Origin of the sequence: Corynebacterium sp. DNF00584 (genome assembly GCF_001552965.1) — a bacterium.
Lineage (GTDB): Bacteria > Actinomycetota > Actinomycetes > Mycobacteriales > Mycobacteriaceae > Corynebacterium > Corynebacterium phoceense.
Genome location: NZ_KQ959749.1, coordinates 223,478 through 276,157 on the forward strand (window position 1 = coordinate 223,478; position 52,680 = coordinate 276,157).

Here is a 52,680-nt window from a genome sequence, read left to right on the forward strand (position 1 = left end):
CCGTGGGGTCGACTGCGCGCGCCGCGTTTGCCGGACGCACCATCGATGTGCGCCCCAAGACCTCCGGCATCCCGCTCGTTAACGGCGACCCGGACCGTCTCCACCAGGTGCTGCTCAACCTCGTGTCCAACGGCATGCGCCACGCGGGCGATGACGCGACGGTGACCATCCAGCTGCGCGATGGAGAAGGCTTTATCTATATCGACGTCATCGATGACGGCAAGGGCATGGAGGACGAAGTCGCCGCGCATATCTTTGAGCGTTTCTACCGCGCGGACTCGTCGCGTACTCGCGACACGGGCGGCTCCGGCCTGGGCCTGGCCATTGCTAAATCCCTCGTGGAGCAGCATGGCGGCACCTTGTCAGTGACCTCGGAGCTGGGCGTCGGCTCGACCTTTACGGTCGCGCTGCCGGCCGTGCCCCAGCCTGCCGATGCCCCCTCCGACCCCACGGCCGAGCCCGCCACCTTCACCGGTACCGCGGTTCCCGTCTCTGAGAAGAAGGCGAAGAAGAAGCTGCGCACCAAGCCGTGGTCACGCAGCAAGTCCAAGGAGAAGTCGCGCGGCGACTTTGCTACGGAGTCGGGCAACGCCGAGTCCGCACCGGACACGCCGGACGCTCCCCAAGGCCCACGTTAGGACCCGATCCCTAACACTGGCCCCCAAACCTGGCTTTCACACTGTGTCTTGAGTACCGCGAAAAGGCCCCTTCAACAGAGTATTTTTAGGTCACAGTGTTACTTCTTAGAAAACCCCAGGTTTTGCGCAAGTCGGGTATGACTACTGTGATGACAACTCCTGCCTGGGCTGTCGCGAAGTGTGCATGAAAATAGCCACAACTCCCGAATAAGGCTCCAGATTTCGAAAAATCCGGGCCTTATTCGGACGTTGTGGCTAACTCGCGGCGGCACGGCGCGGTGAGAAGCGGGTGGGCAACAGCTCCGCAGCGATGGAGACGGTCTTGATCTCGGTCTGTCCACGGACTCGTTTGCGTTAGTCCTTGGTTCAATGTAGTCAGACGGGGGGAGGCAGCTTTCCGGCCATGTTGCGAGTTGGTCGGTGTGCGCGTGGAGGGACATCGCTGCGCACCGTCGTAGTCATCACGTTGGTCAGGTGTGGACAACTGGAGTCAGGTCCCCTGAACCTGACCCATTAGTCAAGTCAGACGAAGCCTGAACGTCGACACCAAACCTCAAGGCAAAGACGTTGATGCGAACGAGCTTACGCCACATTGATAGGCAAGCCAGGTAAGAAAGCCCAGGTTGGTTGTGAGTCGGGACTTCGACCAGTGTGGTCGGGCCTGACGGTGAGCTGAGCCAAGTCGGGCGCTCCCCAGGAAAGACGTCGTTAGGAGCGGAAGCCGTCCTCGCCGGTGCCGAGGTGCTGGCGAATGCGGGTGGCCGCCTCGTCCATGGCTGCGGCATCGGTGGCATCGGCAGCGTAGGCCTTGGCGAAGTCGTACTCCTCCATCTTGTCGGTGGGGAAGATGTGAATGTGGGTGTGCGGGACGTCGAAGCCCGCGATGATGTAGCCGGCGCGCTTGGCGTCAAACGCGTTCTTTACAGCGTTGCCGACTTCCTTGGCGATGGCATTGAGGTGGGCCCACGTCTCCTCGTCGAGGTCGGTCCACTTATCGACTTCCTGGATGGGAACGACGAGCGTGTGGCCGTAGCGCAGGGGCTCGATGGACAAGAAAGCAACGACGGTGTCGTCACGGTAAACAAAACGGCCGGGCAGTTCGCCTTCGATGATCTTGGTAAATACAGAAGCCATGGGGAATACCCTACCCGCCCGGTAGGATAGGCGGCATGCGAATTCTTGTGATCGGTTCGGGCGGCCGCGAACACGCCCTCCTCAAGGGACTGGCAAACGACCCTTCTGCCCCAGAGCTCCACGTCGCTCCGGGTTCACCGGCCTTCGCCCAACTCGCCACCGTCCACCCCGAGTACTCGCAGGTTGATGATCCGCAGCGCATGCTCGAGTTGGCGCAGTCCATCGCTGCTGAGCTCGTCGTTGTCGGCCCTGAGGTCCCGCTCGTCGCGGGTGTCGCCGACGTTCTCCGCGAGGCGGGAATTCTCGTCTTCGGACCCAACCAGGACGCCGCTCAGATTGAAGGCTCCAAGAAGTTCGCCAAGGACGTTATGGAGGCCGCAGGCGTTGCGACTGCACGCGCGGAGCAGCTCACCCCGGGTACCGCGGACGCCGACATCGAGGCCGCGCTCGACCGCTTTGGCCCGCAGTTCGTGGTCAAGGATGACGGACTGGCCGGCGGCAAGGGCGTCGTCGTGACCGAGGACCGCGCCGCGGCTCGCGCGCACGTTGACGCCGTGCTGGGTGCCGGCAACCCGGTTCTCCTCGAGTCCTTCCTCGACGGCCCGGAGGTCTCCCTCTTCTGTCTCGTCGACGGTGAGACCGTCGTCCCGCTGCTGCCGGCACAGGATCACAAGCGTGCGTTCGACAATGACGAAGGCCCCAACACCGGTGGCATGGGCGCGTACACCCCGCTGCCGTGGCTGCCCAAGCGCGGCGTCGAGCGCATCGTCAACGAGGTCTGCGTGCCCGTCGCCAAGGAAATGGTCCGCCGCGGTACCCCGTACTCCGGTCTGCTCTACGCCGGCCTGGCCTGGGGTAAGGAAGGCCCGTCCGTCGTCGAGTTCAATTGCCGCTTCGGCGACCCGGAGACCCAGGCCGTCCTGAGTCTCCTCGAGTCCCCGCTGGCCGAGGCCCTCCACGCCGTCGCCGCCGGCGAGTTGGCCCAACTCCCGCCGCTGGAATGGAAGGACGGCTACGCCGTCACCGTCGTCCTCGCCGCTGAGGGATATCCGGCCTCCCCGGTCAAGGGCGCGGAAATCTCCAGTCCGGATCTGGACAACCCGGAGAAGATCCTCCACGCGGGCACCACCGTCGAGGAGGACGGCGCCGTCCGTGCGAACGGCGGCCGCGTGCTCAACGTCCTGGGGCACGGCTCCACCCTCCACGAGGCCCGTGGCAACGCCTACGTTGTCCTCGATGAGGTCGCGATGGACGGCGGCTTCTATCGTTACGACATCGGTCTGCCCGCAGCGCAGGAGCGCATTCGCGTCTAAGGGGGGTACGGGCGTGACCGGGCACTAGCCCGGTCACTGAGGCGGACGCTGTGTCTGAGCGCTGGGCCCAGACGCCGTGGCGCGGCCTAGCGCGAGAGTCGGGGGCATCGGCACGCTAGGCGTGCGATAATAAACGGCGTGGCTGAGAAAAAGAACATTTCCAACGTACTGTCCGCACGCTATGCGTCACCCGAGATGACCGAGATCTGGTCGCCAGAGCACAAGATCGTCCTCGAGCGTCAGCTGTGGATCGCCGTCATGAAGGCCCAGAAGGACCTCGGCGTCGACATCCCGGCAGAGGCTATCGCGGCCTACGAGGCCGTCATCGAGGACGTCAACCTTGCGTCCATCGCTGACCGCGAGCGCGTCACGCGCCACGACGTCAAGGCACGCATCGAAGAGTTCAACGCCCTGGCTGGCTACGAACACATTCACAAGGGCATGACCTCCCGTGACCTCACGGAGAACGTCGAGCAGCTGCAGATCCTGCGCTCCCTCGAGCTCATCCGCGACAAGGCTATCGCCGTCGTCTCCCGCATTGGCGAGCGCGCCGCACAGTACCAGACCCTCGTCATGGCAGGCCGGTCCCACAACGTGGCGGCGCAGGCCACGACGCTGGGCAAGCGCTTCGCGTCCGCCGCGGACGAGATGCTGCTGGGCATCGAACGCGTGGAAAGCCTGCTGGGCCGCTACCCGCTGCGCGGCATCAAGGGCCCGATGGGCACCTCTCAGGACATGCTCGACCTCATGGGCGGTTCCGAGGATAAGCTCGCGTCGCTGGAGACGCTCATTGCCGACCACCTGGGCTTTAGCCGAATCTTCAACTCCGTGGGTCAGGTCTACCCGCGCTCCCTCGACTTTGACGCGGTCTCTGCGCTCGTCGAGCTCGGCGCCGGCCCCTCCTCGCTGGCCACGACCATTCGCCTCATGGCCGGCAACGAGACCGTCACCGAGGGCTTCAAGGAAGGCCAGGTCGGTTCCTCCGCGATGCCGCACAAGATGAACGCTCGCTCCTGCGAGCGTGTCTGCGGTTTCCAGGTCATCCTCCGCGGCTACCTCACCATGGTCGCTGACCTCTCCGGTCAGCAGTGGAACGAGGGCGACGTGTTCTGCTCCGTCATCCGCCGCGTGGCGCTGCCGGATGCCTTCTTCGCCATCGATGGCCAGTTCGAGACCTTCCTCACCGTGCTCTCCGAATTCGGCGCGTTCCCAGCAATGATCAACCGCGAGCTCGAGCGCTACCTGCCATTCCTCGCCACGACCCGCATCCTCATGGCCGCCGTCCGCGCCGGCGTGGGTCGCGAGACCGCGCACGAGGTAATCAAAGAAAATGCCGTCGCCGTCGCGCTCAACATGCGTGAAAACGGTGCTGAGCAGGACCTCGTTGCCCGCCTCGCTGCGGACGAGCGCCTGCCGCTGTCTGCAGAAGATCTCGAGGCCGCCCTCGCTGACAAGCACGCCTTCATCGGCGCGGCCGAGTCCCAGGTCAACCAGGTACTTACCCGCATCAAGGCCCTTGCGGATCAGCACCCGGGGGCAGCGAACTACACCCCGGGCGAGATTTACTAGCCCTCAGGCAGAGGCCCTGCATACACGAACCCCGGTTCAGCGCGTTGGTGGCGTGAACCGGGGTTCGTTGCGGTGGGGAGCTTGAGGCACCTACTTTAGGCGCCGAGCGGGAACGGAAGGTTGAAGTTCGGCAGCTTGAAGCCGCCGGGGGTGTTGACCACGTAGGCCGCGCCGACCGTGAGGACGGCGATGGCGATGAGGATGCCGATGGCCGTGCCCTGCGAGGAGCCGCCGCTGCTGCCGTCGTTACCGGTGCCGTTGGTGATGGGCACCTCTATCTCCGGAACCGGCTGGTAACCCGGCGTTGCGCCCTTCGCTTTGAGCTCCGAGATGCACTTTTCCCAGGCGTCCTTGACGGCGTCGTTGCCTGCGGTGGATTCGAAGGAATCGATGGTGGCCTGCAGTCCGACCTCGGATTCGTGCTTGGCGAGGATAGTGCGGAACTGCGAGCTGAATGCCGTCGACGCGGAGAGCAGCTCCGCGCGCGCACCCGTGGGCACGGAGTCGCGCATGGCCATCGCGCGGTTGATGGAGGCCTCGGGGAAGTTATCGCCCAGCAGCTTGTCCGCCGCCTCGTCGCTGATGATGGCGTCCACGTTATTGGCGGCAACGAGAATGACGAGAACGTCCTGCGCGTTATAGCCCTTTGCCTGGAACTTCTTCAGCAGCTCCGGGTAACCTGCTGCGGCCTTGACGTCGCGCGTCGTAAACGCAGCGAAGGTGTCCTTGTCCTCAGGGAACTGAGCCTGGACCTCTTCCGAGGCGGCGGTGAGGACCTTCTTGTAAGCCTCAATGACGGCATCGGCAGCCTGCGTGTCCTCCGGGGCGTGCTCGAGAGTGCACAACGGGGTCCCATGCTGGGACGTTCGGGTGTTAACGATAGGGGCGGCGGTTGCCTGAGGGACGGCGACGGCGCTGAGCGCGAGGGTGGTGGAGACGAGAGCAGCGGTAAGGCGGCTACGCACGATAAGAACTCCTAAGTGAGAGGGAGGAGACAACAAAAGTCAGAACAATGCTACAGAGTCTAGGCTGCGATATGCTTTCTGTCATGCGCCCTCAGCTTTCTGATTACAAGCATCTGTCCTCCGGCAAGGTTCGCGACATCTACGAAGTCGATGATAAAACGCTGCTCATGGTTGTTTCGGACCGTATCTCGGCCTACGATCATGCGCTCACCCCCGCGATTCCGGATAAGGGCCGCGTGCTCACCGCGACCTCGCAATTCTTCTTCGACGCCATCGATTTCCCCAACCACCTGGCGGGCCCCGTCGATGACGAGCGTATCCCGGAAGAGGTGCTCGGCCGCGCCATCGTGGTGAAGAAGCTGGACATGCTGCCCTTTGAGTGCGTCGCCCGCGGCTACCTCACTGGCTCTGGCCTCAAGGAGTACATCGCAGAAGGCACTGTGTGTGGTATCGAGCTGCCCTCGGGTCTCACGGAGGCTTCGCGCCTGCCAGCTCCCATCTTCACCCCGGCCACCAAGGCCGAGTTCGGTGAGCACGATGAGAACGTGAGCTTCGACCGCGTCGTCGCAGACCTGGGCCAGGAGCGGGCCGAGGAGCTGCGCACCGCAACCCTGCGCATCTACTCTGAGGCCGCCGCCATCGCGGAGGCCAAGGGCATTATCCTCGCGGACACGAAGTTCGAGTTCGGGCTCGACGAGGACGGCACGCTGGTTCTCGCGGACGAGGTCCTCACCCCGGACTCTTCCCGCTACTGGCCGGCCGACACGTACGAGGAAGGCAAGGTTCAGCCGTCCTTCGACAAGCAGTACGTGCGCAACTGGCTGACCTCGGACGCTTCCGGCTGGGACGTCGCGGCCGACACCGAGCCGCCGGCGCTGCCAGACGACGTCGTCGCGGCTACTCGTGACCGCTACATCGAGGCCTACGAGCGCCTGTCCGGTAAGTCCTTCGACGAGTGGATTGGCTAGAACCCGCAAAACCACTCGCTACGCGTCCCGTCGAGAGAGCAGCAACGCTTTCTCGGCGGGACGCGTGTGTGAGCAGGGGTGCCTGAAAAGTGAGACAGGCATGAAATACCGCTATGGGCAGCGAGCTCGGATATATTGAGGAGCGTGTGTGCGCTTTACGGTGCTCACATTGAATGCTCGCTCTCGAAAGGACTCTCATGCTCGACCTTACTCACGCGAGCGTTGCCGTAGGCTGCGCGCTCGCGGTGACGCTGGGCGCCGCCGTTGTACCGGCAGGCGCGCAGGAGACCCAGGGCACAACGCGTGTCACGGTGGACGAGGCTAAAGGCACCGTGCCGGCAGACTCCGCCCCGGTGGCGGAGCAGTCACTCAAGGTTGCCTATGCGGATGCCACCATCCACTCGGGCCAGAACCCCGGCTACTCGCTCATGGTCGTTAACCGGCACGGCACGCGCGTGGAACTCAATTCCGGTCGCATCGTTGCCAAGGTCTCGGGCCTTCCTGAGGGCGCGGCTGACACGTACACCGCGTCGGTGATTCAGGGCTTCGCAATCTTTGACAAGATTCTCCTGCCCGAAGAAGTCGGCGCCAGCTACACGGTGACCTTTACGGCGTATACCGCTGCAGGCGAAGTCATCGATACCGCGCAGGCTACGACTAAGGTCATTGATCCACTCGCCCCGCAGCCCAAGCGCACGGGAATCGCGCAGTTCTCCTCCGGCTCCAGCTGGATCGTGGACGGCAAGGCGCAAGGCCCCGTGGTCGATAACACGCAGTACTACCTTGATTACGCGAAGAACCTGCGCCGCACCCTGGGGCTTGCGGACAAGTAGTCGCCCCATCCCATCTTCTCCCCCCACAGAAAGCTCTACAACCACATGAATTTCTCTCCTCGCCGCGCACTCGTTGCCGCTGCCGTGTCCGTGTCCCTCGCCGTTACCGCCACTCCGGCTGCCACGGCCCAGTCCTCGCTGCCGTCCCTGCCGTCTGGCCTCGTGTCCGTCAACGGCACCGGCATTGAGAATGGCGCCTTCACCGGTGCTATTCAAAAGGACGGCATCAAGATTCCGGTCACCGGCACGATCGAGAACGGCGCTATCACGGGCCTCAAGGTCGATCCGAACGGCGTCGTGGGCATCGCCGAAGGTGCATTCACGGGTGCCATTCAGAAGGACGGCGTCAATATCCCGATCACGGGCACCATTGAGAAGGACGGCATCACGGGCGTGAAGGTTCAGCCTGGTGGTCTTGTAGGTGTCCAGGAGGGTGCTTTCACCGGTGCTATTGAGAAGGACGGCGTCAAGATTCCGATCACGGGCACCATTGAGAACGGTGCCATCAAGGGGGCCGAGATCAACGTGGACCCGAACGGCATCATCGGCATCCAGGAGGGCGCTTTCAAGGGCGTCATCGAAAAGGACGGCGTCAACGTTCCGATCACCGGCACCATTCAGGACGGTGCGTTTAAGGGCGTGAGCATCGAGCCGGGCGGCGTGACCGGCACCCTTGAGGGTGGCGTGCTGGGTATCGCACCGGGTGCTATCCAGATCAACCCGCAGATCGACGTCGTTGTCGCTGATATCTTCGGCTCCTCGAAGTTCGCGGAGACCGAAGCCGTGAATGTCACCATTCCGCTCATCGGCGTTGCAGCCATCCTCGCGGCCATCGGCTTCGCCATCAACCAGATGGGCCTGCCGCCGGCCATCCTCCGTTCGCTTAACCTCAACCATTAAAACACAGAACTCAGCACCCGCGCCGAGAAATCGGCGCGGGTGCTGTGTCGTCGTGTGCGGGGGTTAGTCGAGCTCAGTGATCTCGCGGGCTGCGCGCTGCAGGATCTCCAGGATGGCGTGCTCGTGCTCGGGGGAGGCGCTTCGTCGGTGAGAAGGGCTTGGCGCACCTGGCCGAGGGCCTGCATGATGGCTGGGTTGCCCAGTTCGCGACGCTCCTGGGGCACACCGTGTGGGCCGCGGAAGCCACGCGCCCCGCGACCGCCGCGCGGACCGTGGGGCCGGGGCCGGGACGGCCAGGGGCGAAGGGGGCATCGGAAGGCTCGGCGTAGGCGGCGAAGAAGTCCTCCCATTCCGTGGCGTGTGCCGGAAGGCGCGTAAAATGGCACGGCATGACTGTAGACCCCTCCCTTGCAGCGCCTCGTGCTGCGCAACATCCCGTGACTCGTTCCTTCCATGGCCGCGACTTCGTCGATGACTATGAATGGATGCGCGACAAGGAATCCCCGGAGACGATTGCGTACCTCGAAGCGGAGAATGCGTACACCGAGGCGCGCACGGAGCACCTTCAACAGCTGAGCGAGAACATCTTCGCCGAGGTGAAGTCGCGCGTGAAGGAGACGGACATGTCCGTGCCCGTCCTGCGCGATGGTTACTGGTACTACGGCCGCACCGAGGAAGGCAAGAGCTACGGGCTGTCGTGTCGCCTCAAGGCCGCCGAGGGCGCGGAGGCGTGGAGCCCCATCGAGCTGCCCGAGGAGGGCGCGCCGGAGGGCGAGGAGGTTCTGCTCGACTCCAACGTCCTGGCCGAGGGGCACGAATTCTTCCAGGTGGGCGCGGTGGCGCGCAACCGGGAGACGGATGTGCTTGCCTTTGGCGTGGATACCGCGGGCGACGAGCGCTTTGAGGTCTCTTTCAAGGATCTGAAGACGGGCGAGTTGCTCGCGGATCGCCTGGACGGCGTCTACTACTACCTCACATGGGCCGGTCCGAATTACATCTTCTATACGACCGTGGATGAGGCGTGGCGCTCGGATAAGGTGTGGCGCCACAAGATGGGCACCCCGCAAAGCGAGGACGTGCTTGTCTTCCACGAGGAAGACGCGCGCTTTGGCGTGGGTGTGGGGACGACGAAGTCCCGCGAGTTCCTCTTCGTTCAGGTGCAGTCCAAGACCACCACGGAGGCGTGGGTCGTGGGGCTCGACAATCCGGAAGGGGAGCTGCGCCGCCTGTGGGAGCGCCGCCAGGATGTCGACTACGACGTCGACCACGCCGTGGTGGGTGGCAAGGACTACTGGCTGGTCACGCACAATGCGACTGGCGCGAATTACGAGCTGGGTTACTGTCCGGTGGCCTATGGCGCGGATCTGCCGGAGTTCGACCAGCTCACCGTCCTCATGCCGCACGAGGAGACCGTGCGCATTGAAGGGCCGGCTGTCTACCGCGACCAGATCGTGGTGGGCTACCGCCGCGGCGGCATCGGTCGTGCCGCCATCATGGACGTGCGCGAGGGCTGGGGCGAGTTTAAGGAGCTCGAGTTCGACGAGGAACTCTATGAGGTCTCCGTGGGCGGCGCCCCGGATTGGGAGGCGGACGTCCTGCGCGTGGGCTACACGTCGTATACGCAGCCCTCGCAGCTGTTTAATTACCGCGTGACGAGCGGCGAGTACAAGCTGCTCAAGGAACAAGAAGTCCCGGGTGGCTACGACGCGAGCCAGTACGTCGCGCACCGCGAGTGGGTCACGGCCCCGGATGGCGCGCAGATTCCCGTGTCCATCGTGCGCCGCGCGGACCTGGACATGTCGAAGCCCAACCCGACGCTCCTCTACGGCTACGGTTCGTACGAGGTGTCCATGGATCCGTACTTCTCGGTCTTCCGCCTCTCGCTCATGGATCGCGGCGTCATCTTCGCCGTGGCCCACGTGCGCGGCGGCGGCGAGATGGGTCGTGCCTGGTACGACAACGGCAAGCTGCTGCACAAGAAGAACACCTTCACGGATTTCATTGCGGTGGCGGACGACCTCATCGCCCGCGGTGTGACGGCCCCGGAGGTGCTCGCTGCCGAGGGCGGCTCCGCCGGCGGCCTGCTCATGGGCGCTGTCGCCAACATGGCGCCGGAGCGTTTCCGCGCCATCCAGGCGTCTGTGCCCTTCGTGGATCCGCTCACCTCCATCCTCATGCCGGAGCTCCCGCTCACCGTCGTCGAGTGGGAGGAGTGGGGCGACCCGTTCCACGATCCGACGGTCTACGACTACATGGCGAGCTACGCCCCGTACGAGAACGTTACCGCGCAGAATTACCCGGACATTTTGGCGCTCACCTCGCTCAATGACACGCGTGTGCTCTACGTCGAGCCCGCCAAGTGGATTGCCAAGCTGCGCGCCACGGCCACCGGCGGCGAGTTCCTGCTCAAGACCGAGATGGTCGCCGGTCACGGCGGCGTCTCCGGCCGCTACGCCCAGTGGCGTCAGGCCGCGTTCGAGTACGCGTGGACCATCAACAAGATCACGGGGTTAACCGCCTAGCCTCTCGCCGCGCGGCGAGGCGCCGTGCGTGCGATAATAAGCGGCATGCACGGCGTTCTCCTGGTTTCGATTTCTAGTATTTTCGACGACACCCGGAAGTACGCGGAACATCTCATCGCGGAGCTCGACCGCGACGACATTCCCGTCTCTCTCCTTGTCGCCCCACACATCGATGGCAATTGGCACTTGGCCAAGGACCACCGCATGCAGCATTGGTTGCGCGACCACGCCGAGGCCGGACGCACGCTCATCCTCAACGGCTTCGACCAGGCCGTCCAAGGCCGCCGCGCCGAGTTCGCGAACCTGGAGGCACACGAGGCCCGCCTGCGCCTCAAGGGTGCTACCCGCCAGATGGCCAAGATCGGCTTCGAGCCCACCATCTTTGCCGCCCCGCGCTGGCGCATGTCGCCGGGCACGCTCGAGGTCCTGCCCGAGTTTGAGTTCCAGCTCGCTTGCTCCTCCCATGGCCTCCACGAGCTGCCCTCCGGCAGGCTTCATCAGACTCGCAATCTCTCCTTCGGCGAGGGCTTCGGCGCTGCGAAATGGTGGCGTCGCAACATCATTCGGGCCGCGGAGCGCTCTGCCCAGCGCGGCAACACCGTCCGCCTTTCGGTCTCCGCACGCAACCTCGAGGACCGCAAGGTCCGCGCGGACTTCCTGCGCGCCGTCGACAAAGCCGCCGCAGCCGGGGCGAGGCCGGAGAGCTACAGCATCTTTCTCTAGGCGCGAGTATATGTGCGGACATGTCACGGAACCCATTGAAGTTCTACCTCGATAAGTCCTCCCCGCAGACCTGGAAGTCCGCCATCGCTTTCACCCGGGCCGTCGGCGAGGAGGCCCGCGCGGCAGGCGGAGCGACGAGCTCATCGAGCTCATTAACCTCCACACAAAGGCCGCACTCATGCTGGCCGAAGCCGCCACCCAGCCTTCCGATGCCCCCTCCCGCGACTTTGCTCAACTCTTCGCCGCCGCTCCTCTCACCGACGCCCAATTCGCCGCCGTCGAGTGGGTGGCGATTGCCATGAACGTGACCAATCGCGTCTCGATCCCGTCCCATCACTTCGTCAAGGAGCAGTCCTTTGAGTAGCACCGAGCCGAATCCCCAGGAGAACGTCTGTGACGGCCTCTCCGACGGCGTCGACTACGGCCTGCGCATCGTCGCGGTGTCCCCTACGCGAAGTCATGGCTGACCCAAGCACCCCGACTACCAACAGCGTGTGGATGCATAGAAAACTCCCCATAATCTGATTTCTGATTTCTCAGTCCGGATTATGGGGAGCAGTTCCCACAACCGGGGCCCTCTCTGCGTTGTGTGCTACATCTTCAGATTCTTAATGGCCATGCGTACCGGCGCAGGCAGCGTCTGCAGTGCGCTGTCCGGAATCTGGCCGAAGACAGCCGCCATGAACGGGAAGGCACCCACGAGCGCCAGCACCGCGAGCACAATGCCGACGATGCCGCCCGTGCCCAGGCTCGAGGCATCCGCGCCGTCCGCGTCCTTGCCCGGCGTGGTGTCCTTGTCCTTCTCCTCGTCGCCGGCTTCCTTCGTCACCTGGCCCGAGACCTTGACGTTCTGCTGCGTGCCATCGGTGAAGGTCACCGTGAGCGAGCCGTCCTCGTTGGCCTCGATGCTCTCGATGCCGCGACCGTCCTTGCCGTTCTTACCGGCGGCGCCATCCTTGCCATTCTGTCCGTCGGCGCCATTGGCACCATCCTGACCGTTCTGGCCATCAGCGCCGGTCTCGCCCTTCTGGCCGTCGACGCCGTCTTTGCCGTCCGCGCCGTCGCGGCCAGGCTCACCCTTCGGGCCCTGGGTGTTGCCGGCAATCTCGGTGGTGCCGTCAGAGTAGGTGACTTCCAAATCGCCGTTGTCGAGGACCTGAACCTTAGTCACGGAGCGGCCGTCTTTGCCGTCGGTACCGTTCTGGCCATCCTTGCCATCGACGCCGTCCTTGCCCGGCTCGCCGCGGACGGTGCCGAGGTTCTGTTCCGTGCCGTCGGTGTAGTAGACGATGAGCTCGCCGTCGACGATCTTCATCTCCTTGACACCGCGGGCATCGGAGGTGGTGTCATCATCCTTCGGATCGTCGTCCTCCGAGGGAGCCGTAGCAGAGAGCGAGAACCCAACTTTGACCGGGTCGTGATCAGAAGCGCGGAACGGGGAGTTGTCGTAGAAGTCCACCACGTTGTAGTTGCGGCGGGAGTACTCGAAGGCGACGGACTCGTCCGAGTTGATGTTCCAGACCTGGGCGTCAGAGACCTTGCCGGAGGCAACCTCGTTGGCCAACACGTGGTCGAGGCTACCGAGGAGACCGTCGAATTGGTAGGACGGATCGGCACCGTAGGTCTCAGCCGGGACGGTGTAGCCGTTCGCGCGGAAGACGCCGAGGGCCTGCTCCATGGTGTAGGTGTTGAGGTCACCCATGACGAAGGTGGCCTTGCCCTCCCAGTCCTTCTGCTTGGCAAGGTGATCGAGCACAGCCTGCGCCTGAGCGTTGCGGACGTTCGGGTTGTTGCCCTGGCCGTCGCCGGAGTCAGCGTCGCCCTTGGCGACGGACCCCTTGGACTTGAAGTGGTTGGCGACCGCGACGAAAGTTTCCTTCACATTCGGATCAGTCGCCGCGAATTCCTGGGCGAGCGGCTCGCGGGCGGTGCCGGTGAAGCGGTCATCGGTGAAGATGCGGGACTCGCCCACGGGCTTGACGCGATCCGGGTCGTAGATAAACGCGGTGCGAATGACATCGCCCTTGACCGGGACATTCGACGGGGACTTCACATACTCCCAGTTGCCGCCTGCGGCGTTAAGGGCCTCGGTCAGTGTCTTCAGAGCGTTATCGCGCTTGTTGATGTCGCCGGTGACGGCGTAGCCGTTTTCGATCTCGGACAGGGCGAGGACGTCAGCGTCGAGGCCGTTGATGGCGGCGACGATCTTGGCCTGCTGGTCAGCCAGGGCCGAGGCGGTCCACGCGCCACGGGTCGTGCCGCGGTTGACGGTGACCGGGTTGCCGTCCTTGTCCTTGTGGCTGGTGCCGCCGAACTCCTCGCCGAGGGAGACGAAGTAGTTAAGGACGTTGAATGCGCCGATAGTGTAGTCACCCTTGACGTCTACGCCGCCCTCGATGGCTGCGCGGGAATCTTCCCAGGAGATGGGCAAGTCAGCGCCAGAGGTGTTGCCGGTAACCGGTGTGGTGGGCTCGAAGCGCCAGGCGTCGTGCGAGTAGTGAACGACGACGGGGTGCTGGAACTCGACGTGGTCCGTGGTGCGCAGCGACTTGATGGTCGAGCCGCCGTCCTGCGAGATGTAGGGCAGTGGGGTCTCCTTGTCCGACTGCATGTAGTTCTTCGTGCGGGCGTCGTCGAGGATGACGAGGCGTTCTTTGTTGGACGCAGCGAGCTTCTGCAGATCGGAATTCGGTTCTGTGGAGGGCTCGTAGATATCCGACGGCTGGCGCAGGTACTCGGTGCCGCCGTTGAGGCCGACCTCGCCGTAGGTGGTGAGCGCGTAGTTATTCGTCACCGTGTGGGTACCGGGCTGGACGAGCATGCCCTCGAATGGCTCGCGGGCTGCATCGCCGGCTGGCAGCTCATCGATAACGAGCGGCGTGACGGCAGGCAGAGCCTCGGCGAGCGAGGAAATCTCAGCAGCGGTGATCTGCGTGGCGTTGAAGAACTCAGAGACCTTGCCGGAGACCTGGACAGAAGCGCCGAGCTCCGGGTAGTCCGTGCGGGAGCCCATGTAGACGAAGATGCCGTGGGAGGCGTCGCCAGCAGCGGGAACCTCGGTGCCGGTGCCGCCGGTCTGGATGGTGAAGCCGTTGAGGCCGCCTTCCTTCCATACTGCGGTGACGACGCCCTCGGTCGTCACAGTCTGATCAACGAGCGGGGATGCGGCGCCCGTGCCCTGGATATCGGAGATGGGCGTGATGGCCGCCGGGTCAGCGGGGGTGGTCGGATCTGTGGGGTCAGCCGGAGTCTCGGGGTCGGTGGGATCGGCAGGATCTGTCGGGTCGCTCGGCACGGCGCCGGAGTTCTGCGGCGTGGGGGCGCCCGCGGTGAAGTCCGCGGCGTTGTTGTCGGTGTCTGTGCCTGCGGCATCGCGGGAAACCGACTGCGAGTTGGAGGCGCCAGCGGCGGGGGAGCCCTCGTTGAGGGTGGCCGAACCGTAACCGACGGTGTCGACGGCGGTGCCGGCGGCATCGGCAAGCTGGACCGTGCCGCTTGAACCAGCCATGTTGAGACCGGCGTCGGCATCCGGGGTGGGCAGCGCGGTGGTGCCGCCGTTGCCCTGGCCGCCCTGGATGAGGAAGTAGCCGCCAGCAGGGATGGTGCCGCTGAGGGTGACCTTGCCGCCGGTGCTGCCCTTGCCAGAGAAGTACTCGACGGTGTAGCCGGAGAGCTCGATGTCTGCGTCGGTGGGGTTGTAGAGCTCGATGAAGTCGTGCGTGTACGTGGCGCTGGAGTTTCCGCCACCGCCGTAGGCCTCGGAGATGACGACCTGGGAGCCGTCCGTCGCGGCGTGGGCTGGAATAGTGGCGAGTGAGGAGACGAGGGCAGCGATAGCCAGCGTGCCAATGCGGCGAGAATGCATAAGAATCCTTGAGTTCGATGAGGAGAGAAGCGAATGGACAGATAGCATTAAACGCGTAAAAGCATCGTGGTGAAACTACAAATTTCGCCTTCACCTGGCAGTTTGTTTAGCGCTTTAACAATGTTCTCGCAGTATTTACTTAGTGGTCACTTCATGAGGGCGGGATGGGGTGCCGGGATGCGGACAAGCTGAATGAGAACGGCACGGCTCGCGGAGACAAGCCGTGCCGTTGGCCTGATGCCATGGAGTTCAGTGGTCGTAGACGACCACTGTTCAGCCGCGGTTACTTTAAGTTGAGGGCCGGGGCGATAGTCGACTCCCACGCGGCGTGCAGCTCTCGCTCGAACAGCGCGTACGAGTGTGCGCCAAACGTCGTGTGAAAGCGCTCGACGTGGACGCCGCGCGCCTGGGCCGCACGGGTGAAGTAGTTCGAGGTGACTTGGGAGACTGCCTCGAGGGTAAGCCCCCACGTCCAATTGCCGCCAAATTCCTCTGCGGTGGGGATGCCATAGGCGGTGCCCACGAAGACGTCGGTATTACGCAGCGCCGCTGGGTCGTAGGAAGGGTCATTGAGCTGCCACGCATCGCTGCTGGACAAGCCGAAGGCGTCGACGGAGCTGCCCTCCGAGCCTTTGATGATGCCTTGGCTGACAATGCGCCCCAGGACGCCGGAAGTCGCGGGAAAGCCGGAGAACGATGCTGCCGCGGCGAACCGCTCGGGGTTTTCCGCCGCAATGTGCAGCGCGGGGCCGCCGGACATAGACAGGCCAGCAATGGCATCCTGGCCGGTGCCATTGAATTCTTCTTGGACGACGCGGGGGAGTTCCTCGCCGAGGTACGTTGCCCATTGATTGCGGCCAGCAGGCGAGTTCGTGTTTTCCCAATTGACGTACATCGACGCGCCGCCGCCGATGGGGGTGACGACGTTGACCTGCTTATCGGCAAAGAATTCTTCGTAATCAGTCTCCGTGTGCCAGTTGGCACCGCCTGCACCGCCGTCAGCGCCGGACATGAGCACGAGCGTCGATGCTGGGGTGTCGGTCTGCGGGGCTCGCAACAAAAGATTGGTGACGATGCTCTGATTCGCCGGTGACCAGACATCGATCTCGACGAGGTTGCCTTCGACGGGGCGGGTGTCGAGCAGGCGCGGCTCAGGGCCGTAATCGACAGGGGAAGGTTCGCCTCGATCCTCCTCACTGGATAGCTGAGCCGTGGCAAAGGAGTCTCCACTCGACGAGCTGCTGGCCCTGTTGCTGGAGAGTCCTTTGAATGCCGGGACAGAACTACCCAGCCATTGTCCATCTGAGCTGCCGTCACCTGAGCCGAGGGCGTCAGGTAACTGGGCGGAGCCACGGGGCGCGACGAGGGGATCGCCTAGGCGTGAAGAGCCAATGGAACTGAGGGCAGAGCCATCGGAAATGGCCACCGAGCCTTCGGTGGCGGTGCGTGCAGATTCGCTGTCGGCACTGCCTTCGGTAGAGGAGTTCTCTGCGGATTGTGCGGGAGCGACGGCGGGGTCGCTCCACGATGTGACGAGGAGCGAAGTGATGGCCGCGGCGATGCACAGCGCACGCAGGCGGGCGGAGGCGGGAGAAACGGTCATGGCTTCACCCTAGTGGCCTGGGTCACGTCCAGGGGCGTTTTCGCTCTTGTGTCTGCGCGACGCTGTCCTCAGATGGGGTCTTTAGAGATTCGCGGCGCCGATAGCGCGTGCGATGGTTTGAGCCCAGCTCACCTTCATCTGGTGGGAGAAAAGACCAAAGGAATGAGAGCCCTGTGGCGTGTAATAGCGGTTGACGTCGAGCCCGGCGCGGCGCGCGTTATCGGCGAACTGCTGGGTGCAGCCGTTAGCGACGATTTCGACCTCGGCGGGACCGAATGCCTGGCCAGCGGTGGAGCTTAAGTTGCCGATGCCGTCAGGGCCGCCAGGTTGGCCGGAGGCGGAGGCGACGAAGACCTTGACGCCGCGCAGACGATCCAGGTTGGTGTTGGGATCGTGCTCGCGCCACGAGGCATTGCCGGGCATGCCCCACGCGTTAAACGAGGAGCCGCCGCCCAAGGCGATCATGGCTGTGGAGATTGTGCCGCCGTAGGCGCCGGAACGAATGGGGCAGCCGGAATACGAGGCCGCAGCAACAAAGCGGCGCGGGTTATGGCCTGCGATGTCGAGCGCCGCGGCGCCCGTGGAGGATAGGCCGCCGATGGCGTCGCGGCCGGTTCCATGGAATTCCTTGTCGATGAGCGGAGGAAGCTCCTGCGTCATGTAAGTGTTCCACTTGTTGACGCCAAGGATGGGATCCGTGGAATCCCAGTCCGTGTAGAGGGAGTATGGACCGCCCAGCGGCATGACGACGTTGACGTTCTCATTGGCGAACCAGCTCTTGACGTCGCTGTGCGACATCCAGTTGAGGCCTGCCTGGCCGCCCTTGATGCCGGGCAGCAAGTAGAAGGACGGTCGCGGCTGGTCACCCGGAGGCAGCAGGACGTTGTTGTCGACGACGGCGCGGTTGGCTGGGGACCACACGCGCACCTTCCAGTGGTTGCCGTTTACGTGTTTCTTCGAGACGATGAACGGCGTATTACCAAGCCACGGCTGCGGGGCAGCGGTGCCCGGCAGTGACGACCCCGGGGCAAGGGGGGCGGCCTGAGCCGGAGCTGCGAACCCGGTGACGAAAACGGAAGCTGCCAAAGTGGTGGCCGTCAGGGCGGTGGCGGCGACACGAGAGAGAGAAAGTCGCATTCATTAATCATAACTTTTCTTCATTCGAGAAACTAGTTGAGGAAGGGGGCGACTACCGCTCCGCACGCGCGTGGAACGTGAAACCCGAACGAAAAGTGGGTGACGTATGCCCCGAGCGCAGGGCCAATGACCTTTGTCCAGGATTTGCCAAGGGCGTCTTTGTAGTACGGCCAATCGTGAATGCCATAGGCATCGCGGTCATAGGTGACGTCGACACCCGCGCCACGTGCCTGGGCGACGAAAGGCTCGTTGGTGAGGCGTACGAGGTACTCCATAACGCCGTTCCAGAACATGCCGCGTTGGTCGGTGTCGAAGCCGTCTTTTCCAGGCGGAGCCGGAATGGAAGTAGACCTTCGTATTCTTGAGCTTGTCCACGTGGAGGATTGGATCGTAGTGGAGCCATTCCGGATCATCCGCCCATCCAAACATCTCCCACACGGGCGCCATCTTTGCAGCCGTGACGCCGAGCGACATGATGCGGCCCATCGTGGAGGAGACCGCCGTGTAGCCAGACAGCGACGCAACCGCGACGTACTTATCGGGATAAGCCTCTGCGATAGTGAGGGCCGGTGCGCCGGAGGCCGAGAGGCCCGCGATGGCGCGTTTGTCAGTGGCATGAAACTGCGTCTCCATGATGAACGGCAGTTCCTGCGTGTAGTACGTCATCCACTTCGCGGTGCCCACGGGCGTGGTCGTGCTCTTCCAGTCATAGAAGAGCGTGCCGTCGCCACCGATGGGTGAGACGACGTTGACGTTTTACCGCGGAAGAGGGATTCATAGTCCGAGGCCGTCGCCCACGTGTCGCCGCGCTCGCCACCGTAGGAGCCCTGCATGAGGTAGAACGTGGGGCGCGGCGTGGTGTTGTCGGGCCCGCCCGGCGGCAGAAGCAGGTTGTTGGTGATGACGCGGTCCATCGATGCCGAGTAGACGTCGATCTCATAGAGATTGTCGTGAATATGGCGCGTCGCGACAAGCTTCGTGCCGGACGTTGTGACAGTGCCTACGGGGACGTTCGTGGTGCCCTCGACAGCGGGCAGCGTGGTGCTCGACATCTGGGGGAAGGTCAGTGGTGTCGTGAGAGGGTCTGGCAGGGATGGAAGCGCGACGAGGAGAGCCGAGAGAAACGAGGCGATGACGTGCATGTTAACGATGATAATCTCGCGGGTGCGCTGGGCAAAGAACTTACTGTGTGAGAGCAATTCGACTGGGCGAGAGGGCCTGCCGCTCGCTCATGCACGGTGTGAAGGCCGGCTGTGGGGGAGTGGTGTTCTGGTATGGTTACGGTGGCGTAGGTTAACTGAATGGGAGGCACCACGATGGACAAGGGCCTGATTACCCGCACGTATGTCATGGCTGACCGCGGCCAGCGGCCAGCGGGGCGTGGATGGTTCCACTTCGGCGCAGCTATCGCAGCACTCGTGGCCTCGACGGTCCTTGTTACCTTCGCGTGGATGCGCGTGCCGTGGGGCGCGGCTCTGGGTGTGACGGTGTACGCAGTGGGACTCATCGGGTTGTTCGGAGTTTCCGCCGCGTATCACCTCGTTCCTTGGGGCAAGGTTTCTACCGTGGCGTGGTGGCGGCGCGCAGACCACTCGACCATCGCGGTGTTTATTGCTGCGACCTACACGCCTCTGCTGTGCATTGCGGTAGACAACGCGTGGTGGTTGCTCGTCATCGCGTGGATAGGCGCCATCGCTGCGGTGGTGCTGAATCTCGTGTGGATTTCTCACCCGCGGTGGCTCGACGTCGTGGTCTACCTGGGGCTGGGGTGGCTCGTTGTGCCGCTCATTCCGCAGTTGTGGCGCGAGGCGGGCCCAGCAGTCGTGTGCCTGCTGTTCGCCGGAGGAATTATCTATTCACTCGGCGCGCTCATTTACGGCTTCAAATGGCCCGGGCGCAACGCCCAATGGTTCGGCTACCACGAACACTTCCACACCGCGACGGTGGCCGCGGCTATCGTGCACCTCGTCGCTGTGTGGATGGTCGTCGTGTCAGCGGCCTAGCGTGCTGACCGCGCTGGCTGCCTCATGTGCGGCAGCCGCTATGTGCTTGGGATGTTGACGGACCTGAAAATGCCGAACTTGTCCTCGGCCTGGCCGTAGACATCGCCCCACTGCTGTTTGCCCATCGGCAGGACGACGCGGCCGTCCTTGGCCAGAGCTTCGAACCAACCGCGCGCGGTCTCAATGTCCGTGGCGTCGCCGCCGAGGACCTCGTGGTAGAACGTGAAAGCCTCACGCGTGGTGCCGTCGAAGAAAAAGATAGGGCTCGATGGTCGCGTGCTGTTCTGGCCCAGCTTATGGGAAAGGGGGCATCGGAAAGCTAGTCGATGTGCTGAACTTTCGGCGCCACGATGAGCGGCTGTGGGGAGTACTTGCCGCGCAGGCCACGCAGGATGTGGGCGTGCTCAGCCAGGCGAATGTCCTCTTCGGTGCGCGGGGTGAACTGGCGGGCGCCAAGGGGCTGCCAGTCGTTATCGATGGCCATGTAGGACACCGTCGCGTGGATGGCGGTCTTAAGGTTCGTGCGGCCTTCGGCAGGCGCGCCGGAGCGTACGTGGACCGACAGCTGCATGGTGCGGGTATCCGTGACCATCATGCGGGCGTCGACCTCGATGAGATCACCGATGGAAATGGGACGGTAGAAGCGAATGCCGCCCGCGTACGTGGCGATGGTCTGCTCGCCGGACCACTCCATGGTGCACGCGGTGCCGGCCTCATCGATCCATTCCATGGCCGTGCCGCCGTGGACCTTGCCGCCCCAGTTGACGTCCGTGGGCTTGGCGAGGAAGCGGTTAACCATGCGCGGGGCATCCGAGGGCCCGTCGTAGGTCTGCGTGTCCATCTCTGCCTCGATGGCCTTGCGCAGCTCGATGCGGGACTTCGCGGCGGCCTCGACGCGCAGCTCGTCATCCGTCTGGGGTACGAAAGAGGGCACTGGGGTCGGCTTGCCCGTCGTCGGGTCTTGGGCCACGAAGATGACGAGGCAATCGCATGCGCGGGTGAAGAAGCCGTCACGCGGGTCGGCGGAGAGCACCTCGTTGACGATGTGCATGGAGGTGCGGCCCGTCATTGCAATGCGCGAGCGGACCTCCACGATGTGGCCGGAGGGGATGGGGCGCGTGAAGTGGATGTGGCCGACGTAGGCGGTCACGCAGTACGTGCCGGACCACTGCGCGGCGCAGGCGTAGGCGGCCTTATCGATCCATTCGAGGACGCGGCCGCCGCCGATGCCTTGGGCGCCCGCGATAAGCAGGTCCGTGGGCGCAGCCATAAAGCGCAGTGTGAGGGATGGGGACGGGGTTTCAGCGTTAGCCATGTCACTACCTTAAGGTTCGTGGAGCACATTCGCAGGCAAAGGGTATAAGTCGTCGCGACGGGTCTACAATCCGGGGGTATGAAGAAGGTGCATGACCCCGCCGCCACCCGCGCCGCCGTCGCCGCCGTGGAAGCCTGGGTGCGCGACCCGGCGTTGCCGGATCCCTCCCGCTCGCAGCTTGCCGATGCCGTCCGGCGCACCGCCCGTGCCGTCGCACACGACGCGCCGGGACACAGTGTGGAGCTGCGTGTTCCCCCGTTCGTGGCTGTCCAGTGCATTGAGGGGCCTCGTCATACGCGTGGCACGCCCCCGAATGTGGTCGAGACGGACGCGCGCACCTGGCTGGAATTGGCGCTGGGTGTGACGGAGTGGTCCACGGCGGTGGAGGCGCGTCGCATCGACGCCTCGGGTTCGCGCGCGGGGGAAATCGCGAAATGGCTCCCCGTAATCTTTTAGTTTTCTGTGCCTGTAGCGGCTAGGATGGGGCGCGTGATTAACCCTGCGCATGCTGCTGTCACTACCCACCCCGCCCCACTGACCGATCTTGACGATCAGGGGGAGACTGAACCGCGCGAGGAGTGCGGCGTCTTCGGCGTTTGGGCACCGGGGGAGGACGTCTCCACTCTCACGTACTTCGGCCTCTTCGCCCTCCAACATCGTGGCCAGGAAGCCGCCGGCATTGGCGTCGGCGACGGCGAGCGAATCGTCGTATTCAAAGACATGGGCCTCGTCGCCAATATTTTTGATGAATCCATCCTGGGCTCGCTCAAGGGCAACGTCGCCGTGGGACACACGCGCTACTCCACGGCGGGCGGCAAGGAATGGTCGAACGTCCAGCCGATGTTTGAGACGTCCTCGTCCGGCGTGGACATTGCGCTGTGCCACAACGGCAACCTCGTTAACTACCTCGAGCTGCGTGCCGAGGTCGTGGAGAAGGGCTTGATTAAGCCCACGCAGGAATCGGTCTCGGACTCCATGTGCTTGTCCATGCTGCTTGCCGAAGGCGTAGATGAAAACACCTCTGTCTTCGACTCCGCTCGTGCGCTGCTGCCGCGCGTTAAGGGTGCTTTCTCTCTCACTTTTACCGATGGCCACACGCTGTACGCCGCGCGCGACCCGCATGGCGTGCGCCCGCTCGTCATAGGCCGCCTAGAGAAGGGCTGGGTCGTCGCGTCTGAGACCTGTGCGCTCGACATCGTGGGCGCCCAGTTCCTCCGCGAGGTCGAGCCTGGCGAGCTCATCTCCATCGACGAGGCCGGCATCCGCTCCGAGACCTTCGCCGAGCCCACCCGCCACGGCTGCGTCTTCGAGTACGTCTACCTGGCACGCCCCGACACACAGATTAAGGGCCGCTCCGTCAACGCCGCCCGCGTGGACATCGGCCGTCGCCTCGCGCGCTCGTGCCCGGCCGACGGCGCCGACATGGTCATTCCGGTGCCCGAGTCCGGCAACCCCGCCGCCGTGGGCTACGCCCGCGAGTCCGGCATCACCTTTGCCCACGGCCTGGTGAAGAACGCCTACGTGGGCCGTACCTTCATTCAGCCCACGCAAACGCAGCGCCAGCTCGGCATCCGCCTCAAGCTCAACCCGCTGCGCGAGGTCATCAAGGGCAAGAAGCTCGTGGTCGTCGACGACTCCATCGTCCGCGGCAACACGCAGCGCGCCCTTATTCGCATGCTCCGGGAGGCCGGCGCCGCCGAGGTCCACGTGCGTATCGCGTCCCCGCCGGTGAAGTGGCCGTGCTTCTACGGCATTGACTTCGCCTCGCCTGCGGAGCTCATCGCGAATGCCACGCCGTCCGATGACCCGGAGACCGTCGCCGACGTTATCCGTGAAGCCATCGGCGCGGACTCCCTGGGTTTCGTGTCCGTCGACGACATGGTCGGCGCGACCGAGCAGCCCGGCATGGAGCTGTGCACTGCGTGCTTCACCGGCAACTACCCCCTGGGCCTGCCAGCGGGCAACCCCAATGCCGAGGCCGTGCGTAAACTTCAAGGCACCGACGCCTAAACCCCTTCCGACCGACTTTTAAGGAATCCCACCGCGATGTCTGAAAACCCCACCGCTTCCTCTGAGACCGCCGCCGAGAACTCCGGCACCACGTACGCCGCTGCCGGCGTGAGCATCGAAGAGGGCGACCGCGCCGTTACCCTCTTCGCCCCGCACGCCAAGCGCGCCACCCGCCCGGAGGTCATGGGCGGCCTCGGCGGTTTTGCCGGCCTGTTCAAGCTGGGCGAGTACAAGGAGCCCATCCTCGCTGCCGGTTCGGACGGTGTGGGCACGAAGCTCGCCGTCGCCCAGGCGATGGACAAGCACGACACCATCGGCATCGACCTGGTCGCCATGTGCGTCGATGACCTCGTGGTCTGCGGAGCCGAGCCGCTCTTCCTCCAGGACTACATTGCGGTGGGCAAGGTCGTTCCGGAGAAGGTCGCCGAGGTCGTCAAGGGCATCGCCGAAGGCTGCGTCCAGGCAGGCTGCGCTCTGCTCGGCGGTGAGACCGCGGAGCACCCCGGCGTCATGGACCCAGAAGAGTACGACGTCTCCGCCACGGCCGTGGGCGTCGTCGAGGCTGATGGCCTCCTTGGCCCGGACAAGGTCCGCGATGGAGACGTGCTCATCGCCATGGGCTCCTCTGGACTGCACTCCAACGGCTACTCGCTGGCCCGCTACGTCCTCCTCGAACAGGCGGGCCTGCCGCTCGACGGCCACGTGGAAGAGCTCGGCCGCCCCCTCGGCGAGGAACTCCTTGAGCCGACCAAGATCTACGCGCTGGACTGCTTGGCGCTCGCCGCCGAGTGCCAGGTCTCCACGTTCTGCCACGTCACCGGCGGCGGTCTCGCGGGCAACCTCGAGCGCGTCATCCCGGAGGGACTCACCGCTGAGGTCAACCGCGCGACCTGGACCCCGGCCCAGATCTTCCGCACCATCGCCTCCGTGGGCAAGATCGCCCTGTCCGAGATGGAGAAGACTTTCAACATGGGCGTCGGCATGATCGCCGTCGTCTCCCCGGAGGACCGCGACCGCGCCCTGGCCATGCTCACCGCCCGCCACCTCGACGCCTGGGAGCTCGGCACCATCCGCGAGTCCGGCGGCGACGAGCCGCGCGTCATCATGCAGGGCGAGCACCCGAACTTCTAAGTTCGCGCCTCAGACACACGCCGCCCGTGCCGCATCGGCAGGGCGGCGTTCGCGTGTCCGGTTCCTTGCGAAAATCGCGTCGGCTCATGCGGCGCGCGGAGAATTATCGCAAGGAACGAGCTGGTGGAATGCGCCTGTGCGTCGCGTGGAAACGGTGTCGCGGATTTCACGACAACGAAGGCTCAGATTTCCGTGGTTTATGGGGCCTTCGTTGTTCTGAAGTCCGCCGCGCGCCGCGCGCCGGACGGACGAAGCGCAGACAGCGTCGTGACGGACACGGTCAGGATGGGGACACGCAAAAATCCGCCGCCGGGCGGGCCGGCGGCGGAATAAGAGTCTTAGGACTTAGCGCTTGTCCGAAGAGTCGGTGTCATCCTCAACGTCGTCTTCATCGTCATACTCGTCGATGTAGTCGGCGTATTTGTCTTCGTAGTCCACCTCGTCTTCGTCATCCCAGTCGTTGCGCGGCTTCTGAGCGGCGAGCTCGCGCTGGAGCGAGTCCAAATCCATCTCAGGTGAGTTGTACTTCAGCTGGCGTGCAACCTTGGTCTGCTTCGCCTTCGCGCGTCCGCGTCCCATGTGCATGACCCCCTTGAGGTGTGTGTAGGCATTCCAGGGAAGTTCGGATGCCCCATCGAATTTCAATAACAGTATGGTCCTGTTAGACACAATAGCCTGTGTGCCGAAAAAATTCCGCACCGCCCCCTGTTACAGGGCAAAGAAGGCTAGCGGCCGCGCAATTTCTCCACCGCGGCGCGGCCAGCCTTGGGGCCCTCATCCGTGGGGATGGACTCTGGCTCGACGCTCGCGGCGACGTTCGCCTCGCCGCGCAGCGGGCCGGTGACGAGATCGGTGCCCGTGAGTGCAGAACGCTTGACCAAGCCGAGGGCGATGGGGCCGAAGTCACAGTCGTCGACGACGGTGCCCAGGCGGCCCACGCGGCGCCCACCGGGGCCGGACAGGATATCGGCGCCCGGCTCGGGGCGGTCCGGCGCGGAGCCATCGAGGTACAAAAGGACGAGCAAGCGCGGCGAGCGACCGAGGTTCTCCACGCGGGCGACGGTCTCCTGGCCGCGGTAGCAGCCCTTGTTGAGGTGGACGGCGCCGGGGTGTTCGCCGCGGCCGATCCACTGGGGAACCTCGTGGGCGATCGCCTTATCGTCGAGGTCAGCGGCCAGTTCCGGCTCGCGGGCGCGGACGCGCTCGGCGGTAAACGCCATGAGTCCAGCCAGGTGGGCGCCGGCGGCTTCGAGGGCCTCGACCGCGTCGACCAGTTCGGCCCGCAGGACGGCGAGATCGCGGCGCGGGGCGCCGAGCCAGTCCACGGTGCGATCAAAGACGACGCCCGCGGCGGCCGCGTCGAAGCCGTCTACCGGCTTGCCGAGCAGCGTGAGGATCGCAAGGTCCGCCTCGGCCACCTCGACCTGGGACCAGAAGATCATCTTCGTGAGGTAATCGCGCAGCGACTCGAACTGCGCGTCGGGCACGTCGAGGTAGATCTCGGTAGGGGAGACGACGGCCACGTCTGCGGCGTGGAGGATATGCCCCTGGATGTCGAAGTCGAGGGCGGACGCGGCGAAGCCCGAGGGGGCATCGTCAAGCTTTTGGGAGAGCAAATTATTAAGGAATACCGCGGCTTCGGGGCCAGTGACGGCGAGCACGCGGCGCTGCGAGCGGTCGATGACGGCGGTGCCGTTTTCGACGTAGCGTTGCTCCACGAGGGGATCGCCATAATGCCAGGCCACGCCCTCTTTATCGAGGAGGCTGTCCCCTTGGAAAGCGGCAGCGCGGGGACGGTCAAGCAACGGCGAAACGTAGGTCATGGATCCCCATCGTAGGGCATAATTGAAGTCATGAGTATTGCGCCTGTCATCTACGTCATCGAGCCTTTCGGCGGGTCTATTCGCCGCCATAACGCGAACCTTCCGCTGCTCTTTGCCGACGATCTGGGCGTCACGCGTGGTGACGGCATCTTTGAGGCCATGCGCGTTGAGGGCGGACAGGCTCACAACATGGAACGCCACCTCGAGCGGTTCCGGCGCTCGGCCGAGGCGCTCGACCTGCCGCTGCCCACGCCCGAGAAGTGGCAGGAGGCCACGAAGGCCGCACTCGAGGAGTGGGGCGAGGCCGAGGGCAAGTGCACGTGGACGCTCACGCGCGGGCGCGCGTCGACGAGCATTCCCACTGGTTGGGTTGCGGTCGAGGGCATTGACGCGGAGACGCTGCGTGAGCGTGAGAAGGGTGTTAAGGCCATCACCATGGAGCGTACGTGGCAGCTGCCCACGGAGTTCCCGGCGAAGACGGTGAACTACGCCGCGACGATGGCGGCGCTGCGCTACGCCAAAAAGCAGGGCGCGCAGGACGTCATTTACCTCAACGGCGCAGGACTCTTGCTGGAGGGCTCCCGCTCGTCGGTCGTGACGACCAAGGGACGCAAGCTGCGCACGCCCGCGGCGCCGGGAATTTTGCCGGGCACGACGCAAGCTGCCATCTTCGCCCGCGCGGAGGCAGACGGCTGGCGCTGTAAACTCAAAGAAATGAACGTTGACTACCTGCTGGGGGCGGACTCGGTGTGGCTCGTCTCCTCGACGCGCGGGCCGGTGCGCGTGACGCACCTGAACGGACAAAAGCTCCCGAAACCCGCCAATGTGGAGGAGATTCGGGAGCTGATGCGGTCCGCGCTCTAATGCTTTAGCCCGCGATGCGCTTGAGCTCCGCCGACATGTAGGGGCGCATCTCGCCGTCGACCATGCGCTCGTCGACCCAGCCCAGGTTGTTATTCGGCATGAGGCCGTACATGCGCTTGCCGGGGCCGAGGTTCTTCGGGCCGGTCTCCGTGACCATGGTGGACGCGGACTGGAGGGACCAGGCGCGCTCGTTAAAGGGCTCGCCGTAGAAGATTTCCACGATGCCGTTATTCGAGGTGTAGGTCATTTCGATCTCGTCCTTGGGGGAGATGCGCCAGAAGCCGGACTCGCGTACATCGGGGCCTACCGGCTTGCCCTCGGAGTCGATCTTCCACGTGCGAGAGGTGTAGGTCAGGTAGTGCTCGCCGTCGTGGGCGATAACGAGCTGCTGGCCGAACGTGTACTGATCGCCGTTCGAATCGTGAGCCTGGCCCTCGCCCTGCCACACGCCGACCAAGGGGAGAAGTCCCAGCAGCGCGTCGTGGAGGGACGGGCCCTGGCGCAGGTTCGCCGTGTCATCGGGAACCGGGACCTCGTCGAGGCCGACGGCCGGAATATTGCGGGAGGCGGCGTCTTTCCAATCCTCCGCGGCGCGATTGACGGCCTCGTTGCCGTCCAGCTTGTTGGGATCGTTTTCGGGGTGGGATGCGTTTCGTTCAGACATGCCCATCAGCCTACCGTTTAGCGCTAGGCTAGAAACCCATGCGAGCCTTGCTCATCACCAACCCGAATTCGACCAGTCAGAGCGAACTTATGCTTCGGCAGGTCTACGCCCGCCTGCGCGAGGTCCCTGACCTGCATTTTCTGGTGCGGCAGAGTCACTATCCGGCACACGCGGCGGAGATGGTGTCCACCCTCACGCGCGCCGAGTGCGACGTGGTGATCGCTGTCGGCGGAGACGGCACCGTCAATGAAATCGTGGGCGGGCTTCTGGGATCGCCCAAGAACCCGCGCCCAGCCGAGGAGGTCCCGGTGCTCGCCGTCATCCCGGCGGGCTCGGCCAATGTCTTCGCCCGGGCTTTGGGCTTTCCCGCAGAGCCTGCCGATGCCGCCCAAACCCTCGCCGAGTGCATGCTCTACGACCTGCGCCGCACCATCCGCCTGGGCACGTGGGAGTCCCTCGGAGCAGACGGTGAGGCCGAGCCAGACGAGGCGCGATGGTTTGCCGTCAACGCTGGTTTTGGACTCGACGCAGACGTTCTCCACGCCGTGGACAAGGCGCGTGCGAAAGGACTTGCGGCGACGCCGCTGCGCTACCTGCGCGCGACGCTGCGCGGTTGGGCGCGTGCGCGCGTGCGCCCGCCGCACATTGATGTCCACGCCAAGGCAGGGGAGCGCACGCTCGAGCTGCGGGGCGCGCAGCTCATTTTTGCGTCGAATACCAACCCGTGGACGTTCCTTGGGCCGCTGCCCGTCGTGACGAACCCCCGTAACTCCTTCGATAAGGGCCTGGGGGTCTTCGGGCTGACGGATATTGGGGGCATCGGCGGCTTCGCGGGCTTGCTGCACCTCTTTGGGGCGTACCGGCTTGCGCGTGGCCGCGTGATCCAATTCGATGACGCGGAATGGGTGGAGCTGGGCGTGCCTGGCCTGCACCGCTTCCAAGCGGACGGCGAGTCCGAAGGCAAACTCGAGCACGTGCGGCTGCGTTCTATCCCCGACGCGCTTGAGGTCTATTCGCCTTAGCTCGTGATCTGTTTGCCGTCCTTGTCGTAGTCCCCGTCGATTTCCAGCGGAGAGAGGAGATCGAGGTGGAGCTCGACGTTGCGGCGCTGGACCTCCACGTTGATGGTGCCGCCACGCAGCGAGACCTTCGTCGCCTGGGCCGGCAGCGGCAGGCGACGCGTGTCGAGTTCCAGATAGAACGCGTCGTGGACGTGGCCTTCTGGCGCGTCGATGGGCCGCATATAGAACATGGGGCCTTCGAGACGCAGCTCTACCTGAACCGTCGTGGGCAACTCGTCGCCGGGGATGGTGCCCGTGAGCTCGGCTTCTGCGGAATTGCCGCCGGAGGGCGAGATATTATTCGGGTTGTTGATATTGAGATCCGTCATGCCCAGCAGGCGGCCGAGCGCCACGCCGTCGAGGCTCAGGCTGCGCGAGAGTGTGGAGGCCACCGCGCCGTCATAGTCCCCGGTCCATACCTGTTGCGGGGTGATGTGCACGTCGCGCAGGGTGGTTTGCGCGTTGACCATGCCTAGCTGTGGCACTTCGACGTCGGAGGAACGCACCTCGAGCAGCGGCACGGTGCCCGTGACCGCCGCGGCGACGTAGGGAAGCCCTCCGATATAGACGTCCGGCGGGGTCTCGAGTCGCGTGAGCTCTTCCACGCGTTCGGACACGGCGTGTTCCGCGTGCATGGCTACGGCGGAGTCCGCTAGCCAGAGCGCTCCCACGCAGCCCACCGCGACACCCGCGGCTTTCAGTGCCTTCATGGTTCTATTTCTACCGCACGCACCCGCGCGTCACTAAGGTGGGGGCATGAGCTTGAACCAGGACACCCTTGATCAGATCCATGCCGTCCTCGACGCCGCCCGCACGAACGATGGCGTGGCACCTTTCTCTGAGCAGTATCTGTTGGGGCTGAGCGATGAACGCCTGGGCCACCAGCACTTCGTGCATAGCGAGAATGGCCAGGTCGGCGCGCTCATTGCGCTTGATGGGGAGTCCGCAGAGCTCGTTGTAGCTCCGAACTTCCGGCGGCGCGGCATTGGCGAGGCCTTGCTTGCCGATGCCGCCCGCTCGCTCGACGCTGGCTCCTCCCTCCAGGTGTGGGCGCACGGTAATCTCCCGGCGGCACAGGCCTTCGCGCAGGCCCAGGGGCTCAGCGTCGTGCGGCGCTTGCTCGTCATGGCTGTCGAGGGCGAAGCGTTGCGCGCGGCCGCAACGGTTCCTTCTGCCGAAGGATTTGAGGTCCTCAACTATGAGGAGTCGGTGGCGCGCTGGGGCGCGGACGCGGTGGACGCGGCATGGGTGGCGGCAAATAATGAAGCCTTCTCGTGGCACCCCGAACAAGGCGGCTGGGATGTCGCGCGCTTGCGCCGCGGCATGGAGGCTGAATGGTTCGATGAGAAGGACGTAATTCTATTCTGGGACACGTCTACAAATGTGACTGGCGTTACGAATGGGGGCAGTGATAATACCCCCAGCCTGGCTGGATTCCACTGGACCAAGTGGCACACGGAAGACGTTGAGGACGGCGGCGAGGCCTTTGGTGAGGTCTATGTCGTGGGGTTGGCGAATGCCTATCGCGGACGTGGGTTGGGGGCACCGCTCCTCCATGCAGGGCTACACCGAATGGTGGAAAAGGGCGCGCGACGTGTGATTTTGTATGTCGAGTCCGATAATGAACCGGCAGTGCGGGCCTACGAAAATTTGGGTTTCGGGGTGGCCGAGGAGCACGCCGTGTATCAGCAGCAATGATTTTCATTAATCAACGGTGATAACTGTTTACCTTGTGTTCACTGAAAGTGACCTTTTCGGTTAACCCAGGCTCGTTAGGTTATGTCGCTGTGAGCTCGTGGCCCCCGCCAAAGAATGAAAAAGGGTGGTCATCCAGGCTCCCCAATGACCTCTTTCGAATCTGCTCTACATAACTGGAAGGTTTCCCGTGATTCGCAACTTCAAGCGCACCGCAGCTATCTTCGGCCTGATCGCCGCTTCCTCCACCGCTCTGGTGGCTTGCTCCGAGTCTTCTGACTCCGGTTCCTCCGACTCTGCTCAGGGCGACTCTTCCGTCTCCGGCACCCTGGTCGGCGAGGGCGCTTCCTCCCAGCAGAACGCCATGTCCGTGTTCCAGAAGGCCTTCATCGAGAAGTACCCGGACGCTGACCTGTCCTACACCGCTTCCGGTTCCGGCGCCGGCGTTGAGGCCTTCATCAACGGCACCGCCACCTTCGCTGGTTCTGACTCCCCGCTCGATGAGGAGGATGGCGAGGTCACCTCGGCTAACGAGCGTTGCGGCGGCAACGACGCATGGCACCTGCCGTCCACCATCGGCCCGGTTGCTATCGCTTACCACCTCGAGGGTGTCGACCAGACGGTCAACCTCACCACCGAGTCCATCGCCAAGATCTTCAAGGGCGAGATCAAGAAGTGGAACGACCCGGCTATTGCTGACGCCAACGAGGGTGTCGAGCTTCCGGACAAGGACATCACCGTCGTCTTCCGTTCTGACGAGTCTGGTACCTCGGACAACTTCCAGAAGTTCCTCAAGGCTGCTACCGGCGAGTGGGACTCCAAGGGCAAGCAGTTCCCGGATGCCGTCGGTGAGGGTGCTAACGGCTCTTCCGGCGTTGCTGACCAGGTTGCTTCCATCGACGGTGCTATCACCTACGTCGAGGCTGGCTTCGCTAAGCAGAAGGAGAACGTCTCCACCGCTGCTATCGACTTCGGTCATGGCCCGGTCGAGCTGTCCAACGACTCCGTCGCCAAGGCTCTGGACAACCTGGCCTTCAAGGAGACCAACTCCGAGCACGACATGGTCGTCGACGCGGACGCGCTCTTCTCCTCTGACGCTGAGGGTGCTTACCCGCTCATCCTCACCACCTACAACATCGTCTGCTCCGCTGGTTACGACGAGTCCGAGGCCGCCCTGGTCAAGGCCTTCTTCGAGACTGTCCTGGACAACCAGTCCACCGAGCTCGAGGACGCTGGCTTCATCCCGGTCTCTGGTGCTCACCTGGACCGCCTGAAGGCTGCTGTCGAGGCTCTCGCTTAAGAGTTTCGCCCGTGAGGGTCGCTCGCTTCGGGTGACCTTCGCCGCGTCGCGCCGTGTTCGGCGCCGCGCATGCTGCCCCCAAACCGTTGCACAAACGTTTGGGGGTTATGGCATGTTTCCCAAAACTTTGCCGTTATAGCCCGCTGCGCGGGCGTAACACCCCTCGCACCCGCTAACTAAAGGATTTCGTAGTCTCATGGCAGACAACAACCTCACCACGGCGCCCACGCCCGAGGCGGAACCAACGACTGTCGCTCAGGCGACCGTTGCGAAGCCGACGAATGACGTGGTTACTGTAGACTCGGGCAAGGGCGTCCGTCGCCCTGGCGACCGTGTCTTTGAATTCCTGTCCACCGCGTCCGCGACGCTCATCACGGTGATGATTGCAGCCATCGCGCTGTTCCTCCTGTGGCGCGCCGTCCCGGCCCTCAACGTCAACGAGGGAGGAGTCGTTGGATTCTTCACCTACGGTGAGCGTTGGAATACGAGCGATACGGATGCTATGCAGTTCGGTATCCCCACGATGTTCGCGTCGACCGTTCTCATCTCGGTCCTCGCGCTTCTTATCGCCATGCCCATCGCGCTGGGTATTGCCATCTTCCTGTCGAACTATGCTCCGGCCCGCGCCGTAAAACCGCTCGGTTTTCTCGTCGATATGCTCGCGGCCGTGCCGTCCATCGTCTACGGTCTGTGGGGCTGGCAGGTCCTCGGACCCAAGCTCTCCGGGTTCTACACCTGGCTCGAGTCCTGGGCCGGCGGCTTCTTCCTGTTCAAGGTCTACGACAATTCGCCGTCTTTTGAGACCGGCCGCAATATATTCACGGGTGGCATCGTGCTCGCCGTCATGATTCTCCCGATTATCGCGGCGACCGCCCGCGAGGTCTTCGTGCAGACCCCTCCGGGCCAGATCGAGTCCGCGCTCGCACTCGGCGCGACCCGCTGGGAAGTCATCCGCATGACCGTCCTGCCGTTTGGTACCTCCGGCTACATCGCGGGCTCCATGCTCGGCCTCGGCCGCGCGCTCGGTGAGACGATGGCGCTGTACATGGTCGTCTCGCCGCTTATCGACTTCCGCTTCACGCTCTTCGACGGCGGTACGACGTTCGCGACGGCCATCGCCCTGGCCGCCGCCGAGTTTGGTAACGAGATGCGCGCTGGCGCCTACATCGCCGCCGGCCTCATGCTCTTCCTCCTGACCTTCCTGGTCAACGCCATTGCCCGTTCCATCGTGAATAAGAAGTAAGGAGGAGCCCAGCATGACTACAACTACTGCAATTCCGGTAAAAAACGGCTCTGCGTTCCAGCACATCTCCGGCTCCCGTAAGATCGCGAATAGCATTGCGACCGCCGTCGTGTGGGGCGCGATGATCATCGCGATGATCCCGCTCGTGTGGGTGCTGTGGGAGCTCATTGCCCGCGGCTCTGGCGTCATCTTCAGTCCTGAGTGGTGGACGACGTCCCAGCGCGGCATCATGAACACCGAGGCGGGCGGCGGTGCACTGCACGCCATCATCGGTACCTTCGTCCAGACCCTCTTCGCGACGCTCATCTCGGTGCCCATCGGCATCTTCACTGCCATCTACTTGGTGGAGTACTCCAAGGGCGGCTTCCTCGGCCGCATGACGACGTTCATGGTTGACATCCTCTCCGGTGTCCCGTCCATCGTCGCAGCGCTGTTCGTCTTCGCTATGTGGATCACGCTCTTCGGCTTCGACCGCTCCGGCTTCGCCGTGGCGCTTTCCCTCGTGCTCCTCATGATTCCGCTCGTGGTCCGTAACACGGAAGAAATGCTCCGCGTCGTGCCCATGGACCTGCGCGAGGCGTCCTACGCCCTCGGCGTCCCGAAGTGGAAGACCATTGCACGTATCGTCCTGCCCACGGCACTGTCCGGCATTGTCACCGGCATCATGCTCGCCGTCGCTCGCGTCATGGGCGAGTCCGCTCCGGTCCTCGTGTTGGTTGGCTCTTCGTCGTCTATCAACTGGGACTCCTTCAAGGGCCCGCAGTCCTCGCTGCCGCTCATGATGCTCGATATGTACAAGGCCGGCGCGCAGCCTGCCGTGCTCGACAAGCTCTGGGGCGCCGCGCTCACGCTGGTTATCCTCATCGCCGTCCTCAACGTCGCGGCCCGCTGGGTGTCTGCGAAGTTCTCCGTTAAGAAGTAAACCCGCCCCCAGACTTATCCACTCACAGGAGTAAAGACCCACATGTCCAAGCTTTCGCTCAACGACGTGAACATCTACTACGGCGATTTCCATGCCGTGCAGAACGTCAACATGCAGATTCCGGCCCAGGCCGTGACCGCCTTCATCGGCCCGTCCGGCTGCGGCAAGTCCACCGTGCTGCGCACTCTCAACCGTATGCACGAGGTCATCCCGGGCGCCTCCGTCAAGGGCGAGATCCTCCTTGACGGCGAGAACATCTACGGCTCCAAGGTCGACCCGGTGTCCGTGCGCAACACCATCGGCATGGTCTTCCAGAAGCCGAACCCGTTCCCCACGATGTCCATCGAGGAAAACGTTGTCGCTGGCCTCAAGCTGTCCGGCGAGAAGAACAAAAAGAAGCTCAAGGAAGTCGCCGAGCGTTCCCTGCGCGGCGCCAATCTCTGGGATGAGGTGAAGGACCGCCTGGACAAGCCGGGCGGCGGCCTCTCCGGTGGTCAGCAACAGCGTCTGTGCATCGCCCGTGCCATCGCGGTCGAGCCCGAGGTGCTCCTCATGGACGAGCCGTGCTCGGCTCTGGACCCGATTTCCACCCTCGCTGTGGAGGACCTCATCCACGAGCTCAAGGAGAATTTCACGATTGTCATCGTGACGCACAACATGCAGCAGGCAGCCCGTGTGTCCGATAAGACCGGCTTCTTCTCCCTCGAGGCCACCGGTAAGCCGGGTCACCTCGTTGAGTTCGATGACACGAAGAATATCTTCGAGAACCCGTCGAAGAAGGAGACCGAGGACTACATTTCCGGCCGCTTCGGCTAAGCCTCCCTCGCAACCGTTCTGCGCCCCAGGCAGCGGTTCCCTTGTGCTGATTCAGTTACATGGAACTGCCGTCCTGGGGTGTTTCTTTTATAGACTGGTCGGCATGACTGATCCCCGCGCTTTCGGCGACCACCAGCATTCCCTCGGCACCCAGCTCGTGCACACCGACGCGGAGGTGATCGTCGTGGGTCACGCCGCCGCACGCGAGATCGCGCTCGACCCGGCCTCCTATTCTTCTGGGGTGTCTGCGCACCTCCAGCTGCCCAACGGTCTCGATGGCGAGGAACACGCACGCTTCCGCACGCTGCTTGATATCTACCTCAATGCTGAGGTCGTGGCCGAGATGGATTTCCGCTCCGTCGCGCGTGACGTACTCGACCGCGCTGCGGATAGCCTCGACGCAGATCGCCTGGCAGCGCTCTTCAGCGTGCGCGCCATGCGGCACTGGCTGAGCTGGCCCGAGTCGCTAGAGGACCGTCTGCTGGATTGGGTTGCGGAGAACGCGCGCGCCGCGCGCTCGGGCGACCGCGCCTGGACGGCACGCGTCGCGGCGGAATACGACGAGATCATCACGGCCGCCCTCGAGGCCACTCCCGAGGGCTCCGTCACGTGGCATCTCGCGCACGACCACGGCCTTGAGCACGCTGAGATCGTCTCCATCCTGCGCAATTGGACGGCAGGGGACCTGGGCTCTATGGCCAAGTGCATTGGCGTCATTGTGCGTGCTCTCGCGGATAATGTGCCGCTCCAAGAGCGCCTGCGCGGCGGGGTGAGCCATATGGAGTTCGTTGCCATCGCGGACGAGCTGCTGCGTCTCGACGATCCCTTCGTCTCCAATCGCCGCGTGACCACTTGCCCGGTGCATGTGGCGGGGGAAGAGCTGGACGCCGGCACGCGTGTGCGCCTGCATTGGACTGCGGCCAACCGCGACCCCCACACGTTTAGGGGCTTTGATCCTGAAGGCCACGCCGCAGACAACCTGGTGTGGGGCGTGGGCGCGCATTATTGCCCGGGGAAGCCGTTATCTATGTACGAGCTTCACGCGTTCTTCGCGGAGCTGCTGCCGTGTTTCGACCTTGTGCCTTCCGGCGACGGCGAGCGTGACCTAGCCGGCGGCTGGGCCCGCACACCGGTTGTTTTGCGCGCTCGCTAAGGCGCGCCGATGGGGCGGCTGCGTGCCGCCGACTAGTTACGGAACTGCTTCGTGATGTCGGCGAAGCGTTCCTCGAAGTCCTCGGCGCGGGCTTCCTCATCCTTCTTCGCGAGGTAGCGCTCGGGGGCGAGTCCGGTGACGAGGAAGACGATGCGCGAGTTGACGCTCACGGCGTGGTCTGCGAAACGCTCGAAGAAGCGGGAGAGCAGTGCCATGTCGACCGCAGCGCGCGTGGACTCGGTCCACTCGCGTTGGGTGAGCACGGACATGAGGTGGCCATTGATGTCATCGACTGCGTCATCATCCTTGGCGGCCTGGATGGCGAGGTCAGGGTCTGGGGCGATGAGATTGTCACGCGTTTGCTCCAGGAGGTGAATGCACAAGCGTGTGTATTCCTCGAAGAAGCCACGGTAGGCGTCCGGAATGGCAGGTTCGGGATGGCGGCGGCGGGCGGCGGTCGCGATGTGCTTGGCGAGGTTGCCCATGCGGTAAAGGTCTTCCACGATGTAGATCGACGACACGACCTGGCGCAGATCCTTGCCCATGGGATTTTCGAGTGCGAGCAGGCTGACGGCGCGCTCCTCGCACCGAGCGCGGGTCTCCTCAAGATCGTCCTTGAGGGACAGGGCTTCTTCCGCCTTTTGGAGATCGGCGGTGAGCAGGCCAGATGAGGCCAGTTTCATCATTTGCTCGACGCCGTCACACATGCCAATGAGGTCGTGGGAGAAGTTGTCGAGATGTTCGCGGTATGCCGTACGCATGACTGTCATCCTATTACGCCATAGAAAGGATTGCACGGGAAAGGTGGGTCTACCCCCAAGAAATTTATGTCCAAAGAGGTAGGCGTAAGGAGGGGTATCGTCCATGTGGCCTACTAGGGGGTACTGGAGTTTGCCTGCCGTTTACTCAATGATCATTTAAATAACCCGACGTGGCACGATTGTGCATGTGGTAAGGAGAATTACCTCGTGCGCACGGGGTGATAGTCGTTACGTGGGAGGGTGCTCGCACGGTAAGGCGGGGACCTTAACCGCCAGAATTCATAATGTCTGCGGCGTGGGGAACAGTGATGTCCTCCGGATCGTCGAGCCAGCCATCGGGCAGCGCGACCTTGGCGGGGGAGCCTTGGCGCCCGCGCGCACCGGCGGCATCGGCAGCCTTGGCCTCCGAGTCGGCCCAGGGTGAGAGGATCTCGCGCAACGCGTCGAGCGAAGTGACCTGGGCGAGCTTGGCCCGCACCTGGCCGCCCACGGGGAAGCCTCGCATGTACCAGCCGATGTGCTTGCGGATATCGCGCGCGGCGTGGTCTTCGCCGTCGTGCTCTGCCAGGAGCTCGGCATGGCGGACGATAATGCGGGTGACCTCGCCGAGTGTGGGCTCGTCCGGGATGGGCTCGCCGCGCAGCTGGGCGGAAAGCTCCGCGAAGAGCCAGGGGCGGCCCAGGCAGCCGCGGCCGACCTGCACGCCGTCGCAGCCCGTAGCATCCATCATGCGCTGTGCGTCGTCAGCGCGGAAGATATCGCCGTTGCCGAGGACGGGGACCTCGTCGCCCAGGTGTTCCTTGAGGCGCGCGATCTCGTCCCAACGAGCGTCGCCGGAATAGCGCTGCGCGGCCGTGCGTCCGTGGAGGGTGACGGCTGCTGCGCCATTGTCGACAGCAATCCGGCCGGCGTCGAGGTGTGTGTGGTGCTCATCATCGATGCCCACGCGCATTTTTACCGTGACCGGTACGTCCGTGCCTTCGGTGGCCTTGACGGCCGCGGCGACAATGTTGCCAAAGAGCTGGCGCTTATAGGGCAGGGCTGAACCGCCACCACGGCGGGTGACCTTGGGCACGGGACAACCGAAGTTCATATCGATGTGGTCAGCGAGGTTGTCGTCGACGATCATCTTCGCGGCGCGGTAGGTGTACTCCGGATCCACGGTGTAGAGCTGGAGCGAGCGTGGGGTTTCCTGCGGTGCGAACTCGATCATGTGCATGGTCTTCTCGTTGCGCTCCACGAGGGCGCGGGCGGTAATCATCTCGCAGACATAGAGGCCGGAGACTGTTCCCGTGCGCGCGAGTTCCTGCTCGCGGCAGAGGGTGCGAAAAGCCATGTTTGTTACACCCGCCATGGGCGCGAGGATGACGGGGGAGGCTAATTCGAGGGGACCGATGCGCAAATTCACCCCCTAATTGTGCCTTTTTTCGCAGGTTATAGGCAAATGGTGAAATAATCCTACACCCTTAACAGATCTTCGCTATTGTGTTCCAGGTAACTAACATTCGGTTTTACACCACAGGAGGAATCGCCTTGTCCGAGCGTATCGGTTTCTATCAGGACCTCGTTGTTTCCGCTGAGGAAGCGGCTAAGTTCGTCAACCACGGCGACCGTGTCGGCATTTCCGGCTTCACCGGTGCTGGCTACCCGAAGGCCCTGCCCACTGCGATCGCAGAGAAGGCGAAGGCCGCTCACGCTGCTGGTGAAGAATTCCAGATCGACGTCTTCTCCGGTGCGTCCACCGCCCCGGACTGCGACGGCGTTCTCGCCGAGGCAGACGCCATTCGCTTCCGCTCCCCGTACAACTCCGATCCGGTGCTGCGCGGCAAGTTCAATGATGGTTCCGCCCTCTACCAGGACATTCACCTGTCCCACTCGGGCCAGCAGGTGGAGGAAGGCTTCTATGGTGACTTCCAGGTCGCCATCATTGAGGCCGTCCGCATCCTCGACAACGGCAACATCGTGCCGTCGTCGGCCGTGGGCAACAATCTCGAGTACATCGAAGCCGCAGAGCGCATCATCATCGAGGTCAACGAGTGGCAGTCTGAGCACCTCGAGGGCATGCACGACATCTACAAGATTGAAAAGCTGCCCAACCGCCAGCCGATTCCGATCACCAAGCCGGGCGACCGCGTGGGCACCACCTACATCGAGATTCCGCAGGAGAAGGTCGTCGCCGTCGTGAAGACCGACGCTCCGGACCGCAACGCCCCGTTCAAGGCGCCGGATGAGGTCTCGGAGAAGATCGCTGCGAACTTTATTAACTTCCTCGAGGGCGAGGTAGCTGCCGGTCGCTTGGCCTACGACCAGTTCATCATGCAGTCCGGCGTGGGTAACGTCCCGAACGCCGTTATGGCGGGCCTGCTCGACTCCAAGTTTGAGAATATCCAGGCCTACACCGAGGTTATCCAGGACGGCATGATTGACCTTATCGACGCCGGCAAGATGACCATGGCATCCGCAACCTCCTTCGCGCTGTCTCCGGAGTACGCGGACCGCATGAACGAAAAGGCGGAGAAGTACAAGGAGCACATCATCCTGCGTCCGCAGCAGATCTCCAACCATCCGGAGGTCATCCGCCGCGTAGGCCTCATTGCCTCCAACGGCATGATTGAGGCCGACATCTACGGCAACATCAACTCCACCAACGTGGGCGGCACTCGCATCATGAACGGCACCGGTGGCTCCGGCGACTTCACCCGCAACGCCTACATCTCCACGTTCGTCTCCCCGTCTGTGGCCAAGGATGGCGCCATCTCCGCTATCGTTCCGTTCGCGTCCCACATCGACCACACGGAGCACGACACGATGGTCATCATCACCGAGTACGGTGTTGCTGATTTGCGCGGCCTGGCTCCCAAGGAACGCGTGGAGAAGGTCATCTCCGTTGCTCACCCGGACTACCGCCCGCTGCTCGAGGAGTACTACGAGCGCGCAAAGCAGAACAAGTTCCAGCACACCCCGCACGATCTGAAGACGGCCTTCGACTTCCAGATCAACTTCGCGGAGAAGGGCGACATGCGCGGCTAATCCCTCGCATGCGCTGAGCGTAGGTCACCCTGGGGACTACCCCGGGGTGATTTCGCTTCCACACAACCTCACCGCTAAACTAGGTGGGCGTTGGGCCTTTAGCTCAGTTGGTAGAGCTACGGACTTTTAATCCGCAGGTCCCGGGTTCGAGCCCCGGAGGGCCCACCGATAATCCCTCGGCTGCACAGCGGCCGGGGGATTTATGCTTGCGGTGGGTGAGCGGCGAGAAGCGCTGCAACGGTATGTCAATTCCACGTGCACAGGCGTAGCCGTGTCTTATGATTTATGTGTCTTCGCCTCTCGATAGGCGTCTGTTTCGTCGTCTCTAAGGTGTCTCATATCCTCCATCTTTCGTGCCACTGCCGCGGCTGTTCTCCTTGTCCCTCTTGCTCTAGCAGGGTGTTCCGGCGAAGGTGAGGCCGGTCCGCGCACAGTAACTATGACGGTTCCAGCGCCGGCTGATCCGAGCACAGAGTCGCACCAGCCCGCTCCTCGCACCGCGGAGAAGACCCCTGCCGAAGCCATGAGCACCGCCGTACCTGCAGCGCCTGCGGCACAACCGCACAGCAATAACATCGCCGCGAATCCCGAGCAAATTGGCGGTTATTGCGGAATGACATCAGACGGGGTTAGGGTCGACGCCAATGATGATGCATCATGCGCGTTTGCCATGGCGATTTATGATGCCGCCATTGCGCAGGCATACGAATCTCGGGCAGGCGCAAGCGGCAATATTGTGCTTGCGACTGTCAACGATTTCCAAGTGACAAGTTCCGTCACCGGTCAAACTTATACGCTAAGTTGCTTTGTCGGTACGGCCGGCCAGGCGCTTATTTGTTCCCAGCCCTCAAGTCCTTACGGAAACTCTGGGGGAGCAGTGTTCAATCGCGAGAAAACCGGTTGGCATTCCATCCTCGGCTGAGACTGCAGAAAGAGGCATCGGATAGCCCATGTATCCCTGTGACACCGTTGTGTACCGTCAGCCTCCGCAGAATCGAGTCGCGGGGGTGCCCTGCACGCTAGGATAGCGGGGGATTAGTACGCGGTGTCGCAAGTCCATATACTTGCTGGCAGAACCGTAAAACTTCGACTATTACTAGCTATCTGGGAGGCGCGATGGTTCAGCGTGTGTACGTGGAAAATCGGGAGGGCGGCCACGCAGCTGCACTCTCGGCGGAGTACGGAGTGGCGGTGCGCATGCTCAATCGCTACGACGTGGAGGGCACGACCGACGCCGAGTTCGCCACCGCCGTCAACCTCGTGCTCGCAGAGCCGCAGGTCGACAACATGTACGCCACGCTCGAGGAGGCCGGCCTGGACGGCAAGGCCATCCTCGCCGTCGAGCCGCTGCCCGGCCAGTTTGACCAGCGCGCGGACTCCGCGGCACAGTGCATCCAGTTCCTCTTTGAAAAAGAGCGCCCCACCGTCCGTACGGCCGTCCTCTACGCCGTGGACGGAGAAATTCCGGAGGCCATGCGCGCCGGGCTCATTAACCCGGTCGAGGCCCGCGAGGCCTCCCTCGAGCTTCCCGAGGCTCTCGTTGTCGAGGCCCCACGCCCAGCAGACGTCGCACGGCTTACCGGCTTTACCGAGCTTTCCGATGCCGCCCTTCCCGAGGTCGTCGCCTCCCACGGCCTGGCCATGGACGTCGACGACGCCATGCTCGTGCGCGATTATTTCCAGTCGGAGAAGCGCGACCCGACCATTACTGAGCTCAAGGTCATCGACACCTACTGGTCGGACCACTGCCGTCACACCACCTTCGAGACGGTCCTCGACAACATCGAGTTCCACGACCCGGCCGTGGAGGCCGCGTACAACGACTACCTTGCTGCGCGCGACTCCATTGGTCGCACCAAGCCGGTGACGCTCATGGACATGGGGACCATTGCCGCGAAGGTCCTGCGCGCCACGGGCAAGCTCGACGCGCTCGACGTCTCCGAGGAGATCAACGCCTGCACCGTCCACGTCACCATCACGGTCGACGGCAAGGATGAACCGTGGCTCTTCCTGTTCAAGAACGAGACTCATAACCACCCGACGGAGATCGAGCCCTTCGGTGGCGCGGCGACCTGCATCGGCGGCGCCATCCGCGACCCGCTGTCCGGCCGCGGTTACGTCTACGGCGCGATGCGCATCTCCGGCTCCGGAAACCCGCTCGAGACCACCACGCGTGCCGGCAAGCTGCCGCAGAAGACCATCGCGCGTACCGCCGCCGCAGGCAACTCCTCTTACGGTAACCAGATCGGCCTGGCCACCGGCCTCGTCGACGAGGTCTACCACCCGGGCTACGTCGCCAAGCACCTCGAGATGGGTGCCGTCGTCGCCGGCGCCCCAGCCGAGAACGTCCGCCGTGAGGTCCCGGACGCGGGCGACGTCGTCGTCCTCGTCGGCGGCGCCACTGGCCGCGATGGCATCGGCGGCGCCACGGGTTCCTCCAAGTCGCACAACGTGGAGTCCCTGACCACTGCGGGCTCCGAGGTCCAGAAGGGCAACGCGCCCGAGGAGCGCAAGCTCCAGCGCCTCTTCCGCAACCCGGAGTTCTCCAAGCTCATCAAGCGCTGTAACGACTTTGGCGCTGGCGGCGTCTCCGTCGCCGTGGGCGAGCTCGCCGATTCCATCGACATCGACCTGGACACCGTGCCCAAAAAGTACGAGGGCCTCGACGGCACCGACCTGGCTCTCTCCGAGTCCCAGGAACGCATGGCCGTCGTCGTCGAAGCCAAGGACGCGCAGCGCCTCATCGAGCTCGCGAACGAGGAAAACCTCACCGCCACCATCGTCGCCAACGTCACCGACTCGGGACGCGTGCGCATGACCTGGCGCGGCGACACCATCGTCGACCTCTCCCGTGAATTCCTCGCCACCAACGGCGCGGACAAGCATGTGGACGTGCGTATCGAGCCCTCCACCGACTGGCGCGCAGCTGGCCGCGAGTGGGCTCACAAGGACTCCTCCTTCCGCGAGTCCTTCCTCGCGATGGCGGGCGACCTCAACGTCGCCTCCAAGCAGGGCCTGTCCGAGCGCTTCGACTCCACCGTCGGCGCCGGCACCGTCCTCATGCCTTTTGGCGGCTCCCGCCAGGCCACCCCGATTCAGGCCATGGCCCACACCTTCCCGGTCATGGGGGAGACCACGGACTGCTCCGTGATGTCCTGGGGCTACAACCCGTACGTCACCGAGGCTAGCCCGTACCACGGCGCCTACCTTGCCGTCGTCGAGTCCGTGGCCAAGCTCATCGCTACCGGTTCTTCCATCGACGAGACCTACCTGTCCATGCAGGAGTATTTCCAGCGCATGGACTCCGCCACCGCATGGGGCAAGCCTGCCGCGGCCCTGCTGGGTACCATCAAGGCTCAGCTCGGCTTGGGTGTGGGCGCCATCGGCGGCAAGGACTCCATGTCCGGCACCTTCGAGGAACTGCACGTCCCGCCCACGGTCATCTCTGTCGCCGTGAGCCACGAGACCACTGACCACATTGCGTCCAACCACTTCACCGGCGCTGGCCACGCCGTCACGCTGCTCTCCCCGGAGCTTGCCGATGCCGCCGACACCGCGCTCGTCGGCTTGCCCACCCCCGAGTCCCTCCTCGCCAGCTTCGCGACCGTCACGGAGCTCCTGCGCTCCGGCCAGGTCACCGCGGCCTACACCCCGGGCTTCGGCGGCGTGGCCGAGGCCGTGCTCAAGATGTCGCTGGGCGAGGGCCTGGGCTTCGCTTTCGCAGACGACGCCCCGCTCTATGACTACAACTACGGTGCGTTCGTCCTCGAGTGGGCTGAGGACGCCACCCCGTCCGCTGGTACCGCGCTGGGCGAGACCACCGCAGACGGCTTCACCTTCCGTGCCGAGACCGTCTCATCCGCTGACGCCGAGGCCGCCTACCGCGCCACCCTCGAGCCCATCTACCCGTCCGAGGCGCCGCAGTCTGGCTCCACTGAGCTTTCCTCTGCTCCCGCAGACGTGCCAGCGGCTGCGCCGGCTGCCGCTGCGCCCACTCGCGTCGCGGGCAGCTCCGCCCCGCGCGCACTCATTCCGGTCTTCCCGGGCACCAACACCGAATACGACTCCGCGAAGGCGCTGCAGCGCGCCGGTATCGAGCCAGAAATCCTCGTCGTGCGCAACCGCACGCCTGAAGACATTGCCGAGTCCGTCGAGCGCATGGCAGCCGCCCTGGACCGCTCGCAGATGCTGTACCTGCCGGGCGGTTTCTCCGGCGGTGACGAACCGGACGGCTCCGCGAAGTTCATGACGTCCTTCCTACGCAACCCAGCGCTCACCGCTGGCGTCCACACACTGCTCGATGAGCGCGGCGGCCTCATCCTGGGTATCTGCAACGGCTTCCAGGCGCTCATCAAGCTGGGCCTTGTTCCGGGCGGCGCCATCTCCGAGCCGGGTACCGAGTCCCCGACGCTGACGTTCAACACCATTGGCCGTCACCAGTCGCGCATCTCGCGTGTCAAGGTCGTCAACAACGACTCGCCGTGGCTCAGCAAAGTTAACGTCGGCGATGTCTTTACCGTGCCGATCTCCCACGGCGAGGGCCGCATCACCGCCGGCGAGTCCGAGTGGGCGCGCCTCAAGGAGGCTGCCGCGACCCAGTACGTCGATGCCGCAGGCAACCCGGCGATGGACATCGATGTCAACCCGAACGGCTCGCTGTTCGCCCTCGAGGGCATCATGTCCGCCGACGGCCGCGTGCTGGGCAAGATGGGCCACTCCGAGCGCATCTCCGCCACTACGTACAAGAACGTGCCAGGCGAGTATGACATGTTGCTCTTCGAGTCCGCTGCGGAGTTCTTCACCAAGTAACCCGCAACCGAAACAAGGCGCCTTACCGATAACCGGTAAGGCGCCTATCGCGTGGGGCCAGCGCTGCTAGTTCTTCACGAGCTTCTTAATCGCCGTCATGGCTTCCTCGAGCTTTTCCTGGGCCACGTGACCATCCTCGGCAGCGGCGCCAGCGACACAGTGCGCGATGTGGTCTTGGAGCAGCGCCAGCGAGACGTTTTCTAGTGCGGAGGTTACCGCGGAGATCTGCGTAATGATGTCGATGCAGTACTGGTCCTCGTCGATCATCCGGTGAATGCCACGCGTTTGGCCCTCAATTCGCTTGAGTCGAGCCAAATATTGCTTCTTTGAAATCTCCGACTGGTTGTAGCCATGCGTGCCGGGGGCGTGGCAGCCGCAGGGTTCTGCCTGTTCAGCCATGGTTTTTCAACTCCTCCTACGGGCGATTTTGTTGCATGGGGATCACTCCAGTATATTTCTAGGAGGTCGCATGTTGCACACTGCTGTGAGCGAACATGTACCGGGCCCCCATCGTCTAGCGGCCTAGGACACCGCCCTTTCACGGCGGCGGCACGGGTTCGAATCCCGTTGGGGGTACGAAGATTCTTTCTTCGTACAGAAAAAATCGAATATGGCCCTGTGGCGCAGTTGGTTAGCGCGCCGCCCTGTCACGGCGGAGGTCGCGGGTTCAAGTCCCGTCAGGGTCGCATTGTGTGACGCACTCGGTCCTTGCTTGGTTTCAAGTAAGGACCGAGTGTTTTCTGTTCTGTTCCAGGTGCGACCTTTTGTCATCTCCGGTACTTTTGTGTAGTAAATCACTCTTCTCTGTGCAAAGGCTAGGTTAGATGGCTACATCGCATTTCTCGCCTCGCACGTGGGGCGCAGTTCTTTCAATAATTTTCCTCAGTTTGCTGGTCGTCCCGTTCGCGGCCGCGCAGTCCGAGGAATCGTCCACGGCAGCGTCGTCTACAGCGCCGAGCTCAGACGCGGGACCGACGAGCGATAAACAGTCCAAGGTGGCGCTTGTTATGGACGCCTCGTTCTCCATGGCGGATCCAGAAAGCGAGGGCGGCCCATCGAAGATGCAGGTGGCCAAGGACGCGTCGAACCAGCTCGTCGATAAGCTTCCGGACAGCGCCCTTGTCGGCGCCGTCGCGTATGGCTCCAAGGAGTCGAATGCGCCGGATAATAAAGAGCGTGGTTGCCAGGATATTTCCGTGCTATCGCCGGTCGGGCGGATCGACAAGGCCGGGCTGAAAGACAGCTTTAATGCTTTGGAGCCCAAGGGCTACACTCCCATCGGAAACTCGCTGAAGAAGGCCGCGGAGCAGCTCAAAGCTGCCGGCGGCGAGGGCGAGAATTCCATCGTGCTCGTCTCGGACGGCATCGACACCTGCGCGCCGCCACCGGTGTGCGACGTGGCCAAGGAGCTTGCTGCTGACGGCGTGGGGCTCACGGTTCACACCATTGGATGCCAGGTCGACGAGAAGGCGCAGTCTGAGCTGGATTGCGTCGCTAAGGCAACGGGTGGCCAGTCGCTCGCTGCAGCGAATGCTGCTGAGCTTGCGCAGAACATGGAGTTCCTCACGCTGCGTTCTGTCAACATGTACGAGGCGCGGGGCACCCCGTTCGAGTTCGCCGATGATCCAGACAGTGCCAAGTATCTCGGGGAGGGCACCTACCACACGAAGGTCCTGCCCCGTATGGGTAAGAACGAGGCCGAGGATCGTCCGTTCTACACCAAGCTTTCCGTGCCTGAGGGCTACAACGCGTATGTCACGGTTTTCGCTATCCCAGAGCAGAACGCGGATGGTAAGGTAACTTCGGACATCTTCTCCACGGTCGAGGCTGAAAACCCTGCGCCCAACTGTGAGGGCTACGCGACCACGGTACAGCCGAGCCCACGCACGACGAGCGGCGGCCGTTACACGCCGCCCTATTCCGCCAGCGTGCTGGTGCAAAACGAAAAGCAGCCCGAGGACGAGGAAAATCGTTGTATCAAGATGGACGATTGGGACATCGTGACAACGCTGTACTTCGCTGACACGCTCAGCTCCGACCAGGTCAACCAGGATGTCGAGCTAGACGTTGAGGTCAACGTGCAGTACGTCAAGGCTGGCGCGTTCGCTGGCGACGAAAAGAAGCCGTATGCGTCTCGTGAGCTCCCTGGGGTCACGCAGATTGAGGAGGGCGCACCTGTGGCCGGTGGCGCTACCTTCGACTCCGCGGCAGCCGTGACGCCGGGGGAGACCTATAACGACGCCATCGTTGACGGCGAATATCGCTTCTATAAGTTTGATGTGCCCTACGGCAAGCGTCCGGTCGTGACTGTGCAGGGGCGCAAGACGGTCGCGGAGCACCAGAGCTACGGCTTGCAGTGGGATTTTTATAACCCCACGCGTGGCAGCGTGCTTGCCGGAGAAGATATCTACGTGGGAAGCGAAGAAGAAGTGAATCGCAGCGCCGGCGATTCCGCCGTGCAATGGGCTAACCGTACCGAGTACATCGATGGACCCCTGACGCTCCCCGGCACGTACTATCTCGTCTTCGCAAAGAGCGTGAATGGTAACAAGCACGATCGTACGGCGGGCATAGACCAGGGCTACTCGTTCAAGGTGGAGCTCGACGGTGAGCCGATGGACGGTCCCGAGTTCACGCCCAACTTTGAGCCAGGTGCCGAGCCTTCCGATACCCCCATCAACCTTGCGTCGGCCTCAGAAGACCTCGAAAAGGCCGCTGAGACGACCACGACCGAGGATGCGCCCAAGGAAGGGGACAATGCAGAGCAGCAGTCCGCTGATGTCGCACAGGCCGGTGAGGACTCTGCTGGTGGCAGTAACCTCAAGGGCATGCTCATCGGTGCTGGAGTCGTTCTCCTTATCGCGGTGGGCGCTGCGGGCGGATTCCTGCTCGCTCGTCGCAAATAGTATGTACGTCTAAGTTCTTCACCATGTCACCGTCCTAGAAAGGGGTGGTGACATGGTGATTTGTGTGATTTTAGGGTTGTTGTGTAGAGTAACTACTCGTGCCAGAGAGCACAACAACAATAGAATATGGCCCTGTGGCGCAGTTGGTTAGCGCGCCGCCCTGTCACGGCGGAGGTCGCGGGTTCAAGTCCCGTCAGGGTCGCCGAAGTCATCTGACTTCTGGCCAGATAGCTCAGTCGGTAGAGCACACGCCTGAAAAGTGTGGGGTCGCCAGTTCGATCCTGGCTCTGGCCACAAAATACTCCTCGTTCCGGTTTCCGGAGCGAGGATTTTTTGTTGTGCTGCCTTAAGCCCGGATTTCAGGATAAAGAAGCGGCTACAACTCACAGCATCTAGGGTCTTCGTTGTCCTGAACTGCCGCCGCGCGGCTGGGATGGGGGAGGACCGAGGTCTCGACGGGGAGGCGGGGTTTCGGCATAATGGCGACATGGATATCAACGTTGCACAGCAGACCGACCAGTCCCGCTACGTCATCACCGTCGATGGTGAAGAAGCTGGCTTCGCCGACTACAAGGACTCCGCTCAGGTTCGCGAGTTCGACCACACAGTCGTCCATGACGAATTCCAGGGCAAGGGCCTGTCCAAGCCGCTCATCAAGTTCGCGCTCGATGACACCCGCGCGGCAGGACGCTCCATTATCCCCACCTGCTCGGCCGTGGAGCGCTTCATCAGCAAGAATCCGGAGTACCAGGACCTCGTGGCCTCTTAGAGCCTGAGAAACGAACGAGAGCCCCATGCACTGCATGGGGCTCTTGGCGTGGCCCTACGAGGGGGCATCGGCAAGCTTTAGATGTAGTAGTCCGGGTCGACGAGCTTGATGCGCTCGTTGGGATTGCGTGGGCGGTTCTTCGCCGGGATGCCCGTAGCGATGTGGTCTGGCGGCACGTCTTTGGTGACGACGGCATTGGCGCCTACGGCCGAGCCGGAGCCTACCGTGATGGGGCCGAGGACCTTCGCGCCGGCGCCAATGGTGACGTTATCGCCGATGGTGGGGTGGCGCTTGGTTTGTGTGAGGACCTGGCCACCCAAGGTCACACCGTGGTAGAGCATGACGCCGTCGCCGATCTCCGCGGTCTCGCCGATGACGATGCCCATGCCGTGGTCGATGAAGAAACGGCGGCCGATCGTGGCGCCCGGGTGGATCTCCACGCCGGTGAAGAAGCGGTTGATTTGCGCGAGAATGCGCGCAGGGCCTCTCCAGCCTCGCTTCCACATCCAGTGGCTGATGCGGTGGCTCCAGATGGCGTGGAGGCCGGAATACACGATGGCATTCTCTATGTCGCCGCGCGCGGCGGGGTCATGATCTCGGGCGTTGGCGAGATCCTCGCGGATTCTGGAAAGAATGCTCATGGGCACCCACTCTAATAGGTATGAAAAACCGCCCGCCAAAATGGCGGGCGCTTTTATTTAGCGGTAAATCTTATGCCTCGCGGATGTCCTCGAACAGGACGGTGGAGACGTAGCGCTCACCGAAGTCAGGAGCGACGACGACGATGGTCTTGCCTTCGAACTCCGGGCGGTCAGCCAGCTTCAGAGCGGCGGAGACGTTCGCACCGGTGGAGATGCCGACGAGCAGGCCCTCCTCGGTGGCGAGCTTACGAGCGGTCTCGATGGACTCCTCGTTGGTAGCCGTGAGGATCTCGTCGAGTAGCTTGCGGTCGAGAACCTCCGGGATGAAGTTGGCACCCAGGCCCTGGATCTTGTGCGGGCCAGCCTTGCCCTCGGTGAGCAGCGGGGAGGAAGCCGGCTCGACAGCAGCGAGGTAGAGGTCTGCGTTCTTCTCCTTGAGGAACTTGCCGGCACCGGAGACGGTGCCGCCTGTGCCGACGCCGGCGACGAAAGCGTCAACCTTGCCCTCGGTGTCGTTCCAGATCTCCGGGCCGGTGGTGGCGTAGTGGATAGCCGGGTTGGCCTCGTTGCCGAACTGGCGAGCCAGGATAGCGTTCTCGTTCTGGGCGACGATCTCGTTTGCCTTGTCGACAGCGCCCTGCATGCCAGCGGCGCCCGGGGTGAGGACGAGCTCTGCGCCGTATGCGCGCAGGACAACCTTGCGCTCGTTGGACATGGTCTCCGGCATGGTGAGGATGACCTTGTAGCCCTTGGCTGCACCAGCCAGGGCGAGGGCGATACCTGTGTTACCGGAGGTTGCCTCGACGATGGTGCCGCCCGGCTTGAGGTCGCCGGACTTCTCCGCGGCCTCGACGATGGCCTTACCGATGCGGTCCTTGACGGAGTTAGCCGGGTTGAAGGACTCAACCTTCACGAGAACCTCGGCCTTCTTGCCCTCAACAAGGCGGTTAAGGCGCACCAGCGGCGTGCCGCCGATGGTGTCGAGAATGGAATCAAATACCTGCGCCATGGTGTGTGGCCTCCTAAAATCTGTTGGTCTTTCTTTGCTAGCGCCGATCCTACACTATCGTCCTAGACCGATCGGTTCGCAAATTCTAGACAGATATTTATTCTCTTTGGTGGAATGTTTACGATGCGGAATTAGGGTAGAGGGGTGGGTGTGGTTTACGATTACCCCCGTAAGCCGAAAACCTATCGGATATTTGCCCGCTTCCCTGAGTGGGACTAGGGCACCTTATTGGGTGTCCCCGAGCCTGGAGTAGTTACATGGATACGCCCCGCATCAAAGATGACGAAGAAGCCGTCCGCGCCGCGCTTTCTTCCCTGAAAAACGCCACCGGAATTCCCGTCACCATGTATGGCACGCTGCTGGCGGATAACCGCCTGCAAATTACACAGTGGGTGGGCCTGCGTACTCCGGCTCTCCAGAACCTCATCATTGACGCTGGCGTCGGCGTCGGTGGTCGCGTGGTCTCCACCCGCCGCGCCGTGGGTGTCACGGATTATGCTCGTGCCAACACCATCTCCCACGAGAATGACCGCGCCATGCAGGACGAAGGTCTCCACTCCATCGTGGCTGTCCCCGTCATCGTGCAGCGTGAGATTCGTGGTGTTCTCTACGTTGGCGTGCACTCGCCGGTGCGCCTGGGGGACAAGGTCATCGAAGAAGTAACGATGACTGCTCGCTCCCTCGAGCAGGACCTCGCTGTCAACTCCGCCATGCGCCGCGCCGATGGCGCCAAGGGTGCTGCGGCACGCGGCAACGTCATGAACGGTGCTGAGTGGGAGCAGATTCGTTCCACGCATTCCAAGCTGCGCATGCTGGCTAACCGTGTCGAGGACGATGATTTGCGCCGCGAGCTCGAGATGCTCTGCGACCAGATGGTCTCTCCGGTTCGCGTCAAGCAGTCTACGAAGCTGTCTGCCCGTGAGCTCGACGTGCTTTCTTGTGTGGCGCTGGGCCACACCAACATCGAGGCCGCCGAAGAAATGGGAATCGGTGCCGAGACCGTCAAGTCCTATTTGCGCTCCGTGATGCGCAAGTTGGGCGCACACACGCGTTACGAAGCGGTGAACGCGGCTCGCCGTATTGGCGCCTTGCCGTAAACTGTCCCGTGTGAAAGACATCTTTAACGTAACCGGTGGAGCCCGGCTTGCAGGCACCGTCAAGGTTGATGGCGCCAAGAACAGCGTGCTGAAGCTCATGGGAGCCGCGCTGCTTGCAGAGGGCACCACAACCCTGACCAACTGCCCGGAAATCCTCGACGTGCCTTTGATGAAAAAGGTGCTTGAGGGCCTGGGATGCATCGTGACCATCGACGGCGACCGCGTGGAAATCACCACGCCGGCGGAATTGCGTTCCGATGCCGACTTCGATGCCGTCCGCCAGTTCCGTGCGTCCGTCTGTGTCCTGGGGCCATTGACTGCGCGGTGCGGCCACGCCAAGGTCGCTCTCCCCGGCGGCGATGCCATCGGCTCTCGCCCGCTCGACATGCACCAGTCCGGCTTGGAAAAGCTCGGCGCCGTCACTCGCATTGAACATGGCGCCGTCGTCGCCGAGGCCGAAGCCCTCCGCGGCGCAAAGATCTCCATCGATTTCCCCTCGGTGGGTGCGACCGAGAACATCATTACGGCCGCAGTCCTGGCTTCGGGCGTCACGATCCTCGACAATGCGGCACGCGAGCCCGAGATTGTCGATCTGTGTTCGATGCTGGTTTCCATGGGTGCAAAGATCGAAGGCGCGGGCACGTCGACCATCACCATTGAGGGCGTTCCTTCGCTTCATCCCACCGAGCATGAGGTCATCGGCGACCGTATCGTCGCCGGTACCTGGGGTTACGCCGCAGCCATGACGCGGGGCGACATTACGGTAACCGGCATCGCGCCGCGGCACCTGCACCTGCCGCTGGAGAAGCTCAAGCTCGCCGGCGCGAATGTTGAGACCTACGAGAATGGTTTCCGGGTGCGCATGGACGGCCGCCCGAAGGCCGTCAACTACCAAACGCTGCCGTTCCCGGGATTCCCCACGGACCTTCAGCCCATGGCCATCGGGCTGTCCACCGTGGCAGAGGGGATGACCATGATCACGGAGAACGTTTTCGAGTCACGCTTCCGCTTCGTGGACGAGATGCTCCGTTTGGGTGCGAAGGCGACGGTGGATGGCCACCACGTTGTTATCCGCGGCAAGGAAAAGCTTTCTTCTACGCACGTGTGGTCCTCGGACATTCGTGCCGGCGCCGGTCTCGTGCTCGCCGCCCTGTGCGCGGACGAGGTCTCTACCGTCCACGATGTCTTCCATATCGACCGTGGATACCCGAATTTCGTGGAGAACCTCACCGCTCTCGGTGCCACTATCGAGCGTGCACAGGAAGAAACCTTCTATTAACCACGATTCGGGATCGCCAGGTAGGTGCTGCGAAAGTGCTACTTACCTGGCGATTTGCGCGTTTTCAAAGGCTCGCCTATATTTATCCGAGCTGCCAGCGAGATGGCCGAAAGGTTACGAGCTAGCGGCAATCAAACCGAATCGACATGGATTTGACTTATAAAATTCATTTCGTTAAGTTTGAACAAGTCGCTTGAGAGCAACTCGTT

General features: G+C 63.3%; 45 protein-coding genes and 5 tRNA genes (1 of these 50 running past the window's edge). 33 read left to right on the top strand and 17 right to left on the bottom strand.

All coding sequences use genetic code 11. The annotated features are described in order from the left end of the window. On the top strand, positions 1-638 hold the 3' portion of the coding sequence (locus HMPREF0307_RS06935) for a sensor histidine kinase (protein ID WP_070593616.1). The gene continues 979 nt to the left of window position 1, outside the view; 638 of the gene's 1,617 nt are visible here — the last part of the coding sequence; the start codon falls outside the window, past its left edge; the stop codon is at positions 636-638. Positions 639-1,346: 708 nt separating this feature from the next. On the opposite strand, the gene HMPREF0307_RS06940 is transcribed toward HMPREF0307_RS06935, so the two are convergent. Continuing rightward, positions 1,347-1,772, bottom strand: a complete 426-nt coding sequence (locus tag HMPREF0307_RS06940; RefSeq protein WP_066490177.1) for an HIT family protein — start codon at positions 1,770-1,772, stop codon at positions 1,347-1,349. 35 nt (positions 1,773-1,807) lie between these two features. Between HMPREF0307_RS06940 and purD the strand changes: the two genes are divergently transcribed. After that, a complete protein-coding gene (gene purD / locus HMPREF0307_RS06945; RefSeq protein WP_066490180.1) occupies positions 1,808-3,085 on the top strand; it encodes a phosphoribosylamine--glycine ligase in 1,278 nt (425 codons plus the stop codon). 129 nt (positions 3,086-3,214) lie between these two features. Continuing rightward, the gene (purB, locus tag HMPREF0307_RS06950) at positions 3,215-4,654 is read left to right on the top strand and encodes an adenylosuccinate lyase (protein WP_066490189.1); all 1,440 of its coding nucleotides are present in this window, start codon (positions 3,215-3,217) and stop codon (positions 4,652-4,654) included. Between the two features lie 95 nt (positions 4,655-4,749). Here purB and HMPREF0307_RS06955 read toward each other — a convergent pair whose 3' ends face one another. Continuing rightward, on the bottom strand, positions 4,750-5,619 hold the full coding sequence (locus tag HMPREF0307_RS06955; protein ID WP_066490191.1) for a hypothetical protein: 870 nt from the start codon (positions 5,617-5,619) through the stop codon (positions 4,750-4,752). 83 nt (positions 5,620-5,702) lie between these two features. On the opposite strand from HMPREF0307_RS06955, the gene HMPREF0307_RS06960 reads away from it, so the two are divergent. From HMPREF0307_RS06960 to HMPREF0307_RS06985, 6 genes are all read left to right on the top strand, one after another. Next, a complete protein-coding gene (locus tag HMPREF0307_RS06960; RefSeq protein ID WP_197418393.1) occupies positions 5,703-6,587 on the top strand; it encodes a phosphoribosylaminoimidazolesuccinocarboxamide synthase in 885 nt (294 codons plus the stop codon). 197 nt (positions 6,588-6,784) lie between these two features. Beyond that, complete coding sequence (locus HMPREF0307_RS06965) at positions 6,785-7,420, top strand: hypothetical protein (protein ID WP_066490203.1); 636 nt, start codon at positions 6,785-6,787, stop codon at positions 7,418-7,420. Positions 7,421-7,465: 45 nt separating this feature from the next. Continuing rightward, complete coding sequence (locus HMPREF0307_RS06970) at positions 7,466-8,320, top strand: hypothetical protein (protein ID WP_066490205.1); 855 nt, start codon at positions 7,466-7,468, stop codon at positions 8,318-8,320. A gap of 389 nt (positions 8,321-8,709) precedes the next feature. Further along, positions 8,710-10,842, top strand: a complete 2,133-nt coding sequence (locus HMPREF0307_RS06975) for a S9 family peptidase (protein WP_066490211.1) — start codon at positions 8,710-8,712, stop codon at positions 10,840-10,842. 45 nt (positions 10,843-10,887) lie between these two features. Further along, positions 10,888-11,565, top strand: a complete 678-nt coding sequence (locus HMPREF0307_RS06980) for a DUF2334 domain-containing protein (protein ID WP_066490213.1) — start codon at positions 10,888-10,890, stop codon at positions 11,563-11,565. Between the two features lie 178 nt (positions 11,566-11,743). Beyond that, the gene (locus tag HMPREF0307_RS06985) at positions 11,744-11,929 is read left to right on the top strand and encodes a hypothetical protein (protein ID WP_066490215.1); all 186 of its coding nucleotides are present in this window, start codon (positions 11,744-11,746) and stop codon (positions 11,927-11,929) included. Positions 11,930-12,157: 228 nt separating this feature from the next. Here the strand turns inward: HMPREF0307_RS06985 and HMPREF0307_RS06990 are convergent, their stop codons facing one another. The 5 genes from HMPREF0307_RS06990 to HMPREF0307_RS07010 form a co-directional block, all read right to left on the bottom strand. Beyond that, complete coding sequence (locus HMPREF0307_RS06990) at positions 12,158-15,430, bottom strand: ExeM/NucH family extracellular endonuclease (RefSeq protein WP_070593611.1); 3,273 nt, start codon at positions 15,428-15,430, stop codon at positions 12,158-12,160. A 283-nt stretch (positions 15,431-15,713) separates the two neighbouring features. After that, on the bottom strand, positions 15,714-17,033 hold the full coding sequence (locus HMPREF0307_RS06995) for an alpha/beta hydrolase (RefSeq protein ID WP_066490224.1): 1,320 nt from the start codon (positions 17,031-17,033) through the stop codon (positions 15,714-15,716). A gap of 81 nt (positions 17,034-17,114) precedes the next feature. Beyond that, on the bottom strand, positions 17,115-18,170 hold the full coding sequence (locus HMPREF0307_RS07000; protein WP_066490231.1) for an alpha/beta hydrolase: 1,056 nt from the start codon (positions 18,168-18,170) through the stop codon (positions 17,115-17,117). 198 nt (positions 18,171-18,368) lie between these two features. Then, a complete protein-coding gene (locus tag HMPREF0307_RS12565; protein ID WP_082723262.1) occupies positions 18,369-18,905 on the bottom strand; it encodes an alpha/beta hydrolase-fold protein in 537 nt (178 codons plus the stop codon). After that, positions 18,833-19,312, bottom strand: a complete 480-nt coding sequence (locus HMPREF0307_RS07010; RefSeq protein ID WP_141759227.1) for a hypothetical protein — start codon at positions 19,310-19,312, stop codon at positions 18,833-18,835. Before HMPREF0307_RS07010 ends, HMPREF0307_RS12565 begins: the two co-directional genes overlap by 73 nt. A gap of 159 nt (positions 19,313-19,471) precedes the next feature. Here HMPREF0307_RS07010 and HMPREF0307_RS07015 point away from each other — a divergent pair, with 159 nt between their 5' ends. Next, positions 19,472-20,173 (top strand): PAQR family membrane homeostasis protein TrhA, encoded by a 702-nt coding sequence (locus HMPREF0307_RS07015; protein ID WP_066490243.1) that lies wholly within the window; start codon positions 19,472-19,474, stop codon positions 20,171-20,173. 319 nt (positions 20,174-20,492) lie between these two features. Here the strand turns inward: HMPREF0307_RS07015 and HMPREF0307_RS07020 are convergent, their stop codons facing one another. Beyond that, on the bottom strand, positions 20,493-21,488 hold the full coding sequence (locus HMPREF0307_RS07020) for an acyl-CoA thioesterase (protein ID WP_066490245.1): 996 nt from the start codon (positions 21,486-21,488) through the stop codon (positions 20,493-20,495). Between the two features lie 78 nt (positions 21,489-21,566). Here HMPREF0307_RS07020 and HMPREF0307_RS07025 point away from each other — a divergent pair, with 78 nt between their 5' ends. From HMPREF0307_RS07025 to purM, 3 genes are read left to right on the top strand one after another with little or no spacing between them, the layout of a single operon-like run. Beyond that, complete coding sequence (locus HMPREF0307_RS07025) at positions 21,567-21,944, top strand: sterol carrier family protein (protein ID WP_066490248.1); 378 nt, start codon at positions 21,567-21,569, stop codon at positions 21,942-21,944. Between the two features lie 24 nt (positions 21,945-21,968). Further along, on the top strand, positions 21,969-23,498 hold the full coding sequence (purF, locus tag HMPREF0307_RS07030; RefSeq protein ID WP_082723263.1) for an amidophosphoribosyltransferase: 1,530 nt from the start codon (positions 21,969-21,971) through the stop codon (positions 23,496-23,498). A gap of 36 nt (positions 23,499-23,534) precedes the next feature. Next, positions 23,535-24,629: a phosphoribosylformylglycinamidine cyclo-ligase gene (purM, locus tag HMPREF0307_RS07035; protein WP_066490255.1), complete on the top strand. Its 1,095-nt coding sequence runs from the start codon at positions 23,535-23,537 to the stop codon at positions 24,627-24,629. Between the two features lie 345 nt (positions 24,630-24,974). Here purM and HMPREF0307_RS07040 read toward each other — a convergent pair whose 3' ends face one another. Next, positions 24,975-25,208 carry a DUF3073 domain-containing protein gene (locus tag HMPREF0307_RS07040; RefSeq protein ID WP_181734566.1) on the bottom strand — a complete coding sequence of 78 codons (234 nt, stop codon included), beginning with the start codon at positions 25,206-25,208 and terminating at the stop codon, positions 24,975-24,977. A gap of 146 nt (positions 25,209-25,354) precedes the next feature. After that, entirely contained in the window at positions 25,355-26,452 is a 1,098-nt protein-coding gene (locus HMPREF0307_RS07045) for a CAF17-like 4Fe-4S cluster assembly/insertion protein YgfZ (RefSeq protein ID WP_066490266.1), read from the bottom strand. Positions 26,453-26,482: 30 nt separating this feature from the next. Between HMPREF0307_RS07045 and HMPREF0307_RS07050 the strand changes: the two genes are divergently transcribed. After that, complete coding sequence (locus HMPREF0307_RS07050; RefSeq protein ID WP_066490268.1) at positions 26,483-27,316, top strand: aminodeoxychorismate lyase; 834 nt, start codon at positions 26,483-26,485, stop codon at positions 27,314-27,316. A 4-nt stretch (positions 27,317-27,320) separates the two neighbouring features. Here the strand turns inward: HMPREF0307_RS07050 and HMPREF0307_RS07055 are convergent, their stop codons facing one another. Then, positions 27,321-27,980, bottom strand: coding sequence for a heme-binding beta-barrel domain-containing protein (locus HMPREF0307_RS07055; protein ID WP_066490277.1), 660 nt, complete (start codon positions 27,978-27,980; stop codon positions 27,321-27,323). 38 nt (positions 27,981-28,018) lie between these two features. On the opposite strand from HMPREF0307_RS07055, the gene HMPREF0307_RS07060 reads away from it, so the two are divergent. Then, positions 28,019-29,002 carry a diacylglycerol/lipid kinase family protein gene (locus HMPREF0307_RS07060; RefSeq protein WP_082723264.1) on the top strand — a complete coding sequence of 328 codons (984 nt, stop codon included), beginning with the start codon at positions 28,019-28,021 and terminating at the stop codon, positions 29,000-29,002. Here HMPREF0307_RS07060 and HMPREF0307_RS07065 read toward each other — a convergent pair. Next, positions 28,999-29,751, bottom strand: coding sequence for an LmeA family phospholipid-binding protein (locus HMPREF0307_RS07065; RefSeq protein ID WP_066490278.1), 753 nt, complete (start codon positions 29,749-29,751; stop codon positions 28,999-29,001). The genes HMPREF0307_RS07060 and HMPREF0307_RS07065 overlap by 4 nt on opposite strands. A gap of 46 nt (positions 29,752-29,797) precedes the next feature. Here HMPREF0307_RS07065 and mshD point away from each other — a divergent pair, with 46 nt between their 5' ends. The 6 genes from mshD to HMPREF0307_RS07095 all read left to right on the top strand — a co-directional run bounded on the left by mshD (position 29,798) and on the right by HMPREF0307_RS07095 (position 36,170). Then, on the top strand, positions 29,798-30,739 hold the full coding sequence (mshD, locus tag HMPREF0307_RS07070; RefSeq protein ID WP_066490279.1) for a mycothiol synthase: 942 nt from the start codon (positions 29,798-29,800) through the stop codon (positions 30,737-30,739). 187 nt (positions 30,740-30,926) lie between these two features. After that, positions 30,927-32,036, top strand: coding sequence for a phosphate ABC transporter substrate-binding protein PstS (gene pstS / locus HMPREF0307_RS07075; protein WP_066490280.1), 1,110 nt, complete (start codon positions 30,927-30,929; stop codon positions 32,034-32,036). A gap of 196 nt (positions 32,037-32,232) precedes the next feature. Continuing rightward, on the top strand, positions 32,233-33,279 hold the full coding sequence (gene pstC / locus HMPREF0307_RS07080; RefSeq protein ID WP_066490287.1) for a phosphate ABC transporter permease subunit PstC: 1,047 nt from the start codon (positions 32,233-32,235) through the stop codon (positions 33,277-33,279). A 13-nt stretch (positions 33,280-33,292) separates the two neighbouring features. Then, positions 33,293-34,201 (top strand): phosphate ABC transporter permease PstA, encoded by a 909-nt coding sequence (pstA, locus tag HMPREF0307_RS07085; RefSeq protein ID WP_066490290.1) that lies wholly within the window; start codon positions 33,293-33,295, stop codon positions 34,199-34,201. Between the two features lie 42 nt (positions 34,202-34,243). Beyond that, positions 34,244-35,017 carry a phosphate ABC transporter ATP-binding protein PstB gene (pstB, locus tag HMPREF0307_RS07090; protein WP_066490292.1) on the top strand — a complete coding sequence of 258 codons (774 nt, stop codon included), beginning with the start codon at positions 34,244-34,246 and terminating at the stop codon, positions 35,015-35,017. Positions 35,018-35,120: 103 nt separating this feature from the next. Further along, entirely contained in the window at positions 35,121-36,170 is a 1,050-nt protein-coding gene (locus tag HMPREF0307_RS07095; protein ID WP_066490297.1) for a cytochrome P450, read from the top strand. Positions 36,171-36,202: 32 nt separating this feature from the next. On the opposite strand, the gene phoU is transcribed toward HMPREF0307_RS07095, so the two are convergent. Continuing rightward, entirely contained in the window at positions 36,203-36,931 is a 729-nt protein-coding gene (phoU, locus tag HMPREF0307_RS07100) for a phosphate signaling complex protein PhoU (RefSeq protein ID WP_066490302.1), read from the bottom strand. A gap of 265 nt (positions 36,932-37,196) precedes the next feature. Continuing rightward, on the bottom strand, positions 37,197-38,339 hold the full coding sequence (gene dusB / locus HMPREF0307_RS07105; protein WP_066490310.1) for a tRNA dihydrouridine synthase DusB: 1,143 nt from the start codon (positions 38,337-38,339) through the stop codon (positions 37,197-37,199). A gap of 125 nt (positions 38,340-38,464) precedes the next feature. Between dusB and HMPREF0307_RS07110 the strand changes: the two genes are divergently transcribed. The 4 genes from HMPREF0307_RS07110 to HMPREF0307_RS07120 all read left to right on the top strand — a co-directional run bounded on the left by HMPREF0307_RS07110 (position 38,465) and on the right by HMPREF0307_RS07120 (position 44,770). Then, complete coding sequence (locus HMPREF0307_RS07110; RefSeq protein ID WP_066490313.1) at positions 38,465-39,961, top strand: succinate CoA transferase; 1,497 nt, start codon at positions 38,465-38,467, stop codon at positions 39,959-39,961. Positions 39,962-40,053: 92 nt separating this feature from the next. Then, positions 40,054-40,126, top strand: a tRNA-Lys gene (locus HMPREF0307_RS07115). A gap of 358 nt (positions 40,127-40,484) precedes the next feature. After that, on the top strand, positions 40,485-40,883 hold the full coding sequence (locus tag HMPREF0307_RS12950) for a hypothetical protein (protein ID WP_141759228.1): 399 nt from the start codon (positions 40,485-40,487) through the stop codon (positions 40,881-40,883). Positions 40,884-41,077: 194 nt separating this feature from the next. After that, a complete protein-coding gene (locus HMPREF0307_RS07120) occupies positions 41,078-44,770 on the top strand; it encodes a phosphoribosylformylglycinamidine synthase (protein WP_066490316.1) in 3,693 nt (1,230 codons plus the stop codon). Positions 44,771-44,836: 66 nt separating this feature from the next. On the opposite strand, the gene HMPREF0307_RS07125 is transcribed toward HMPREF0307_RS07120, so the two are convergent. Then, positions 44,837-45,169: a metal-sensitive transcriptional regulator gene (locus HMPREF0307_RS07125; protein ID WP_066490319.1), complete on the bottom strand. Its 333-nt coding sequence runs from the start codon at positions 45,167-45,169 to the stop codon at positions 44,837-44,839. A gap of 104 nt (positions 45,170-45,273) precedes the next feature. On the opposite strand from HMPREF0307_RS07125, the gene HMPREF0307_RS07130 reads away from it, so the two are divergent. From HMPREF0307_RS07130 to HMPREF0307_RS07160, 6 genes are all read left to right on the top strand, one after another. Next, a tRNA-Glu gene (locus HMPREF0307_RS07130) sits at positions 45,274-45,346 on the top strand. A gap of 36 nt (positions 45,347-45,382) precedes the next feature. Continuing rightward, a tRNA-Asp gene (locus tag HMPREF0307_RS07135) sits at positions 45,383-45,456 on the top strand. A gap of 201 nt (positions 45,457-45,657) precedes the next feature. Continuing rightward, entirely contained in the window at positions 45,658-47,676 is a 2,019-nt protein-coding gene (locus HMPREF0307_RS07145; protein WP_197418394.1) for a vWA domain-containing protein, read from the top strand. Between the two features lie 128 nt (positions 47,677-47,804). Further along, positions 47,805-47,878: transfer RNA gene (locus tag HMPREF0307_RS07150), tRNA-Asp, on the top strand. A 19-nt stretch (positions 47,879-47,897) separates the two neighbouring features. Next, positions 47,898-47,970 (top strand) — tRNA-Phe (locus HMPREF0307_RS07155). 193 nt (positions 47,971-48,163) lie between these two features. Beyond that, entirely contained in the window at positions 48,164-48,445 is a 282-nt protein-coding gene (locus HMPREF0307_RS07160; RefSeq protein ID WP_066490330.1) for a GNAT family N-acetyltransferase, read from the top strand. Between the two features lie 77 nt (positions 48,446-48,522). On the opposite strand, the gene epsC is transcribed toward HMPREF0307_RS07160, so the two are convergent. Beyond that, entirely contained in the window at positions 48,523-49,086 is a 564-nt protein-coding gene (gene epsC / locus HMPREF0307_RS07165) for a serine O-acetyltransferase EpsC (RefSeq protein ID WP_066490337.1), read from the bottom strand. Between the two features lie 70 nt (positions 49,087-49,156). Beyond that, on the bottom strand, positions 49,157-50,095 hold the full coding sequence (gene cysK, locus HMPREF0307_RS07170) for a cysteine synthase A (RefSeq protein WP_066490339.1): 939 nt from the start codon (positions 50,093-50,095) through the stop codon (positions 49,157-49,159). A 257-nt stretch (positions 50,096-50,352) separates the two neighbouring features. Between cysK and ramA the strand changes: the two genes are divergently transcribed. Then, positions 50,353-51,192, top strand: coding sequence for an acetate metabolism transcriptional regulator RamA (gene ramA, locus HMPREF0307_RS07175; protein WP_066490341.1), 840 nt, complete (start codon positions 50,353-50,355; stop codon positions 51,190-51,192). A gap of 10 nt (positions 51,193-51,202) precedes the next feature. Beyond that, the gene (murA, locus tag HMPREF0307_RS07180; protein ID WP_066490348.1) at positions 51,203-52,471 is read left to right on the top strand and encodes a UDP-N-acetylglucosamine 1-carboxyvinyltransferase; all 1,269 of its coding nucleotides are present in this window, start codon (positions 51,203-51,205) and stop codon (positions 52,469-52,471) included. The last annotated feature ends 209 nt before the right edge of the window (positions 52,472-52,680 follow it).

Bases quoted from the DNA above. Each gene is read 5' to 3' on its own strand.
- HMPREF0307_RS06990 (WP_070593611.1), bottom strand. From the start codon at position 15,430: ATGCATTCTCGCCGCATTGGCACGCTGGCTATCGCTGCCCTCGTCTCC.
- HMPREF0307_RS07025 (WP_066490248.1), top strand. From the start codon at position 21,567: ATGAAGAAGGTGCATGACCCCGCCGCCACCCGCGCCGCCGTCGCCGCC.
- HMPREF0307_RS07060 (WP_082723264.1), top strand. From the start codon at position 28,019: ATGCGAGCCTTGCTCATCACCAACCCGAATTCGACCAGTCAGAGCGAA.
- mshD (WP_066490279.1), top strand. From the start codon at position 29,798: ATGAGCTTGAACCAGGACACCCTTGATCAGATCCATGCCGTCCTCGAC.
- HMPREF0307_RS07040 (WP_181734566.1), bottom strand. From the start codon at position 25,208: ATGGGACGCGGACGCGCGAAGGCGAAGCAGACCAAGGTTGCACGCCAG.
- HMPREF0307_RS06995 (WP_066490224.1), bottom strand. From the start codon at position 17,033: ATGACCGTTTCTCCCGCCTCCGCCCGCCTGCGTGCGCTGTGCATCGCC.
- purM (WP_066490255.1), top strand. From the start codon at position 23,535: ATGTCTGAAAACCCCACCGCTTCCTCTGAGACCGCCGCCGAGAACTCC.
- HMPREF0307_RS06970 (WP_066490205.1), top strand. From the start codon at position 7,466: ATGAATTTCTCTCCTCGCCGCGCACTCGTTGCCGCTGCCGTGTCCGTG.
- HMPREF0307_RS07160 (WP_066490330.1), top strand. From the start codon at position 48,164: ATGGATATCAACGTTGCACAGCAGACCGACCAGTCCCGCTACGTCATC.
- HMPREF0307_RS07120 (WP_066490316.1), top strand. From the start codon at position 41,078: ATGGTTCAGCGTGTGTACGTGGAAAATCGGGAGGGCGGCCACGCAGCT.
- HMPREF0307_RS07010 (WP_141759227.1), bottom strand. From the start codon at position 19,312: ATGCACGTCATCGCCTCGTTTCTCTCGGCTCTCCTCGTCGCGCTTCCA.
- HMPREF0307_RS07020 (WP_066490245.1), bottom strand. From the start codon at position 21,488: ATGGCTAACGCTGAAACCCCGTCCCCATCCCTCACACTGCGCTTTATG.
- HMPREF0307_RS06975 (WP_066490211.1), top strand. From the start codon at position 8,710: ATGACTGTAGACCCCTCCCTTGCAGCGCCTCGTGCTGCGCAACATCCC.
- HMPREF0307_RS06965 (WP_066490203.1), top strand. From the start codon at position 6,785: ATGCTCGACCTTACTCACGCGAGCGTTGCCGTAGGCTGCGCGCTCGCG.
- HMPREF0307_RS06940 (WP_066490177.1), bottom strand. From the start codon at position 1,772: ATGGCTTCTGTATTTACCAAGATCATCGAAGGCGAACTGCCCGGCCGT.
- HMPREF0307_RS06960 (WP_197418393.1), top strand. From the start codon at position 5,703: ATGCGCCCTCAGCTTTCTGATTACAAGCATCTGTCCTCCGGCAAGGTT.
- HMPREF0307_RS07125 (WP_066490319.1), bottom strand. From the start codon at position 45,169: ATGGCTGAACAGGCAGAACCCTGCGGCTGCCACGCCCCCGGCACGCAT.
- HMPREF0307_RS07015 (WP_066490243.1), top strand. From the start codon at position 19,472: ATGGGAGGCACCACGATGGACAAGGGCCTGATTACCCGCACGTATGTC.
- pstB (WP_066490292.1), top strand. From the start codon at position 34,244: ATGTCCAAGCTTTCGCTCAACGACGTGAACATCTACTACGGCGATTTC.
- HMPREF0307_RS07065 (WP_066490278.1), bottom strand. From the start codon at position 29,751: ATGAAGGCACTGAAAGCCGCGGGTGTCGCGGTGGGCTGCGTGGGAGCG.
- HMPREF0307_RS06985 (WP_066490215.1), top strand. From the start codon at position 11,744: ATGCTGGCCGAAGCCGCCACCCAGCCTTCCGATGCCCCCTCCCGCGAC.
- HMPREF0307_RS07000 (WP_066490231.1), bottom strand. From the start codon at position 18,170: ATGCGACTTTCTCTCTCTCGTGTCGCCGCCACCGCCCTGACGGCCACC.
- purF (WP_082723263.1), top strand. From the start codon at position 21,969: ATGGGGCGCGTGATTAACCCTGCGCATGCTGCTGTCACTACCCACCCC.
- pstC (WP_066490287.1), top strand. From the start codon at position 32,233: ATGGCAGACAACAACCTCACCACGGCGCCCACGCCCGAGGCGGAACCA.
- HMPREF0307_RS07055 (WP_066490277.1), bottom strand. From the start codon at position 27,980: ATGTCTGAACGAAACGCATCCCACCCCGAAAACGATCCCAACAAGCTG.
- ramA (WP_066490341.1), top strand. From the start codon at position 50,353: ATGGATACGCCCCGCATCAAAGATGACGAAGAAGCCGTCCGCGCCGCG.
- phoU (WP_066490302.1), bottom strand. From the start codon at position 36,931: ATGCGTACGGCATACCGCGAACATCTCGACAACTTCTCCCACGACCTC.
- HMPREF0307_RS07095 (WP_066490297.1), top strand. From the start codon at position 35,121: ATGACTGATCCCCGCGCTTTCGGCGACCACCAGCATTCCCTCGGCACC.
- HMPREF0307_RS12950 (WP_141759228.1), top strand. From the start codon at position 40,485: ATGAGCACCGCCGTACCTGCAGCGCCTGCGGCACAACCGCACAGCAAT.
- epsC (WP_066490337.1), bottom strand. From the start codon at position 49,086: ATGAGCATTCTTTCCAGAATCCGCGAGGATCTCGCCAACGCCCGAGAT.
- purD (WP_066490180.1), top strand. From the start codon at position 1,808: ATGCGAATTCTTGTGATCGGTTCGGGCGGCCGCGAACACGCCCTCCTC.
- cysK (WP_066490339.1), bottom strand. From the start codon at position 50,095: ATGGCGCAGGTATTTGATTCCATTCTCGACACCATCGGCGGCACGCCG.
- HMPREF0307_RS07045 (WP_066490266.1), bottom strand. From the start codon at position 26,452: ATGACCTACGTTTCGCCGTTGCTTGACCGTCCCCGCGCTGCCGCTTTC.
- pstA (WP_066490290.1), top strand. From the start codon at position 33,293: ATGACTACAACTACTGCAATTCCGGTAAAAAACGGCTCTGCGTTCCAG.
- HMPREF0307_RS06980 (WP_066490213.1), top strand. From the start codon at position 10,888: ATGCACGGCGTTCTCCTGGTTTCGATTTCTAGTATTTTCGACGACACC.
- HMPREF0307_RS07050 (WP_066490268.1), top strand. From the start codon at position 26,483: ATGAGTATTGCGCCTGTCATCTACGTCATCGAGCCTTTCGGCGGGTCT.